Genomic DNA, 57,671 nt, shown 5'->3' with positions numbered 1-57,671 from the left:
GACTTGCCGAAGATCGCAGGCCTGCCAGCCACAGAGAATATGGTCGCGACCGGCTACGGCGACCTTCTGGTGACGCGCTACGCGCTGACGTTCGACGCGACGATTGACGGCAAGACGGTGGAGGCACGTGCGCCGCGGCTCACGGTCTTCCGCCGCAGCGAGGGAGCCTGGCTCGTGGTGGCGCACGCCAATTTCGCACAAGTGAAGCAGTAGCGTGATGAGTTCGGCCCCACCCCTCATCCTCAGCTTGCGCTGCCCATGAGGAACTATCCCGGCTTCCGGGCAGACAGCATCCCACCAATGTGGAATTGGCTGGCGCTGGGCAGGGTGTTACGCTCCGTCGACGGGGACCGGTGGGCGCCGGCGGTGGAGAGGTCATGCCCCTCGCGCGCGAGGAAATGCTGTTCGGTGCAGCCACGCGGCTGCATATGATGATTTCGAAAAGCGCGCCGCTGATCGCCGGCCGCGAGTGCATGACATCGCGCATTACCTTCGCGGTGCCGGAATATGCGACATACGACTTCTGGGCCTTTTATCCCAATTTCTGGATTGATGAGACCGATACAACCAACAGCCCGGAACGGGATATCGCCAATGCTGCGACCGTCTATGGCTCCTTTGAATTTGCAGGCATATTCCATCCGACGCTGTTCGAGGGATCCCAAAGCTGCACGCTCGCGGCCAATACGGCCGGCAAGTGGGGGAGTATCCCGACCTTCACTTCGCCGGGTGCACAGCGCGGATGGGCGCGCACGATTCATCAGGCAAACATCGGTGATGTGAGACCGATCGGCTATTCGCGCATGTCGAGCATGAACGAGGCTGCGCAATGGTCCGCGACGCCGAATTTGGGTCTGCTGTCGGGCGGTGCGATCACAAACACGGCAAGCGGGCGCTATTACGGGCCTGCTTGTGCCGTGGCGCGCGGCAACGATGGCAGGCTCGTGCCGCTCGTCCTGATCAACAGTATCGACTTCAGCGAGGATGAGACGGTTTCCTTGGCCGACGCCCGCGCCAATGTCGGTTTCTGGCAGCGCGGCTTTGATGAGAATGTCACCGGGCCGCGCCTGCCCTATATGAATTTCGCCGTCCCGGGCACGCGCTGCAGCGGGCAATGCTCGCTTGTACCAGGCGCATTCCTCAGGCGTGACGAGGTCATCCAGGGCCTGGCCAACACGCCTTTCGATCTTGCCGTATTCGGTGATGAGAATGACGCCAATGTCGACGCCTCCGCGTGGCGTGCCAGAATGGACGAGATGCTGGACTTTCTGAATGATCGCTATGGCATACCATGCGCCTACCGGACGTGCCTGCCGAAGGCAGCGTTCTCGAACAACAGGCCCTTCACGACACTGGCGGATCAGATAGTCGCCAGTGACGCGCGCCTCGCCCTCAACACCGGGCTGTTGTCGAGCCCGGCGCCCGCCGTCATGACGTTCGACATCGGCGCTGTCGTTCATGACGCGGTGGAAACCGACAAGTGGAAGCTGCGAAGCTTTTCAGCCGCCCTGACGAGCGATTTTGCCGGCGGCACGGGTCCGGTCGTGATGCATGCCGCGCCGGTAAAGGGCGAACTTCTGGTGTTTGGCGACGGTACCGCCGGGCACCAGAAATCGACGGTGATCGGCGTGAGCGGTTCTGGACCATATTCGGTCACGCTGACCCTCCCGATTGGAGCTTACGCCACGGGCCACGTCGTCAAGGCGGCCCCGAATGATGGTGATGGCAAGCACCCGACCACTCCGGTCGATATTGAATGTGCGGCGGTCGTTGCGACGAACAAGATAAACCTGTTCCAGTATGACGCCGCCTCGACCGCCCTGTTTGCCCGTTTCTTGGCCCAGCCGACCTACACGCACAAGAAACGGATCGATATCTTCATCAAGGCGCTCAAGGCCGGCGCGAATGCCTGGGGCAGTCTCGATGCCATCTACGGCATTGCGGGTCATGACGCGCAAGGGGCGCAGAGAAATTGGAAGGCCGATGCGTTCAATCTCACCGTTGCAGGGGCGCCGGTCTTCACCGCGTTTCAGGGCTACGAGACTGACGGCATCGACGATGAGCTCGATACCGGATTCAATCCCTCGACCTCAGGCGGCCTGTTCCAGCAAAACTCAGGCGCGCTCGGCATCTTCAATCTGCGCGATGCGCAGTTCACCAACTCGATCGCGGGATTTTTCGACGGCACCAGAGGCACGACGATCAACCCGCGCACGGCCAGCAATGTTGCGACCGCGCGAGTCAACCAGACAGGTGCGACGACAGGTGTCGTCGCCAATGCCGACGGGAGGGGACTTTACATCGCCTCGCGCAAATCGGGCAGCGCCGGCGGCATGACCATGATGAAGGACGGCGCAACTTTGCTGCTGACCAGCAATATCGTGTCGACCGCGCCGGTGAACGCAAGCTTCAGGCTGGGCCGCCCAACAGCCACGTCATTTGCGCAGGCGAAATTTGCGCTTGCTTTGATCGGGACCGCGCTGACGCCGACGCAACAAGCGGAAATCCATGCCGCCGCGCGCGAGTATCTGGAGTCTGTCGCCGCGATCTGATCCGACATCGGTGCCCAAGTAGCTCCAGCGGAAGCCGCTCACGAGATATAGGCTCAGATCCGCCTGCGCTGCGTCGCTCACCCCGATGCCGCCCAGGCTACGCCCAGCCAAGCGCCTTCACCGCGAGACCTGAGTGCCAGATTTTCTGCATGTGCTTGATCTTGTCGCCATCGAACTGCATGACATAGACATAGTCCGTAGCCACTTTCTTGCCTGTCGGCGGAACCGGTCCGCCTTGGCCGGTATGCGTGGCATGGAAGACGGCATAGGCCGAGACATTGCGCCGCTTCTCGTCGGTGGCGAAGGACACGAGCTCGTAGTGGCCGTCGGGCATGAAGCCGAGCAGACCCTTCATCCAATCACAGTACTGCTGCAGGCTCCTTACGTCGGCGAGCGGCTCGGCTTGCGCGGCGAATGTCGCATCTGGCGTGCAATAGGCATTGCAACCCTCCCAGCCCTTACCGGTCTCACAGGCGACGAAGAACTTGTCCGCGATTTCGGTGATCGATGCCATGTCAGGAGACTCCTTTGATGATCAATACCGTTGTTAGCTGGTCTGCCGGAAGAGGCAGCGCTCGACTTCAGGTGTCAACGCATGCTCATTTGTAGACGCCGCAACCGAAGATGTAGCTGCCGGCGCGGATCAGCCAGCTTGACTTTTCCTCCGGTGTTTTCGTTGTTGGATTCATCCAGCGATAATCCACCCACGTGCCTTCGCTTGTTGCCAGCTCCTGGAACATCTGGCCAATTGGCTTGCCGTCTGCATCCTTGATATCGACGGAAACTGTGAACGAAGACATATAGGTCCTTGTATCTGAACTTGTCCCCGTTGTTGATCTCGTCAAACGCGGCCTCACCCTTTTCCTCGAATAGTGCCACGGCCTTGGCAACCATTTCCTTTGCTTCTTCAGCTGTTCCGCGCTCGGCGGCGCTGGCAAGACCGGCACAGGCTGCCGTAAAGAGGGCCGCCCCCAGGCCTATCACCGTCCTGCGCGAAGAATGCATCGCGATCAGCCTCCTATCCCAATCAACGATCGAGCCAACCCCAATGGCAGTGGTTCGCATTACTGGAGGGCTTCCCTAACGGCATATTTGGCACTGGCTGCCCTGATGGTCAATCCATGTCCCTGAGAGGTTTCGCCCTGCTCTCGTGCCTTGTGCCGATCCGGCGGGCGCCGGCGGGGGGTCTGCAAATGACCCTGGAACGGCCGAATTCAATTCTTCAATCTATACCCCGTCTTGAAGATCCAGGTGACGATGGCGAGGCAGGCCGCGAGGAACAGAAGCGTGATCGCGAGGCTGATCTCGATCCGGACGTCTGCGGTGCCGAAGAAGCTCCAGCGGAAGCCGCTCACCAGATAGACCACCGGATTGGCGAGAGAGATGGTGCGCCACAGGGGCGGCAGCATGTCGATCGAATAGAAGCTGCCGCCCAGGAAAGCGAGTGGCGTCACGATGAGAAGCGGGATGAGCTGCAATTGCTCGAAATTCTTGGCCCAGATGCCGATGATGAAGCCGAACAGGCTGAAGGTCACCGCGGTGAGCACCAGGAAGGCCACCATCCACACCGGATGCTCGATATGGAGCGGCACGAACAGGGCCGCGGTCGCCAGCGTGATGAGGCCGAGCATGATCGACTTGGTCGCCGCCGCCCCGACATAACCGGTGACGATCTCGAGCGAGGAGATCGGCGCCGACAGGATCTCGTAGATCGTGCCGATGAATTTCGGGAAATAGATGCCGAAGGAGGCGTTCGAGATGCTTTGCGTGAGCAGCGAGAGCATGATGAGGCCCGGCACGATGAAGGCGCCATAGGTCACCCCGTCGATCTCGGCGATGCGCGAGCCGATGGCGCCGCCAAAGATCACGAAATAGAGCGAGGTCGAGACCACCGGCGAGACCACGCTCTGCAGCAGCGTGCGGAAAGTGCGGGCCATCTCGAACTTGTAGATGGCGCGGATGGCATAGAGATTCATGGCCGCTCCCTCACCAGGTTGACGAATATTTCTTCGAGCGAGCTCTGTTGGGTATTGAGGTCCCGGAACCTTATGCCGGCTTCGCTGAGATCGTGCAGGAGGGCGGTGATGCCGGTGCGGCTGCCTTGCGTGTCGTAGCTATAGGTGAGCTCATGGCCGTCGGCCGAACGCTCGAGCTGGTAATGGGCCAGCCCCTCGGGCACCTTGTCGAGCGGCTTCACGAGCTCGAGCGTGATCTGCTTCTTGCCGAGCTTGCGCATCAGCGCCTTCTTCTCCTCGACCAGGATGATCTCGCCCTTGTTGATGACGCCGACCCGGTCGGCCATCTCTTCGGCTTCCTCGATGTAATGGGTGGTGAGGATGATGGTGACTCCGCTATCGCGCAGGGATCGCACGAGACCCCACATGTCGCGCCTGAGCTCGACATCGACCCCGGCGGAAGGCTCGTCGAGGAACAGGATCGTCGGCTCGTGGCTCAGCGCCTTGGCGATCATCACCCGCCGTTTCATGCCGCCGGACAGCGTCATGATCTTCGAGTCCTTCTTCTCCCACAGCGACAGGTCCCTGATCACTTTTTCGACGTAAGCGGGATTGTGGCCGCGCCCGAACAGGCCGCGGCTGTGGGTGACCGTCGCCCAGACGGTTTCGAAAGCATCCGTCGTCAGTTCCTGCGGCACCAGCCCGATCTTGAAACGCGCCTGGCGATAGTCGCTGATAATGTCGTGGCCGTCGGCGAGGACATGGCCCGTCGAGGCGCGCACGATGCCGCAGATGATGTTGATGAGCGTGGTCTTGCCGGCGCCATTGGGACCGAGCAGCGCAAAGATCTCGCCCTTGTGGATGTCGAGCGAGACGCTCTTCAGCGCCTGGAAGCCGGTCGCATAGGTCTTGGAGACATCGGTGATGGAGACGATGGGCTGCATGGAAAAGCGCAAATCGAAGGGTTTCCGGGTTTTGGGCCCGCCCTTTTAGACGGTTGTGTCCAATTTGGCGAATGTTCCTTTCGCCCGCTCACGCTGGGATCAGCACGGGCACCCTGTGCCAGCCATTGCCGCCATAGCCTTGAGGGTTCCAGAAGCCCGCCAGAGGCGGCTGGCTTTTGCCGCTGCCGTCGGTGGCCCTGGCGCAGAGCTCGTAATAGCCGTGGGTCGGTACTTTGAGCGTTGCCGTCCAGCGCTGCCAGGCATAGCGGTTGACGGCAGGGATGACGTCGGCTTGGGTCCAGGTCTGGCCAAAATCGGCGCTGACATGCACTGCCGCCACGGTGTCCTCGCCGGCCCAGGCATGGCCGCGCAGCGCCAGCTCGCGCGTTCCGGCAGTAAATCGCTGGCCATCGCGCAGGTTGGTTATGATCGAGCGCACCGGCATCGATTCGAGAATGCGCATGCCCTTGGTGTCGAAATCGGGGTCGCCCGGTATCCCGGGAACAACCGGCACCCGGTAGCTGGTGCCGGTCATCCCCGGCCCATCATGCTCCCGGTCGCGGACCCAGATTCGCGTCAGCCACTTGTGGGAGGCGGAGGCCGGCCAGCCGGGCACGATCAGCCGCAGCGGCCCGCCATGGATGCTGGGGATCGGCTTGCCGTTCATCTCATAGGCAAGCAGCGTGTGTTGTTCCATCGCCTTGGCCAGGCGCACGCCGCGCGACAAAACCGGCCCCGTCGCGCCGTCGGTGCGCAGATCCGCGCCATAATGCGCCGTGTATGAGGCCTGCGGCTTCAGTCCTGCCTGGTTCAGCACATCGGCCAACGGCACGCCGCCCCAGCGGGCACAGCCGACGCCGCCAACGGTCCATTGATTGCCGCGCGCCTTGGGATGAAAGCCCGAGCGGCCGTTGCCGCCGCATTCGAGCTGCAGCACATAATCGACCTTCCGGAAGCGCGCCTTGATCTCGCCGAGACGGAGCGCCAGCGGCTTGTGCACTTCGCCGTCCACGGTCAGCATCCAGGCGTCGGGATCGGCGATCGGCCTGGGCGGCTCGCCATTGTTGCGAATGAAAAACGCTTCCGTCGAGGTGACATCCTCGTCGAGCAGATGCGCCGGCGTCTCCGCCACCAGGGGATTTTCGCCGAGGACGACAAGCTCGGCCTTGCCGCTCATCTCGAGCAGGTTCGGTGCTTGAGCCGCCTCGGCAATCAGGCGCGTGGAAGAAATCGGCCCCGCCGCCAGCGCGGCCATGGCCGTGAGGCTGCAGCCGGAAACGAAGCCGCGGCGCGTGAGCTGCATGGCATGCCTCCTTCCGGCTTCCAGCATAAGGTTGTCGTAAGGAGAAGCAAAGAGTGTGGCTATCGCACTCTGTTCGGCTTGACCGCCACCGCCGACAGCGGATCTTCCGGCCATTGATGCTTGGGATAGCGCCCGCGCATCTCGGACCTGACCTGCGGATAGGCATTGACCCAGAAGCTCTTGAGATCCTGGGTCACCGCCAAGGGTCGCCTGGCTGGCGACAGGAGCTCGATGCGCAGGGCCGCCCGGCCATCGGCGATGCGCGGCGTTTCCTTGAGCCCGAACATTTCCTGCAAGCGGGCGCTGAGCACCGGGTCGCCGTCGGTCTCATAGTCGATGGTGATGTCGGCGCCCGAGGGAATGGCGACATGCCGCGGCGCCAGCCTGTCGAGGCGGCGCTTCAGCTCGGGCGGGATGAGATGGGAGATGATCGCCAGCATGTCGAGCCGGTCGAGATGCGCCCGCCGCGTCATGCCGGCGAGATAGGGGGTGAGCCAGCCATCGAGCGTGGCGAGAAGAGCGCCATCGGAAAGATCCGGCCAGCCGTCCTCCGGAAAAATCCGCCGCAGGAAGCGCACGCGCCCTTTGAGATTCTGTGCCGCATCGCTCCAGGGCAGGACGGCGAGGCCCATTTCGGCGACGCCCTTGGTCATGGCCTGAGCGATCGCTTCCGGATCGGGCAGGCTAAGCGCGCGGTCCTCGAGGATGAGCGCGCCGAGCCGGCGCTGCCGGTTGGCGACCACGAGCTCGTTCCGGCTGTCCCATCTGACGATGTCGGTCTCGCCGATATGAGCCGCGAAATGGGTGTCGATATCCGCGCGCGTCAGCGCCGCGGCGAGGAAAATCCGCTGGTGGCCGGAAGCGCCGTCGGTCGTCGCCACGGCGAGGAAGGCCTCGCGCGCCAAGGGATCGTGCTCGGGCAGGATGGCGCCGCCGCCGCCCGAAAGGCGGAACCGGCCGCGCCCGCCGCGCGCCTGGGCGATCCGGTCCGGCCAGGCCAGCGCGATGAGCACGCCGGGCAGGACATCGCCGTCGTCTTCCCTGGCGAGGCCGGCAAGGCCGCGGATTTGTTGCGCCGACGATTTGATCCGCTCACGGAGCGCTTTGCCGGTATTTCCCTTGCGCAGTGCGGCGAGCCGGTCGGCGATGTCGGCGCCGGCGTCGCGCCCGAGAGGGTCGCGCTCGGAGAGCAGTGCCGCGAGATCGGCGGCGAGCGCGCCCGCCTCGAGGTCCTTCGCCCGCACGATCATATGGGCGAGGCGCGGATGGAGCGGCAGCTTCGCCATGAGCTTGCCCATCGCCGTGATGGCGCCCTTGCCGTCGAGCGCGTCGAGCTCGATGAGAAGATCACGTGCCTGGGCGAAGGCGGCCTCGGGCGGCGGATCGAGGAAGCTGAGCGCAGTCCTGTCGGTGACGCCCCAATTGGCGAGCTCGAGGACCAGCGGCGCGAGGTCGGCGATCAGGATCTCGGGCTCGTCATGGGCCTTGAGCGCGCGCATCTCCTGCTCGGGCCACAGCCTGAGGCAGATTCCGGGCCTAAGCCTCCCGGCGCGGCCGCGCCGCTGATCGGCCGAGGCTTGCGAGACCCTGACCGTCGCCAGTTCCGTCATGCCGGTCGCGGGATCGAAACGCGGCGATCGCTTGAGGCCGGAATCGATCACCATGTCGATGCCGTCGATGGTGAGGCTGGTTTCGGCGATGGTGGTGGCAAGCACGATCTTGCGCCGACCTTCACCCGCCGGCCTGATGACGGCATCCTGATCGGCAAGCGCCATCGCGCCATAGAGCGGCATGACGGCGACATCATCGGGTAGTGCGGATGAGCGCAAGGCCTCTTCGGTGCGGCGGATCTCGGCTTCGCCCGGCAGGAAGGCCAGGATGCCGCCCTTGGTTTCGGCGAGGCTGCCGCGGATGGCGCGCGCCATGTCGCGGGCGAGCATCGCGCGCTCCGGCCGGTCGCCATAGCGCGTCTCGACCGGGAAGGTGCGTCCTGGCGCCGATATCACGGGCGCACCGGAGAGGTGCCGGGACAACCGCGCCTCATCGAGCGTCGCCGACATCACGAGGATTTTCAGATCGTCCCGCAGCCCGGCCTGCGCATCGAGCGCCAGAGCGAGGCCCAGATCGCCATCGAGGCTGCGCTCATGGAACTCATCGAAGATGAGGAGACCGACATCGCTCAAGGCCGGATCGGCCTGCAGCCTCCGCGTCAGGATCCCTTCCGTCACCACTTCGATCCGGGTGGCGGCGGAGACTTTGCGGTCGAGCCTGACCGCGTAGCCGACCGTTTGCCCGACCGGCTCGCCGAGGCTTTGCGCCATGCGCGAGGCGGCGGCGCGCGCTGCGAGCCGGCGCGGCTCCAGCATCACGATCTTGGCGCGCCCGAGCCAGGGCTCGCCCAGGAGGGCCAAGGGCACGCGCGTCGTCTTGCCCGCCCCGGGTTCCGCCGCCAGGACGACATTTGCATGCCCGGCCAATGCCTTGGCGAGGCTCGGCAAAATGGGTGTGATGGGCAAATCGGACATCGGGTCCCGGTCAAACAGCTCAACTCCGTTCCGTCAAGCCTTAGATCATGATCACGTCAGACAGTGTCGATCTGAAACGATCAGCCTGATGGAAATCCTTCAATTGGTAACCTTTTCGGGAGCGTGCGCTGCTTTGGCAGTTGTCTGCGACGGCCACTGAGTCTAATACAAACGCTCCTTTTATTGCACTGCACAAAAAATGACCACGCGCATCATCCCTGTCGAGGTTTTCGATCTCGTCGTCTTCGGAGCGACGGGCGATCTCGCCCAGCGCAAGCTCTTGCCCGCCCTCTATCACCGTGACCAGGCCGGGCAGATCCCGCAAGGTGCGCGCATCATCGGTGTTTCGCGCCGTGGCTTGAGCGATGCCGATTACCAGGCCGTCGCCTGGCAGGCGCTCGAGGAATATGTCCCCGAGAAGGAGCGCAAACCCGCCGAGGTCGATGCCTTCCTGAAGCGACTCTCTTATGTACCGCTCGATGCCACGCAGGACAAAGGCTGGGAGGGATTGGCCAAGGTGCTGAAACCCGGCGAAGATCGCATCCGGGTCTTCTATCTCGCGACCTCGCCCGATCTCTTCGGACCGATCTGCGAAAGGCTCGGCAAGAACGGCCTGGTCACGGCGAAGAGCCGGGTGGTGGTGGAGAAGCCGATCGGCCGCGATCTCGAATCGGCGCGCGCCGTCAATGACGCGGTCGGCAAGGTGTTCCCGGAGAACCGCATCTATCGCATCGACCATTATCTGGGCAAGGAGACGGTCCAGAACCTGATGGCGCTGCGTTTCGCCAATGCGCTGTTCGAGCCCTTGTGGAACGCCAGTCACATCGACCATGTGCAGATCACCGTGGCCGAGACCTTGGGCGTCGAAAGCCGCGCCGGCTATTACGATACGGCGGGCGCGCTGCGCGACATGGTGCAGAACCATATGCTGCAGCTCCTCTGCCTTGTGGCGATGGAGCCGCCGACCTCGATCGAGGCCGATGCGGTGCGCGACGAGAAGCTGAAGGTGCTGAAGTCGCTGCAGCCGATCGTGGCCCACAATGGGGCCAATATGACGGTGCGCGGCCAGTATCGCGCCGGCGCTTCGGCGGGGGGTGCTGTGCCCGGCTATCTCGACGAGCTCGGCTCGCCTTCGAGCAAGACCGAGACCTTCGTGGCCCTCAAGGTCGAAATCGGCAGCTGGCGCTGGAACAGCGTGCCGTTCTATTTGCGCACCGGCAAGCGCCTGCCGGAACGCGTCTCCGAGATCGTCGTTACCTTCAAGCCCATACCGCATTCGGTCTTCGACGATGGGGCCGGTCCGATCGACACCAACCGGCTGGTCATTCGCCTGCAGCCGGATGAGGGCGTAAAACTCTGGCTGATGATCAAGGACCCGGGCCCCGGCGGTATGCGGCTTCAGCATGTGCCGCTCGATATGAGTTTCGCCGAGGCTTTCGGGGTGCGCAATCCGGATGCCTATGAGCGCCTCATCCTCGATGTGGTGCGCGGCAACCAGACCTTGTTCATGCGCCGCGACGAGGTCGAGGCGGCCTGGAACTGGATCGGTCCCATTCTTGACGCCTGGGCGGCGACGGCCGATTTGCCCAAGCCCTATACGGCGGGGACATGGGGACCTGCCGCGGCAGTAGCGTTGATCGAGCGCGACGGTCGCACTTGGCATGAGGATGATGCGAGTTGATTGCTGAACGTAAGCTGTTCGCCACCAGGCAGGAAGTTGCGGCCGCATTGGCATCGGATGTGGCGGCGAGCCTGTCGACCGCCATCACCGATCGCGGCCAGGCCCAGCTCGCCGTTTCCGGCGGCACGACGCCCAAGCTCTTCTTCCATGAGCTTGCCCATATCAAGATCGACTGGTCGCGCGTCACCATCACTCTGGTGGACGAGCGCTGCGTGCCGGTGACGGACGAGCGCTCCAATGCCAAGCTGGTGCGCGACCATCTCTTGCGGCTGAAGGCGGCATCGGCGAAGTTCGTGCAGCTTTATGGCGGCCATGGTCATCCGGAGCAACTCGGCCCCTTCGATGTGGTGGTCCTCGGCATGGGAGCCGACGGCCACACCGCCTCGTTCTTTCCCGGCGGCGACAATCTCGCCGAGGCGCTCGATGTCACGACCACGAAACGCATCGTGACGATGACGGCGCCGGGAGCACCGGAGAAGCGTCTGACCTTCACCTTGCCGATCCTGCTCGACAGCAATTTCGTGGCACTGCTGATCGAAGGCGAGGACAAGAAGAAGACGCTTGCCGAGGCGGAGAAGCCGGGACCGGTGAAGGACATGCCGATCCGCGCCTTCCTGCGCGCGCGCGAGCCCATCATCCTCTATTGGTCCCCCTGATTGAGAGGACCCATCGCGCATGAGAATTCTTAAGGTGAGTGAGCAGCCTTCCACGCTTCCCCTCTCCCGTTGCGAAGCAATGGGAGAGGGTGCCCGAAGGGCGGGTGAGGGCTCTTTGTCTCAGCAAGCGATATTCGTCGAGATCAGAGCGTATTGCGCGAAAGAGCCCTCATCCGGCCTTCGGCCACCTTCTCCCACGCGTGCCGCGCGGGAGAAGGGGAACGAGGGAGAGAGCTCCTAACAGGAAGCTGCTATGCCCGTCACCGAAAAGATCGCAGGTCTTACGGAAAAGATTATCGAACGCAGCCGCCCGTCGCGGCAACGCTATCTCGACCGCATCGAGAAAGCCCGCGAGACCGCGCCCCGGCGCGCCCGGCTCGGCTGCGCCAATCTCGCCCATGGCTTCGCCGCCTGCGGCCCGGGCGACAAGGCGATGCTGCGCGACGCGGCTTGCGGCAATCTGGCGATCGTCACCGCCTATAATGACATGCTCTCCGCGCATCAGCCTTTCGAGCGCTTCCCCGACATCATCCGCGAGGCGGCACGTGAGGCCGGCGCCACGGCACAAGTCGCGGGCGGCGTGCCCGCCATGTGCGATGGCGTGACCCAGGGCGAAGCGGGCATGGAGCTCTCCTTATTTTCGCGCGACGTGATAGCGCTATCAACCGCCGTAGCCTTGTCGCATCAGATGTTCGATGCCGCGGTCTATCTCGGCGTCTGCGACAAGATCGTGCCCGGCCTCGTCATCGGCGCGCTCACTTTCGGCCATCTGCCATCGGTCTTCATCCCGGCGGGACCGATGACATCGGGCCTCGCCAATGACGAGAAGTCGCACATCCGCCAGCTTCATGCCGAAGGCAAGGTCGGCCGCGAGGCTCTGCTCGAAGCGGAATCCCAGTCCTATCACGGGCCCGGCACCTGCACCTTCTACGGCACGGCCAATTCGAACCAGATGCTCATGGAGATCATGGGCCTGCATCTGCCGGGAACGACCTTCGTCAATCCCAATACCGGCTTGCGCGATGCGATCACGCGCGCTTCCACCAAACGCGCGCTGGCGATCACCGCCACGGGCAATGAATATACGCCGATCGGCCGCATCGTCGATGAGCGCAGCGTGATGAACGGCGTCGTGGGCCTTCTCGCCACCGGCGGCTCGACCAACCATACGATCCATCTGATTGCCATGGCGGCGGCAGCCGGCATCCATCTGACCTGGGAGGACATGGCGGAGCTTTCAGCCCTCGTGCCGTTGCTGACGCGCATCTATCCCAATGGCAAGGCGGATGTGAATCACTTCCACGCCGCGGGCGGCATGGGCTTCCTGATCCGCGAGCTTTTGGGCGCCGGCCTCCTGCACCAGGATGTGCGCACGGTCTGGGGAACCGGGCTCGAGGGCTATCTCGTCGAGCCGCGGCTCGCGGCGGACGGCCTCGCCTGGACGGAGGCGGTGAAAGAGAGCGGCGATGAAGCGATCCTGCGCGGCTGCGCCGATCCCTTCGATCGGACGGGCGGCATTGCGGTGCTCGCCGGCGATCTCGGCCGCGCCGTGATCAAGTGCTCGGCCGTGCCGAAGGACCGGCATGTCATCGAAGCGCCGGCGCGTGTCTTCCATTCGCAGGAAGAATTGCAGAGGGCGTTCAAGTCGGGTGAGCTTTCGGGCGATGTGGTCGCCGTGGTGCGTTTCCAGGGTCCCAAGGCCAATGGCATGCCGGAGCTCCATAAGCTGATGCCGCCTCTCGGCGTGCTGCAGGATCGGGGCCATCGCGTGGCGCTCGTCACCGACGGGCGCATGTCGGGCGCCTCGGGCAAGGTACCGGCCGCCATCCATGTGACGCCCGAAGCCGCGGAGGGCGGCGCCATCGCCAAGATCTGCGATGGCGACATGATCAGGCTCGACGCGGTGTCGGGCCTCCTCGAAGTGCTGGTCGATGCGGCGGAATGGGCATCGCGCGCGCCGGTCACCGCCGATCTGGGCGCCAATGATTTCGGCGTCGGGCGCGAGCTCTTCACGCCCTTCCGGTCCCAGGTCAATCGCGCCGATGAGGGCGCCACGATTTTCAGGGTGCAGTGATGAGCGAGCGACAACCGGGCCTCGAAGCCCTCTTGAGGCAGGCGCCGGTCGTGCCGGTGCTGGTGATCGACGATGTGGTCGATGCGGTGCCGCTGGCCAAGGCCCTGGTCGAAGGCGGGCTTCCCGTGCTCGAGATCACCTTGCGCACCAAGGCGGCACCCTATTGCATTCGCGCCATCAAGGCGGAAGTGAGGGGCGCGATTGTGGGCTCCGGCACCGTGCTCGATCGGCACACGCTCAAGCTCAGCGAGGAACTGGGCTGCGCCTTTGCCGTCTCGCCGGGGGCGACGCCGGCGCTGATCGAGGCTGCGCAGAAGACAAAGACCCCGCTCCTACCGGCATCGCGCTCACCGAGCGAGGCGATGACACTGCTCGAGCATGGCTATGGGCTGCAGAAATTCTTCCCCGCCGAGCAATCGGGCGGCGCCGCCTATCTTTCGGCGCTGATCTCGCCCTTGCCGCAGGTCAAGTTCTGCCCGACCGGCGGCATCACGGCCGAGAACGCGCCCACCTATCTGAAGCTCGCCAATGTCATCACCATCGGCGGCTCGTGGATGGCGCCCAAGGCCCTGATCGCCAACAAGGATTGGGCCGGTATCGCGAAGCTTGCCACCGCCGCCGCCCGGCTCAAAGGCTAGTTGCGCGAGGCGCCGCCGCCAACTAGCATTCGAATGATTTGGACACGATCCCCTCTCCCCCAACGGGGGAGAGGGTTAGGGTGAGGGGGAACAGACGGAGACATTTCCCGCGATGCAAAAGGATGTCACCGCCGGTTCCCCCTCACCCTCCCAATGCTTTGCATTGGGCCCCTCCCTCTCCCCCGTTGGGGGCGAGGGTGATTCCGCCATCTGTTGATGCGTTAGAGAGTGATGATGTCTGGTGTCGCGATCCTGCCCTTGAACAAGCCGGGACATAATGCCTTGCCCCGCAATGCGGGCATGAAGCTCTCCCTCGATCTCATCGACGACATCCGCCTGAACTTCCCGGCCGCCGAGCGGCGCATCGCGGCCCTTCCCGGGCGCCGCACGGTCAAGAAGGATGCCCAGGCGGCCTGGCTGCTCAAGGCTATCACCTGCATCGATCTCACCACGCTCGCGGGCGATGACACGGCGGCGCGCGTGAAAAGGCTTTGCGCCAAGGCGATGAACCCGGTGCGTCCCGACCTGTTGGAGGCGCTCGGCATGGCCGATCGGCGCATCACCACCGGCGCCATCTGCGTCTATCACCGCTTTGTCGCGACCGCCGTCGAGGCGCTCGAAGGGTCGGACATTCCGGTAGCCGCCGTCTCGACCGGCTTCCCGGCGGGCCTCGTGCCGCATGACGTCAAGCTCAAGGAGATCGAGGCCTCGGTTGCCGACGGCGCGCGCGAGATCGACATCGTCATCACCCGCGAATATGCGCTCACCCAGAACTGGCAGGCCCTTTACGACGAGATGCGCGATTTCCGCGCCGCCTGCGGCGATGCCCATGTGAAGGCGATCCTCGCCACCGGCGACCTCAAGACCTTGCGCAATGTCGCCAAGGCCGCGATGGTCTGCATGATGGCAGGGGCCGATTTCATCAAGACATCGACCGGCAAGGAGACCGTGAATGCGACGCTCCTGGTGACGCTCGCCATGCTGCGCATGATCCGTTTCTATCAGGAGGCGACCGGCTTCAAGGTCGGCTTCAAGCCGGCCGGCGGGATCGGGGCGGCGAAGGATGTGCTGAACTACCAGATCCTGATGAAGGAAGAGCTCGGCCGCGAGTGGCTCGAGCCCGATCTCTTCCGCATCGGCGCCTCATCGCTCCTCGCCGATATCGAGCGCCAGCTCGAGCACCATGTCACCGGCCGGTATTCGGCCTTCAATCGCCATGCGGCCGGATAGGAAATGAGCGTCGCGCATTATTTCGACACGATGGACTATGGTCCCGCACCCGAGAGCGATGCCGAGGCACGCGCCTGGCTCTTGCGGCACGACAAGGGCTTCCGCCATTTCATCGGCGGCGAGTGGATCAACGGCAAAGCGCATTTCGACACGCTCGAGCCTGCGACGGCCAAGGTCCTGGCAAAACTCTCGCAAGGATCGGCGGCGGATGTCGATCGGGCGGTGAAGACGGCGCGCAAGGCGCAACCAGGCTGGGCGAAGCTCGGCGGTCACGGCCGGGCGCGCCATCTCTATGCCCTGGCGCGCATGATCCAGCGCCATGCCCGTCTCTTCGCGGTCATCGAGAGTCTCGACAACGGCAAGACGGTGCGCGAGACGCGCGATCTCGACGTGCCTTTGGCGGCGCGGCATTTCTATTATCATGCCGGCTGGGCCGAGCTTCAGGAGACGGAGCTCGCCGATTATCAGCCGGTTGGCGTCGTGGGCCAGATCATTCCCTGGAATTTCCCCTTCCTGATGCTCGCCTGGAAAGTGGCGCCGGCTCTGGCGCTTGGCAACACGGTGGTGCTGAAGCCCGCCGAATTCACCTCGCTCTCGGCCCTCCTCTTCGCGGAACTCGCCGAGCAGGCGGGCCTTCCGCCGGGCGTCCTCAATATCGTGACCGGCGATGGCGAAACGGGGGCCGCACTCGTCAAGAACAAGGACGTCGACAAGATAGCCTTCACAGGCTCGACCGAGGTCGGCCGCATCATCCGCAAGGAGACCGCCGGCACCGGCAAGTCGCTCACCTTGGAGCTCGGCGGCAAGTCGCCTTACATCGTCTTCGATGACGCCGATATCGATGGCGCCATCGAAGGCCTCGTCGATGCCATCTGGTTCAACCAGGGCCAGGTGTGCTGCGCGGGTTCGAGGCTTCTGGTGCAGGAAGGCATAGCGGAAAATTTCATCGCCCGGCTGAAGGCGCGCATGGGCAAATTGCGTGTCGGCCATCCGCTCGACAAGGCGGTCGACATGGGCGCCATCGTCGACAAGGTGCAGCTCGAGCGCATCGAAAGCCTGGTGAAGCAGGGCGTTGCCGAAGGTGCGGTCTGCTACCAGTCGCCAGGCAGCTCATCCGACAAGGGCTTCTTCTATCCGCCGACCTTGCTCACCAATGTGCACACCGCTTCGACGGTGGCGCGTGAGGAGATTTTCGGACCCGTCCTGGTGGCGATGACCTTCCGCACGCCGGACGAGGCGGTGATGCTCGCCAACAATACGCGCTACGGCCTGGCGGCGAGTGTGTGGAGCGAGACCATTGGCCTTGCGCTCGATATCGCGCCCAAACTGCAGGCGGGCGTCGTCTGGGTGAATTCCACCAATCTTTTCGACGCCAGCGCCGGCTTCGGCGGCTATCGCGAGTCGGGTTTTGGCCGCGAAGGCGGGCGCGAGGGGGCCTACGAATATCTGAAGCCGAAGGCCTGGGCGAAGCGCAAGCCGAGGCCTGAGGCGAAGCCGTTGCCGGCGATGAAGGCGAAAGCTCAAGCCGGCCTGCCCGTGATCGACCGCACCGCGAAACTGTTCATCGGCGGCAAGCAATCGCGGCCCGATGGGAACTACTCAAGGCCCGTCCTCTCGCCCAAGGGCGAGCTTTTGGGTGAAGTGGGCGAAGGCAATCGCAAGGACATCCGCAATGCGGTGGCGGCCGCGCGTGGTGCCGAAGCCTGGTCGAAGGCGACGGCGCATAACCGCGCGCAGATCCTCTATTACATCGCCGAGAATCTGAGCGGGAGGCAGCAGGAATTCGCGGGCCGCATCGCATCGATGACCGGCGCCAAGCACGCAAGCGCGCTGGCCGAGGTCGATGCCGCGATCAGGCGGCTCTTCACCTATGGCGCCTGGGCCGACAAATTCGAAGGCGACATCCACACACCGCCTTTGCGCGGCCTGGCGCTGGCGCTCAAGGAGCCGATCGGTGTCGCGGGCGTCGTCTGTCCCGATGAAGCGCCGCTTCTCGCCTTCATCAGCCTCGTGGCGCCGCTCATCGCCATGGGCAACCGCGTCGTCGCGGTGCCGAGCGAGCGCCATCCGCTCGCCGCCACGGATTTCTATTCGGTGCTCGAGACCTCGGATGTGCCGGCGGGCGTCGTCAATATCGTGACCGGCGATCGCTTGGCGCTGGTGAAGACGCTCGCCGAGCATGACGATGTCGATGCGCTGTGGGTGTTCGGGCCTGAGAAAGCCTCCGCCGATGCCGAGCGCCTGTCGGCCTCCAATCTCAAGCGCACGCTGGTCGATCATGGCTTGGCGACGGACTGGTTCGACCAGGCGCAGGCTGAGGGGCCGATTTTCTTGCGCCATGCGACGCAAGTGAAGAATGTGTGGATACCTTACGGGGAATAAGCGCATGATCCGGAAAAGTGGGGACCGGTTTTCCGAAAAGATCATGCGCAAAATAATAAAGCGGGAAATCTCATGCTGAAATCGATCGATCCGGCGCTCAATGCCGATGTGCTTTATGCCTTGCGCGCCATGGGCCATGGCGATGACGTCATCATCTGCGACACGAATTTCCCGGCCGATTCGGTCGCCCGCCAGACCGTGTTGGGCAGGCTCTTGCGCATCGACAATGTGACGGCGGGGCGGGCCGCGCGCGCCGTTCTCTCGGTCATGCCGCTCGACAGCTTCGTCGAGCATCCGGCGCTCAGGATGGAGATCGTCGGCAAGCCCAAGGAAATCCCACCCGTACAGGCCGAGGTTCAGTCCGAGATCGATCGGGCGGAAGGCAAATCCTGGCCGATGGGCTCGATCGAGCGCTTCGCCTTCTATGACCTGGCGCGCAAGGCCTATTGCGTGATCCAGACCGGCGAGCGCCGCTTCTATGGCTGCTTCGCCTTCAAGAAGGGCGTCATTCCGCCCGATCAAGTCTGACATTACGGGCTTGTGCGGGGGAGCAAGTCTCTCTACCTCATCATCATGCCATCCCGTCAGAAGCTGATTTTCGCCCTGGTCGTTCTGGTGATCGCCGCGATCACGGGGGCGGGCGCCTTGTGGCTCACCGGCTCACTTCCGCGAGGGCCCATAGGATCGGGCACGGCGCTGGTGGGCGGGCCCTTCACCTTGACCGATCAGAACGGCAAGCGGGTGACCGACCAGGACTTCCGCGGCAAATACATGCTGATCTTCTTCGGCTTCACTTTCTGCCCCGATGTCTGCCCGAGCGAGCTGCAGGTGATGTCGGCGGCGCTCGACCAGATGGGATCCGAGGCCGACAAGATCCAGCCGGTCTTCATCACCATCGATCCGGCACGCGATACGCCGGAGGCGATGAAGGTCTATGTGTCCAATTTCCACCCGCGCCTGATCGGCCTTACGGGCTCGGAAGCCGATATCGCGGCCGTGGCCAAGGCCTACCGGGTCTATTATGCCAAGGCCAAGGGAACGGAGAACCAGACCGACTATCTGATGGACCATTCGACCATCCTCTATCTGATGGGCCCGGACGGCAAATTCGTGAAGCATTTCACCTATGGCACCGAGGCGAAAGGTCTGGCCGAGGCGCTGCGCCAGGCCGTTCAGCAGTAATTTCAATAGGTTAGGAACGATTTGGACGCTGGGTCCGATGCCCGGTTTTTGCATGGGTCTAGGCCCATGGTCGGGTTGCCGGACTCACTTCGCATTGTTATGTACCTAATATGTTGCGGCGCACCCTAACCTCCAAAGGACCAGGGAATTGCTCTATTACCTATACGAGATGAACCACGCCGCCATTGCGCCCTGGCGCGCCGCAGCGGATGCAGCGAACCTCTTCTGGAAAAACCCGGTCAATCCCATCGCCCAGACCTATATGGGCCGTTCGGTTGCCGCTTCCCTTGACCTTTTCGAACGCGTCACGCGCCGTTACGGCAAGCCCTCTTTCGGCATCACCGAAATTCCCGTCGATGGTGTGACGGTATCGATCGCCGAAGAGCGCATCCTTCACAAGACCTTCTGCACGCTCGTGCATTTCTCCAAGCGCTGGCCGGCCGAGAAGGCGCCGGTCAAGCAGCCGAAGCTGCTTATCGTGGCGCCGATGTCCGGGCACTATGCGACGCTGCTGCGCGGCACGGTCGCGGCAATGCTGCCCCATGCCGATGTCTATATCACCGACTGGGTCGATGCCCGCCAAGTGCCCTTGCGCTATGGCAGCTTCGACCTCGACGACTATATCGACTATGTCATCGAGATGCTTGAGCTTTTGGGCCCCGATGTCCATGTGATGGCGGTCTGCCAACCCTCGGTACCGGTGCTCGCCGCCGTGTCGGTGATGGCGAAGCGGCAAAAACCGAAGCAGCCCAGATCCATGATCCTGATGGGCGGCCCGGTCGACACAAGGCGCAACCCGACGGTCGTCAATCGCCTGGCCGTGGCGCGCGGCGTCGACTGGTTCCGCAAGAATGCCATCGTCAACGTGCCTTTCCCGCATCCGGGCTATATGCGCGACGTCTATCCGGGCTTCCTGCAGCTCACCGGCTTCATGACCATGAATCTCGACCGCCACATGGACGCGCATCGTGAATTGTTCTGGCACCTGGTCGAGGGCGATGGCGATGCGGCCGAGAAGCAGACCGAGTTCTATGACGAATATCTCTCGGTGATGGATCTCACCGCCGAGTTCTATCTGCAGACGGTCGAGAAGGTCTTCGTCAATCACGAGCTGCCGCGCGGCCTGTTCCGCCATCGCGACGAGAAGGTCGACCCTTCCGCCATCACCAAGACGGCGCTGATGACCATCGAGGGCGAGCGCGACGACATATCGGGCGTCGGCCAGACCGAGGCCGCGCATGATCTCTGCTCAGGCCTCCAGCCCGACAAGAAGCAGCATCTTTTGCAGAAGGGTGTTGGCCATTATGGCGTGTTCAACGGCTCGCGCTTCCGTGGCGATGCGGTGCCGCGCATCGTCGATTTCATGCGCAAGCATGCGTAAGGCGCCGTGACCCGGCTTCTGGAAACTTTTGGGCTGGTCAAGCGCCCGAAGACGATTCCGCCGGCCCTCCTCGCCATCGAAGGAAAGTCGATCCCCGTCAGCTTCAGGCGCAATGCCAAGGCGCGGCGCCTGGTCTTGCGCCTGTCGCGCGACCGCGCCGGCGTCATCGTCACCCTGCCGCCGCGCGTCGGCCGCAGCGAGGCGCTCGATTTCGCCAAGAAATCGGCGCGCTGGATCAGCGAGCGGCTCAGATCCGAACCGGCGGACCGGCCGTTGCGGGCGGGTGCTGAGCTTCTCATTCGCGGCGAGAGGCGCGTGATCCTGCATTCGGGGTCGAGGCGCGGCACGGTGGCGCTTGCCGATGCGTCCGTCATCGTCTCGGGCGATGCGGCGCATCTCGGCCGCCGTCTGACGGACTGGCTGAAGGCCGAAGCCAAGCGCGATCTCCTCAAGGCGAGCGAATTCTATGCCGAGGCCATGGGTGTCAAATTCCACCGCCTGTCGGTGCGCGACCAGAAAAGCCGCTGGGGATCCTGCTCCTCCGACGGCACGCTGTCCTATTCCTGGCGGCTCATCCTGGCACCGACTTTCGTCCTCGATTATGTCGCGGCCCATGAGGTGGCGCATCTCAAGCACATGAATCACGGGCGCCAATTCTGGCGCCTGGTCCTCACCCATTGCCCCAATGCCGCGCGGGCCAAGAGCTGGCTCAAGGCGCATGGCGCCGAGCTGCACGCCTATGCGATGAAGGGATGATCAGCGATTGTTGCCGCGCTCTCTGAGCTTCTGGGCGGCCGACTGGCCGTCATTGTTGCGGCGCCGCGGCGCATCGCTCTCCTCCTCGTCGTCCGAGGAGCCGAACAGTCTTTCGAAGAAGCCGCGCTTGCGCTTGCGCGGCGCATATTCCTCTTCGGCGTAAGCGTCAGGGACGGTCTCGGAATAGGAAGCGACCGCGCCGGATCCGTCATTGTAAGGATCATTGTCGCCGGGCAGCGGCAGATTGACGAGCCCGGCATGAGCCTGCTCCATCACGTCTTTCCAGATGGCGGCCGGTATGGAGCCGCCGGTCATCTTCTTGGTCGGCGAGTTGTCGTCGTTCCCGGCCCAGACGCCGGCAATGTAATGGGCGCTGTAGCCGATGAACCAGGCATCGCGATAGTCCTGGCTGGTGCCGGTCTTGCCGGCGATCTCGAAATCGCCGAACTGCGCGCTGCGCCCGGTGCCTTGCGTCACCACCGCGCGCATCATCCGGTTCATGGAGCCGAGATCGTAATTGGAGACCACCTGGCCCAGACCGTCGCCCGAGCGCTCATAGAGCACGGCGCCCTCGCGCGTGGTGATGCGCGTGACGATGTAAGGCTGGACCGGTGATCCGCCATTGGCGAAAGGCGTGAAGGCCGAGACGAGCTCGAGCAGGGTCACTTCCGAGGTGCCGAGCGCGATCGAGGCATTGTCGACGAGCTCGGAGGTGATACCGAGGCGATGCGCGGTGGCGACGACGGCGGCGGGCGACACGTTGAAGGCGAGCTTGGCGGCGACGGTGTTGAGCGACAGCGCCAAAGCCTTGGTGAGGGTCACGGGGCCCGCATATTTGTGCCCGTAGTTTTCGGGCTCCCAGTCGCCGAAGCGCACCGGCTCGTCGACCTCGACCGAGTCCGGCCCATAGCCCTGCTGGATGGCGGTGAGATAGACGAAGGGCTTGAAGGCCGAGCCCGGCTGGCGTTTCGCCTTCGTCGCCCGGTTGAACTGGCTTTTGACGTAGGACTTGCCGCCGACCATCGAGATGACCGCGCCGGTCGGGTCGAGCATCACGAAGGAGGCCTGCGCGACGTTGAATTTGGGGCCGTCCTGGGTGAGCCTGCGGCGCAAGGAGCGCTCGGCATTCTGCTGGATATCGGGATTGATCGTGGTCCAGACGACGATCGACTGATCGAAGTTCTGCACGAGCTGCGGCAGGGTCTCGCCGACATAGTCGACGATATATTGGGTCGCCGACACATAGTCCGACGCGCGCACCGTCGAGGGCGCCGTCAGCGCCATCTGCGCTTCACCGACGTCGATGAAGCCGGCATCGACCATGTCGTTGAGCACTTCGCGCGAGCGCTTGTTGGCGCCGTCCGGATTGTTGATGGGGTTGTAGGTGGTGGGCGCCTTGAGCACCGCGGCGAGGATGGCGGCCTCGGCCAGCGTCACGTCGCGCGCCGACTTGCCGAAATATTTCTGTGCCGCCTTTTCTATGCCGACGGCGCCGCCGCCGAAATAGACGCGGTTCACATAGAGCTGGAGAATCTCGTCCTTGGTGAACTGGGTCTCGAGCCAGATGGCGAGCACCGCCTCTTGCGCCTTGCGGCCCATCGTCCGGTCGGGCTTGAGAAAGAGATTCTTGGCAAGCTGCTGGGTGAGCGTCGACCCGCCCTGGACCACGCGCCCGGCCCTGAGATTCTCCACCATGGCGCGGATGAGCCCCAAGGGATCGACACCGAAATGCGAGCGGAACCGGCGGTCCTCGATGGCGATGATCGCTTGCGGAACATAAGCCGGCAGATCGGCGAGGCGGACATCGTCGCCATAGAAGGCGCCGCGCTCGGCGAGCACCGTTCCGTCGGCGGCGAGCACCATGATGCCGGGCTCGCGCGCCGGGATCTGGAACAGGCCCTTCTGGTCGAGGCTCATCCATAGATAGCCGAAACCGGCCGCGCCGGCGAAGACGGCCCAGAAGACGAGGGCGAGGAACAGGCTGAAGATGCGAAAGCCCGAGCGGCGCCGGCGCCTTGGGCCTCGGCTGGGCGGCACGCTGCTGTTCCTGCCGCCGCGACCGCCGCCGCCACCGCCGAAAAGCGAGGGCTCGCGGCGCTGTTCATGCCCTCGGCCGCGCTGCCTCTGACCCCTGCCGTTAGTCCCCATGAATCGTTGCCTTAAGTGACCCCGCGCCTGAAGCATCGATGAGGGTGATTAACCCTGTCTAAATGCCGCCCGGTCAGGGTGGGAAGGCGGACGATCAACTGATTTTCGCGCCAATCCCGAGCGAAACTAGGCGATAGGAATGACGTTTAATCATGTCGTCATCATGGCCTGATTCTTTGGAACAAAAGCTGTTCATTGCCGGACTCTCAAGGGCGTGTCAGAGTTGCCGAGGGGAGCGGATTAGGGCGCAACCATGGCGAAGGCGGAAGCCGACGGTTCAGGAATCGTATATGCGCTCGAGCGCCTGTCGCGGCTCATGCGCGCGGCGGAGTTCGGCAATGGACTCAATCCTGCCCAATGGGAAGCCTTGCGCTTCCTGGCGCGCGCCAATCGCTTTTCCAATTCGCCCGGCGCCCTGACGCGCTATCTCGGCGCCACCAAGGGGACGATCTCCCAGACGGTCAAGGCGCTCGAACGCAAGAAGCTCATTGAGAAGAGCGAAAGGCCGGGCGAGAAACGCTCGGTGGTGCTGCGGCTGTCGGCCGCCGGCACGGCCATGATGGCGAAGGACCCGTGGTCGGCGCTCGCCCAAAGCTGCGATGCCCTTGGCGGCAAGACGCGCCGGCGCATGGACAGGGGCTTGGCCGAAGTGCTGGCGCAGGAAGTCACCCGCCGCCTCGGTCCCACTTTCGGCTCCTGCACGACCTGCCGTTTCTGGCGGGCGGAGGGGCGCAGCGATGATGCGCTAGGCCCGCATCTGTGCATGCTCTTCGATGAGCCCCTGGCCGAGATCGAGACGACGCAAATCTGCATCGCCCACGAGCAGGCGGGTTAGGTCGCTCCTAGGCCGCAGCGATCATTGCCGGCGCGCAGGCGCGCACATCCTCGCCGACATAGGTCTCGAACTTGGCGAAGTTCTTGATGAACATCTGAACCAGCTTGTGCGCCTGGATGTCATAGGCGGCGGGGTCGGCCCAGGTGTCGCGCGGATTGAGCAGCCTCGCATCGATGCCCGGAACGGCGAGCGGCACTTCGAAGCCGAAATGCGGGTCCTTGCGCATCGGCTGGTTCTTGAGCGCGCCCGAGAGGGCGGCATCGAGCAGCGCGCGTGTGACCGCGATCGGCATGCGCTTGCCCTTGCCATAGGCGCCGCCGGTCCAGCCGGTATTGACCAGCCAGCATTCGACCTTGTGGCGGGCGATGAGATCGCGCAGCAGCGCGCCATAGACGCTCGGATGGCGCGGGATGAAGGGGGCGCCGAAACAGGCCGAGAAGGTCGCCTGCGGCTCGACCACGCCACGCTCGGTGCCGGCGACTTTCGCCGTGTAGCCGGAGAGAAAGTGATACATGGCCTGTGCCGCGGTCAGGCGCGCGATCGGCGGCATGACGCCGAAGGCATCGGCGGTGAGCATGACGATCGTCTGCGGCAGAGGTGCCAGGCCACTGCTGCTGGCGTTGGGAATGTAGCTCAGCGGATAGGCCGAACGCGTATTCTCGGTGAGCGATCCGTCATCGAGGTCGAGCTTGCGGGTCTCCTGGTCCATGACGACATTCTCGAGCACGCTGCCCCAGCGCTGCGTCGTGGCGTAGATGTCGGGCTCGGCCTCTTCAGACAGGCGGATCACTTTCGCATAGCAGCCGCCTTCGAAATTGAAGATGCCGTCATCCGACCAGCCATGCTCGTCATCGCCGATGAGGGTGCGCCTGGGATCGGCCGAGAGCGTCGTCTTGCCGGTGCCGGAGAGACCGAAGAACACCGCACTTCGGCCTTTCTCATCGACATTGGCCGAGCAATGCATCGGCATGACGCCTTTCCCGGGCAAGAGGTAATTGAGCGCCGTGAAGACGGACTTCTTCATTTCGCCCGCATATTGCGTGCCGCCGATGAGCACGAGCCCGTGAGTGAGGTCGCAGGCGATCACGGTTTCCGAGCGCACGCCATGGCGCTGAGGGCTGGCCTTGAAGCTCGGCAGGTCGATGATGGTGAGTTGAGGGATGAAGCTTTCGAGATCGTGCGCCTCAGGCCTGATCAGGAGATGGCGGATGAACAGCGCGTGCCAGGCATATTCGCAGATGACGCGCACCGAGAGCCGGTGCTGTGGGTCGGCGCCGCCATAAAGGTCCTGCACATAGAGATGCTTGTCCTTGGCATGAGCCAGCATGTCGCGCTTGAGGGTGGCGAAATGCTCTGGCGAGATGGCCTTGTTGTTGTCCCACCAGACCGACGGCTCGCTCTGCTCGTCGCGCCGGATGAACTTGTCATTGGGCGAGCGGCCGGTATGGCTGCCGGTCGAGACCACCAGCGCGCCGCCTTCGGCCACGCGTCCCTCGCCTCGGCGGAGCGCCTCCTCATAGAGCTGGGGCACACCGGAATTGAAGGCGACCGAGCGCGGCTCCGTGACGATCAAGGGGACATTGGCGTTGAAGCGGCCTGAGTGATGCAAGGTTGTTCCTCCCTGAATTTTTCGCCGAACCGGCAAGGTAGGGGGAAGGGCAGCAAGAAACAAGCCAGAAAGATGTCTTTAACTCATGGTTTCTGCGGTATCGACCCTCATACTGTTGACTGTTTCGCATCATGAATTTCTAGCTCTCTGCGCCAGGGCGACAAAGGCTTGACGCAGGTCGGCGGCCTTTTCCGCCGGCTGGTCGAAGGCGAGCCGCAGCACCTTGCCTTCGAGCTCGAGATGGGCGCCGTCAGGGTCGATGGCCGTGACCCGCCATTTTCCAGGCTGGGCCTTGAGGAGCTTCACCGCATAGAGCTCGACCGCATCGGCATGATCCTCATTCATGTGATCGATGGCGCCTTGCGCCGACGCCATGACCGCCGTTGCTGCGCTTTCTGGCAGGAAGACCTCATCGGGTTCCATGGTTTCGATCCGGCCGAAGCCTGCCACGGCATGTATTTTTTCAGGGACGAGGCGCCAGAAGGAGAAATCCGGGAAATCGAGATAGGTCTGGGCCGCCGGATGGTGTCGGGCATAGCGCTGAGCGATTTCCGAAGCGTCAAGTTTTTCGAATCGCCCCATGATGGTGACCCTGGGACCGGTCAGTGCGTCGCCCGTAGTAGGTATTTCGCTAACCATGATGCTGGCCTCAGGGTTAGCTTCGATATTGCGCGTATGCCAGGCCAGCCGCGAGATGAAGATGACGGGGTAGCCTTGCCCGTCGGTGGCGATATTGGCGAGCGAGACATAGGGGCCTCGGGGCTCGCGATTGCTGGTTCCAAGCGCTGCGGTGCGCGCCCGTCTGAGGAGCGCTCGGGCTTCGGTACCGGTAAAGCTGCGGCTGGCAGGAGTTGTCATGGAGGGGTGATTTCCCTAATAGAGTGGGGGTAGACCGAATACGGGGGCGCCACATTTTGCGCCAGTTCCAAGGTTACAGCCGCGTTAGTGTTTAACCATGGGATCAATAGGACCACATGCCGACGATCGCTCTTGTCGATGACGACCGCAATATTCTGACGTCCGTCGGAATCACTCTGGAAGCTGAGGGCTACCAGGTCCAGAAGTATTCGGACGGTGCCGCGGCACTCCAGGGCTTGCAGGATTCTCCCCCCGACATGGCCATCTTCGATATCAAGATGCCGCGCATGGACGGGATGGAGCTGTTGCGCCGCATTCGCCAGAAATCCGATCTGCCGATCATCTTCCTGACCTCGAAGGACGATGAGATCGACGAATTGTTCGGCCTCAAGATGGGCGCCGATGATTTCATCAAGAAGCCCTTCTCGCAGCGTCTGTTGGTCGAGCGCGTCAAGGCGGTCCTGCGCCGCGCCGTGCCGCGTGACGCCGCCGCGCAGCCGCAGGAGGCTGCCAAGACCATCGATCGCGGCAAGCTGTCCATGGATCCCGATCGTCACTCCTGCACCTGGGACCAGAAGCCGGTGACCTTGACGGTCACCGAATTCCTGATCCTGCAGTCGCTGGCCCAGCGCCCCGGCATCGTCAAGAGCCGCGACGCGCTGATGGATGCCGCCTATGACGATCAGGTCTATGTCGACGACCGTACGATCGACAGCCACATCAAGCGGCTGCGCAAGAAATTCAAGCTCGTCGATGATGATTTCGATGGCATCGAGACGCTTTACGGCGTCGGCTATCGATTCAAGGAGTCCTGATCGCCGAAGCAATATAGGTTGGGCAGGGAATGGTGACGGGCGTCGAGACACCCGACCGGATCGAGATCGAGGAAGCAACCACATCCGAGGCGGTCGCCGAGCGCGAACGCAGCCTCGCCTGGTGGATTCATCGCCTCGCCCCGGCAAGCCTGACCAGCCGCATCGTCCTCCTCAACATCGCAGGGCTGATCGTCCTCGTCCTCGGCATTCTCTATTTCAATCAGTTCCGCCAGGGCCTGATCGATGCCAGGGTGCAGAGCCTGATGCCGCAGGCCAACATCATCGCCGCTGCGGTGGCGGGCCAGGCGACCGTCGACACGGGCTCGATCGTCATCGATCCCGATGCGCTCATCAATTCGCAGGACGATACCGCCGCTGACGCCGAGCAGCTGCGCGATCTCGATTTTCCGATCAACCCGGAGAATGCCGGGCCGATCCTGCGCCGTCTCCTCGCCTCGACGTCGATTCGCGCCCGCATCATCGATCCCGATGGCAATCTCGTGGTCGACAGCCGCTATCTCTATGGCCGGGGCGAGATCACCCAGCGCGAATTGCCGCCCTTCGACGGCAAGCCGGATACGATCTGGATGCGCTGGTGGAAGCGTCTCAATGACTGGCTGTTCACCAACGACTATCCGCACCAGAAGGACTATGGCGTCGACAACGGCAAGGAATTCCCGGAAGTCCTCGCTGCCCTGAACGGCGCCTCGGTTTCGATCGTCCGGATCAACGACCAGAACGAGATCATCGTGTCGGTGGCGGTCCCCATCCAGCGCTTCCGCGCCGTGCTCGGCGCGCTCGTGCTCTCGACCTCGGGTGGGGAGATCGACAATGTGCTCCTCGCCGAGCGCAAGATCGTGCTCTTCACTTTCGGCTTCGTGGCGCTGGTCACCATCCTGCTCTCGGTGTTCCTCGCCGGCACCATCGCCGAGCCGATCCGCCGTCTCGCCAGCGCCGCCGAGCGGGTCAGGCGCGGCGTCAACAAGCGTGTCGAGATTCCCGATTTCACCCAGCGGCGCGACGAGATCGGGCATTTGTCGGGGGCGCTGCGCGACATGACGACGGCGCTCTACAATCGAATCGAGGCGATCGAGGCCTTTGCCGCCGATGTCTCGCATGAGCTCAAGAACCCGCTCACCTCCTTGCGCAGCGCGGTGGAGACGCTGCCCTTCGCCAAGACCGAGGACCAGCGCAATCGCCTGGTCGAGGTGGTAAAGGACGACGTGCGCCGGCTCGATCGCCTGATCACCGATATCGCGGGCGCCTCCAGGCTCGATGCCGAGCTGGCGCGCTCCGAGGCGAACCCGCTCAATGTCGCCGAGGTGCTGGACACGCTGGTCTCCTTCGCCAATGAGACGCGCAAGGACAATCAGGCGGCGATCACGCTCGAAGTGCAGCCGCCGCCCGCGGCGATCCCGCGCGAGCGGGCCTTCGTCATTCTCGGCCACGATACGCGGCTCGGCCAGGTGGTGCGTAATCTCATCGACAATGCGCGCTCTTTCGCGCCCGCCCAGTCGACCATCCGGGTACGCGTGCGCCGCCTGCAATATTATGTCGAGTTCCGCGTCGAGGACGAGGGGCCGGGCATTCCGCCGGAAAATCTCGAGCGCATCTTCGAGCGCTTCTATACCGATCGTCCGGAAGGCTCCTTCGGCAAGAATTCGGGTTTGGGACTGTCGATCTCGCGCCAGATCGTCGAAGCCCATAAGGGCCGCATCTGGGCCGAGAACCGCTATGGCAAGGCGCCCCAGGGCGGCGAGCGGCCCATTCTGGGCGCCCGTTTCATCGTCCGTATCCCCGCCATCCCGCAGGACTGGGTGGCCGCCGAAGATGGCTGACGCCGACGCTGCCAGGATCACCTTGCATGCAAGCTGTGTAGCGCTGGGCGATGACGGCATATTGATCTTAGGGCCGCCGGGATCGGGGAAATCGGACCTTGTCCTCAGGCTCCTCGATCAGCCCGGCTATGGGACCGGACCTAAGCTGATCCGCGGGCGGCTCGTTGCAGATGATCAGACGGTCATCGAAAGGCGAGGACCTGCGTTGTTCGCGACGGCGCCTCAGCCGATAGCGGGCCTGCTCGAAATCAGGGGGCAGGGGATCGTGAAGGTGGATCACTTGCCGGAGGCGCGGCTCACCCTCGTGGTCAGGCTCATGCCGGCGACCGAGATTGAACGCCTGCCTGACAATGCCCAAATCAACCGGATCGCCGGCGTGGTGCTGCCCGAGATCGCCATCGATCCGTCCAAGGTGACGGCCACGGCGCGCATCCGCGCCGTCCTCACCGCGGTGCCTCACGATGAACTGCGGCAAATTCGGCAAGGTGGGGCTTGATATTGCATATGGCAGCACTTCCCGGCACATTCGCCCACCCTAGATCACGATCACTTCAGGTCGTGAGCGACCTGAAGTGATGAACGTGATCGGAATCTCAATATTGCGCGTGATCGGACGGAAAACCGGTGTCCACTTTTCCTGATCACGCGCTAAAGGAATAGGATATGTTCCGGTGGAGCATTTGAATTCATGATCGGACTTGTTCTGGTCACCCATGGGCGGCTGGCGGAAGAATTCCGGTCTGCGCTGGAGCATGTTGTCGGTCCGCAGCAGAATCTGGTGACGGTCTCGATCGGCCCGGATGACGAACTGGAGAAACGCCGCGCCGACATCATGGCCGCCATCCAGGTGGCTGACACCGGGCAGGGCGTCATCGTGCTCACCGACATGTTCGGCGGCACGCCCTGCAATCTCGCCATTTCGCTGCTCGAGAACGGCCGGGTCGAGGTCCTCGCCGGCGTGAACTTGCCCATGCTGGTCAAGCTCGCCCGCATCCGCGGCGACTCATCGCTCGAGACCGCGGTCGTCAAGGCCCAGGAGGCTGGACGCAAATACATCAATATCGCGAGCCAGATCTTGAGCGGATAATGGCGGATCCCCATACGCGACATTTCCTGATCATCAACAGCCGCGGTCTCCACGCCCGGGCCTCGGCCAAATTCGTGAAATGCGCCGAGCAGTTCGACGCCGAGATCCTGGTCAGCCGCGACAGCCAGACGGTCCCCGGCACCTCGATCATGGGCCTGATGATGCTGGCGGCGACCCCCGGCTCCTCCATCCAGGTGACGGCTGCCGGGCCCCAGGCCATTGCTGCGCTCGATGCCCTGGGCGCCCTGATCGCCGACAAGTTCGGCGAGGAATAGTCCAAGATATAAAGATTTCTTTATATCTTTATGGACACGCCGGGACCGGCCTGCTATAGGCTCCCGCCAATTCCACCCATCAACTGAAGCAGGGATCTGTCATGGCGAGTTCCAAGGATTTTCATGTTGCCGATATCGGCCTGGCCGACTGGGGCCGCAAAGAGATCGAGATGGCCGAGGTGGAGATGCCGGGCCTGATGGCGATCCGCGAGGAGCTGGGGCCTAAGCAGCCGCTGAAAGGTGCCCGCATCTCGGGCTCGCTTCATATGACCATCCAGACCGCCGTCCTGATCGAGACCCTGGTGGCGCTCGGCGCCGAGGTGCGCTGGGCCTCCTGCAACATCTTCTCGACTCAGGACCATGCCGCCGCCGCCATTGCCAAGCGCGGCATTCCGGTCTTCGCCTTCAAGGGCGAGAGCCTCAAGGAATATTGGGAATTCACCGGCCGCATCTTCGACTGGCCGGGCGAGCCCGCCAATATGATCCTCGATGACGGCGGCGACGCCACGCTCTTCATTCTCCTGGGCGCCAAGGCGGAGAAGGATCCCTCCCTCATCGCCAATCCGACGAATGAGGAAGAGGAATGCCTCTTCGCCGAGATCAAGAAGCGCCTCAAGGCGAGCCCCGGCTGGTTCTCCAAGATCAGGGCCTCGATCAAGGGCGTTTCCGAGGAGACGACGACGGGCGTCCATCGCCTCTATGACCTGCAGAAGAAGGGCGAGCTTCCCTTCCCGGCGATCAACGTCAATGACAGCGTCACCAAGTCGAAATTCGACAACAAATATGGCTGCCGCGAATCGCTCGTCGATGCGATCCGGCGCGGCACCGATGTGATGATGGCGGGCAAGGTCGCCCTCGTCTGCGGCTATGGCGATGTCGGCAAGGGCTCGGCCCAATCGCTGAAAGGGGCAGGCGCGCGCGTCATCGTGACCGAGATCGACCCGATCTGCGCGCTGCAGGCGGCCATGGACGGCTTTTCCGTGATGACCATCGAGGATGCGCTGCCGACCGCCGACATCTTCGTCACCGCCACCGGCAACAAGGACGTCATCACCGTCGATCACATGCGCCAGATGAAGGACATGGCGATCGTCTGCAACATCGGCCACTTCGACAACGAGATCCAGGTTTCCGATCTCCGGAACTTCCAGTGGACCAACATCAAGCCGCAGGTCGACATGATCCATTTCCCCAAGGGGAACCGGATCATCCTCCTGTCGCAGGGTCGCCTGGTCAATCTCGGCAACGCCACCGGCCATCCGAGCTTCGTGATGTCGGCGTCCTTCACCAACCAGACGCTGGCGCAGGTCGAGCTCTACGCCAATGCCGGCAATGGCAAGTACAAGAACGAGGTCTATGTGCTGCCCAAGACGCTGGACGAGAAGGTCGCCCGCCTCCATCTCGCCAAGCTTGGCGTCAAGCTGACCAAGCTCAAGGACGAGCAGGCTTCCTATATCGGCGTCACCAAGGAAGGCCCCTACAAGCCCGACTACTATCGCTACTAGTTTTGAACAGCATACGCCGCAGGATTCCTGCGCCGGGACTTTGCTTGTATATCTTCCCCATGAGCGGACGGCGGGTGATTCGGCCCGCCGGCTGACGCCGTGAGCATGCGTCGCATGAGGATTGGGATCGGGGCGCTCCCGAAAGGATATTCAGGAAGGCAATGCGCAGAGACTGTGCCTCTATATGCACATTTGTCGGCGGCTGGACGACAAGGCTCGGCGCATCTCTTCCCGTCATGGCCTGGGGCGTGGCACCGGCTGCCGCGCAAGGCGACTGGGGCCATGACTTCGCCACGCGTTTTGCCGATGATCCGCTGACCTTTTCCGCCCTTTTTGCGTCCGCCGCCGTTTTCCTGTGGGCGTTCTTCGTCATCCGCAAGCTCATTCGCGAGGAGCAGGCCGCCGAGCGGCGGGCGCGCGAGCTCGAGACCGCGCTCAATGAGAGCGAGGCGATACTGACGGCGGAGCCGGCCGTCCTCATGGTCTGGCATGGCCGTGAGGGCCTGCCCAACCGGATTGCCGGCGACATGCGGGGCGTGGTCAAGGTCCCGGCCGACAAGGACAGGCTTCTCGACTTCCCCTCCTGGCTCGATGCCGAATCGGCGGGGGCACTCAACGACGCGGTCGCCCTCATGCGTGATCAGGGCGCGCCCTTCAATATCGGCATCCGCACGCTCGAAGACGAGCTTCTCGAAGCCGACGGCCGCACCGCCGGCGGCTTCACCACCTTGCGGCTTAGGCCGCTTGCCGGCGAGCGCCGCCAGGTCACCGAGCTCGCCTATGATGCCCGCCGCCTCGGCAAGCAGGTCGAGCGCCTGAGCGCGGTGCTCGACGCCGCACCCTTCCCGATCTGGCTCAAGGACACGAATGGCGAGACGATCTGGGTCAATGACAGCTATATCAAGGCGGTCGAAGCGGCCGATGTCGATGCCGTCATCGCCAACCGGATCGAGATCGTCGACGACTCGAGGATCGAGCCGCCGCAAGGTGGCCAATCGTCGAGCCTCAAGGGCCGCAGCCATGCGGTGATCGGCGGCACCAAATGCGCCCTCGACGTCCATGAGATCAGGCTTGCCGACGGCTTTGCTCGTTTCGCCATCGACGTCACGCCGATCGAGAATGCGCGCAAGGAGCTGAAGCGCCATATCCAGGGCCATGCCTCGACCCTCGACAAGCTCGACACCGCGATCGCGATCTTCGGGCCCGACCAGCGGCTCCTGTTCCATAATTCGGCCTATGCCGAGCTCTGGTCTCTCGATCCGGACTGGCTGGCCCTGGGGCCGAGCGACGGCGAGATCCTCGACCGCTTGCGCGAGCTGCGCCGCCTGCCCGAGCAGGCCAATTACCGCGACTGGAAGGCCAAGCAGCTGCAGGCCTTTACGACGCTCGAGACGCGCGAAAGCTGGTGGTATTTGCCCGACGGGCGCTCCTTGCGCGTGATCTGCGAGTTGCATCCTTTCGGCGGCACCACCTATCTCTATGAGAATGTCACCAAGGAGATCCAGCTCGAGAGCCGCTACAATGAATTGATCGGCGTCCAGCGCGAGACCCTCGACAATCTGCATGAGGCTGTCGCTTTGTTCGGCACCGACGGGCGGCTCAAGCTGCACAATCCGGCCTTTGCCCGCTTCTGGTCGCTCGATCCCGCCTTCCTCGACCGCCAGCCGCATATCGACCCGGTCATCGACCAGTGCCGCAAGCTGCTCGCCGACGACCTCGTCTGGGACGAGCTCAAATACGGCATGACCAGCCTCGACACCGGTCGCAAGCCGCTCAAAGGACGACTCAACCGGCCCGACGGCCTGGCACTCGAATATGCCTTCGTGCCCCTGCCCGACGGCAACGCGCTTCTGACCTATGTAGATGTGACCGACTCGCAGCGCATCGAGAACGCCTTGCGCGAGCGCGCCGAGGCGCTCGAGGCGGCCGACCGCCTGAAGACCGGCTTCATGTCGAACGTCTCCTATGAATTGCGCACGCCGCTCACCAACATACTGGGCTTCGCCGAGAGCCTGTCGCTCGGCATTGCCGGCGACCTCAAGCCCAAGCAGCAGGAATATCTGCGCGACATCCAGGATTCGTCCCAGGATCTTCTCGTCATCATCGACGCCATTCTCGACCTGACGACGATCGATGCCGGCGCCATGGAGCTCAGGCTTTCCGAGATCGATGTCGTCGATATCATGCAGCAGGTGGGCGAGGGCCTTGGCCAATGGATGACCAAGCGCGACCTGACCTTGAACATCGAGGTCGCCGAGGACGCGGCGCGCTTCGTGGGCGATCCCAAGCGGGTGCAGCAGATCCTGCACAATCTCCTGGCCAACGCCATCGGCTTCTCCTCGGAAGGCGGCATCATCCGCATGGGGGCGGCGCATGATGGCGACGACATCCTGCTCTGGGTCGCCGATACCGGCCGCGGCATCGACCCCGAATTCCAGAAGCGGGTCTTCGACCGCTTCCAGTCCAAGCCCATGCCGGGCGGCCATAGGGGCCCCGGCTTGGGGCTTGCCATCGTCAAGAGCTTCGTGGAATTACATGGTGGGCGTGTTTCCTTGCGGTCGCAGGTCAACAAGGGCACGACCGTCATCTGCCGCTTCCCGATGCGTGGCCCCCACGCGCAGGATCGCGGTTCCCACGAGCATAGGCGCGGCACCGTCGCCGCGTGACCGATCCGGACAGCATGGCCTCATTTGCACGACAGCTGAAAGACACCGAAGCAACCGCCGCTCTGGGCGCCGAGCTTGCGCTGATGGCCAGGGCCGGCAGCGTCATCTGCCTGCATGGCGAATTGGGCTCGGGCAAGACCACTTTGGCGCGCAGCTTCATCCAGGCCCTGGCGGGCGAGGAAATCGAGGTGCCCTCGCCGACCTTCACCCTGGTCCAGACCTATGACACGACCCGGGTGCCGGTCGCCCATATCGATCTCTATCGTTTGGGGGCACCGGACGAGCTGGGCGAACTCGGGCTGGACGAGCTTCTCCTGACCCATCAGCTGATCGTGGAATGGCCGGAGCGCTTGAGGGCCGACTTTTCGGCCGACCGGCTCGACATCAAGCTCACGACGGCGGGCAAGGGCCGGAACGCGGAACTCGCAGGCTCCGGCGCCTGGGCGCTGGCGCTGAAGCGGCTCACGGCAATCGCCGATTTCCTGAAGGACACGGCCTGGGCCAAGGCGCGTCGCGTGTTCCTCGAAGGCGATGCCTCTTTCCGGCGCTATGAGCGCCTGGTCATGGGGAAGAAGACGGCGGTGCTGATGGACATGGCCGAGCGCCCTGACGGTCCCATCGTGAAGCACGGCAAGCCCTACAGCGCCATTGCGCATCTGGCTGAGAACATCAAGGCGGTGCTGGCGGTGAACACCTGCCTCGAGGAGCAGGGCTATAGCGCGCCCAAAATATTCGCTGCCCGAGCCAAGACGGGCTTGGCCGTCATCGAGGACCTAGGCTCGGACGTCTATGGCAAGAAGATGCTGCGCGGCGACGACATGACCGAGCCGCTGGAAGAAGCGGTGCGCCTCCTGGCCGACATGGCGGGCAAAGCCTGGCCGCAGAAGGTCGCTATCCCGGACAATGGCTGGCATCATATTTTGGCCTATGACCGCGACGCCATGACCATCGAGGTCGAGCTGGTGCTGGACTGGTTCTGGCCCTTCGCCAAGGCCTCGATCCCTTCCGACAAGGATCGTGCCGAGTTCCTCGCCATCTGGTCCGACCTCTTCCCGCTCGCCGAGCATGATGAGCCGGTGTGGATCCTGCGCGACTACCATTCGCCCAATCTGATGTGGCTGCCGGAACGGCGTGGCCTGAAGCGGGTCGGCATCATCGACACGCAGGACTGTGTCTTGGGCCATCCCGCTTTCGACGTGGCCTCGCTCCTTCAGGATGCGCGCGTCGACGTCGATTTCGCTCTGGCCGACCGGTTGCTCGACAAATATTGCGCGCTGCGAGAGGGCAAGCCCGGCTTCGACGAGGCGGCTTTCCGCTCGGCCTATGCCTTCTTCGGCGCACAGCGGGCGACGAAGATCCTCGGCATCTTCGCCCGTCTCGCCAAGCGCGACGGCAAGCGCGGTTATTTACGCCACATGCCGCGCGTGTCGCGCTATCTCGAGCGCAATCTCGGCCATCCGCGGCTCGGCAACCTGCGCCAATGGTATGACCGCCACTTGCCGCAGTCTTTGAGGGAATCACTGCCGCAATGAGCGATCTCGGAAAGCGAGCCATGATCATGGCGGCGGGCTTCGGCCAGCGCATGCGTCCCTTGACCAACGGCAAGCCCAAGCCGCTCGTGGAAGTGGCGGGAAAGCCGCTCATCGACTATGGCCTTGAGCATCTGAGCGATGCCGGCTGCGACCTCGCCGTGGTCAATGTCCATTATCTCCCCGATCAGATCGAGGCCTGGGCCAGACGGCACTCATCGCCCCGCATCGTCATTTCGGATGAGCGTGGCGAGCTGCTCGATACCGGCGGCGGCATCCTCAAGGCCTTGCCACTCCTGGGGGAAGCACCTTTCTTCGTGGTCAACAGCGATTCGATCTGGATCGACAGCGGTAAGCCGGCGCTCGAACGCCTCATCGCCCGCTGGGATGATCGGCGCATGGACTGCCTGCTTTTGCTCTGTCACCCCGAAAGGACCATCGGCTATGATGGCCGTGGCGATTTCCTGATCGATGCCGAGGGCCGGCTCACCGGCAGGCCCAAGCCGGGCGAGACGGGCCTGGCCTATATCGGCGCCTATCTCGTGCATCCGAGGCTCTTCGCCAATGTTCGCTTGTCGAAATTCTCCATGAACCTTTTGTGGGACAGGGCTATTGCTGAGAGGCGTCTTTACGGGATCGAGCATGAGGGGCAGTGGCTGCATGTCGGCACGCCGGATGCCATCCCCTTGGCCGAGCGCGCCCTCGGCGCGTGATGGGAGCGAGGCGTGAGCCTCCGGCTGTTCACGATCCCCGCCGACGTCGCCTTCCTGCCGGCGCTGACGCGCGCAATTCTCTCAGGCGACATTCCTTCCGCCACAGCGCCGCCGCGCGTGGAAGATCTGCCGCGCTGGACCATCCTTTTGCCGACCAGGCGTGCCGTGCGCAGCCTGCAGCGCAGCTTCCTCGGCGCCGCCGGGCGCGAGGCGATGCTCCTGCCGCGCATCCGGCCCATTGGCGATGTCGATGAGGATCTGCTCGGTCCCGATATCCCGGGCGCCTCGCCGCACGAAGATCATCTGGCGACCGCCATTTCGACACTCGAACGCGAAGCGCTCCTCATCCGGCTGATCGACGAATGGGCCGCGGCGCATCCCGAGGAAAGGCTTGCTTTCGAGATCGCCGGCTCTCCCTCGCAGGCCATTGCGCTGGCGCAGAGTCTCGCCGAGCTACTCGACACCTTCGAAACCGAGGAGGTCGATCTCAATCGTCTGCCGGAGCTGTTCACGGCCGATCTCGCCGAGCACCGCAATTCGATCCTGAGCTTTCTCGCGATCATTCGCGAGAAGCTGCCGGTCGAGCTCTTCATGCTGGGCCGCCTCGGGCCCATGGAGAGACGCAGCCGCCTGCTCAGGCTCGAAGCACGCCGCCTCGCTGAAACGAAGCCTGAGACACCCATCATCGCCGCGGGCTCGACAGGCTCCATACCGGCGGCGGCCGAGCTTCTGAAGACGATCGCCTCTCTTCCCCAAGGCGCGGTCGTCCTGCCGGGCCTCGACCAGACGATGAGCGAGGAGAGCTGGCGCCATGTCGGTCCCCAACATCCGCAATTCGGCCTGAAGCGCCTTCTCGACGGCTGGCATGTGAAGCGCGACGAGGTGGAAATGCTGCCGGGCGTCGAAGGCCTCAGGCGCAACGCGGCGCGCATGTGGCTCGCCTCCGAGATCATGCGCCCGACGCCCACGGCTTCGACCTGGCGCGATACTTTGAACTCGGGCCGTGCGCACATCGTGCGCGGCATGGAGAAAGTCAGCCTGGTCGAGGCGCGCGACCACCATCAGGAGGCCCAGGTCATCGCCCTGGCGATGCGCGAGGCCCTGGAGGATCCGAAGAAGACCGCGGCTCTGGTGACACCCGACCGCGATCTGGCCCGGCGCGTGATCAGCGCCCTCAAGCGCTGGGGGATCGAGATCGACGATTCGGCCGGTGAGCCGCTCATCCGCCGGCCGCTGGGCTCTTTGGTCGCCGCCCTGATCGACTACACGCTCACCGATTTTGCCATTCACGAATTCGCCAAGCTGCTGCATCACCCGCTGGCGCATTTCGGCTGGCTGCCTGAGAAAGCGCAGAAGGCGCAAGCCATAATCGACCTGGCCTTGTTGCGCGACGGCCGCGACCGTCTCGAACCCGTAGCGATTGCCGAAGCGCTGGAGCGCGCGCGCCAGGAGGCACGGACGAATCACCATGCCCATCTGGCCCTGAAGCGGCTCGGTGACGATGATTGGGCATTGGCGAAGGACTATGCGCTGAGAATCGCCGGGGCTCTTGGCGCCCTGGCGCAAGACAGGGCGGCGTCGGCGCCGCTCAACCGGCATATCGGCCTGCTCATGGCGGCATTGGCGGCGACCGTCGATGACATGGCCGACCCGCACGCGGCCGAAGCGCTGGACAAGCTCGTCCTATCGATGGGGGATGCGGAACACTTCCTGCCCGATTGCGACCGGCAGCGCGCCTTGATGTTCCTCACGAGCTGGCTGCGCCGTCTGCCGGTGCGCCTGCCGCTGCATCATCCTCGCCTCACCATCCTGGGTTTGCTCGAAGCGCGCCTGATCAATCCCGATCTCGTGATCATGGGCGGGCTCACGGAGGGAAGCTGGCCGGCCCAGCCCGATCCCGGACCGTGGATCAACCGGCCGATGCGCGCGATGCTTGAGCTGATGCAGCCCGAGCGCAGCATCGGCCTTACCGCCCATGATTTTGCGCAAGGCTTTGGCGCCAAGGAGCTGGTCCTCACCTGGTCCAAGCGCGTCAAGGAGCAGCCGGCCGTCGCCTCGCGCTGGGTATTGCGGCTCGAAATGATCCTTGCGGCGACCAGCGTCCCTTATGAGGCGGGCATGCAATGGCTCGCCTGGGCAAAAAGCTTCGACGATGCCAAGGGCGATCGCCGCGTCGCAATGCCGAGGCCCAAGCCGCCTGTCGCGGCCAGGCCGAGGAGCCTGTCGATCACCCAGGTCGAGAAGCTGATGCGCGATCCTTACCGCATCTATGCCGAGAAGGTGCTCAAGCTTCAGCCCCTGTCGCCCATAGGTGCTGCGGCCGATTTCGGCCTCCGGGGCAATCTCGTCCACAAGGCGTTCAATCTCTTCGCCATGGCTTATCCGGTCGAATTACCCGACGACGCCGAGATGCAGCTGCGCAAGATCGGGCGGGAGGTTTTCGAGCCGTACTTCGCCGATGCCGATGTATCGGGCTTCTGGTGGCCGCGTTTCGAGCGCATCGTGCCCTGGTTCATCGGCGAGGAACGACAGTTGCGCGAAGGCATCGTTCGCACTTATGCCGAGGTCGCGGCCGCCTATCGCTTCGACGGCTTCACCTTGACGGGCCGCGCCGACCGCATCGACATCCTCAACTCCGGCAAGGCCCGGCTCATCGATTACAAGACGGGCCGCATACCGACGAGTCCGCAGGTGAAGTCGGGATTGGCGCCGCAGCTCACCCTCGAAGCCGCCATGCTTTCCGAAGGCGGCTTTGAAGCGGTTTCGCCCATCGAAACGAGCGAGCTTCTCTATATCAAGCTGTCGGGCGGCGAACCGCCGGGGCTGCTGGCGCCGGTCACCGAGATCGAGGTCATGGCGAAGGCCCATGAGCATCTCGAAAAGTTCAAGGCGCTGATGCGGGCCTATGATGATGTGACGCATGGCTATATTCCGCGCGCGGCGATGGAGAAGGAGCAGGATACATCGCCCTTCGACCATCTCTCGCGCTGGCGTGAATGGTCGATTGCCGAGGAGGAGACATGAATCTCCGCCTGAATGTCGCGAGCGATGAACAGCGTCTCGCCTCCAATCCGTTGCGGTCAGTGTGGGTCGCGGCCAATGCCGGCTCTGGCAAGACGCATGTTCTGATCGACCGTGTCATCCGGCTGATGCTTTCAGGCACGGCGCCCGACAAGATCCTGTGCATCACCTTCACCAAGGCGGCGGCGGCCGAGATGGCGAGCCGGCTCCACGGGCGGCTCAGTGACTGGGTGACGCTCGCGGATGCGGAACTTGCCCGCCATATCGGCGCCATGGGTCATCAAGAGGTGACGGCCGATACGCTGAAGCGGGCGCGTGAGCTCTTCACCCTGGCGCTCGAGACGCCGGGCGGCTTGAAGATCCAGACCATTCACGCCTTCTGCGAAAGGCTGCTGCAGCTCTTCCCGGTCGAGGCGGGCGTTGTGCCGGGCTTCGAGGTAATGGATGAGCGAAGCTCGGCCGAGCTTCTCGACCAGGCCCGCCGCAGCATCATCGCGGCGGCCGAGACGGGGGGCGATCCGGCGCTCCGGCGCATCGTGGCGCGTGCCCAGGCCGATGCTTTCGATGAATTGCTGCGCACGATCCTTGTCAAGCGCTCCGATCTTTCCGTCGATCTGGGTTACCTTCGCCGGCAACTGGGCCTGAGACCGAATGATACGGCAGCAACAGCCGAGGCCGAGTTCTTTGCCATCGATCCTGTCCTTTATGACCGCATGATCGTCACGCTCGAGGCCTCGTCCGGGGCTGCCGATCAGAAATCGGCCCGCGCCTTGCGCCGCATCAAGGCCTTTGATCTTGACGCCTTCGAGGATCTGTTCCTCACCAAAGGCCGCAAGCCCAAGGCTCCGAGCTCGATCGCGAGCAAGAAGCTGCGAACCGCAGCACCCTGGCTTGCGGAAGCCATCGACGCGGAAATGGCTCGCGTGCTTGCCCTTTTCAGCAAGCGTTCAGCACTCGTCATGATGGAGGCGACGGAAGCGCTGGTCGATGTCGCCGCCCGCATCATCGCCGAATATGAAAGGCTCAAGCGCCTCTATGGCCGCTATGATTTCGAGGACCTCATCTTGCGCACGAGGCGCCTCTTGGTCGAGCAGGTTTCTTCGGCCTGGGTTCTCTACAAGCTCGATGGCGGCATCGACCACATCCTCGTCGATGAGGCCCAGGATACGAGCCCGGCGCAATGGCAGATCGTGAAGGTGCTGGCAGAGGAGTTCTTCGCGGGAAAAGGTGCGCGCAGCGGCGTGATGCGCACGCTTTTCGTTGTCGGCGATCGAAAGCAGTCGATCTTCTCTTTTCAAGGCGCCGATCCGGCGGCTTTCGAGGAAGCCCATCTCTATTTCAAGGCCCGCATCAGTGAGGACGAAGGAGGTTTGGGCAATGTGGCGTTGAATGTTTCCTATCGTTCGACGGCAACGGTGCTCAAAGCAGTCGATGACGTTTTTGAGAATGAGATAGCGCGACGCGGTCTGGTTGTGAAAAATGAGACGGACATCGTGCATGAGGCAGTGCGAAGGGGCTATGCCGGTCGTGTGGAACTATGGCCGGTCATGCTCAAGGACGAGAAGCCTGAGCATGATCCCTGGCTCGTGCCGGTCGATCGCATCGACCGCAACCACCCGGCGCGCAAGTTGGCGCATCGCATCGCTGAAACCATCGCCGGCTGGCTGAGGGAGAAAAGGCAGATCACGGCTCTGGGCCGGCCGGTGCGGCCCAGCGACATCCTGATCCTGGTCAGAAGCCGCAATGATTTCTTCACCAGCATGCTGCGCGAGCTCAACCGCTTGCGGGTGCCGGTGGCGGGCGCCGACCGGGTGACGCTCAATGAGCACATCGCCATCCAGGATCTCCTGGCGCTCGGCCAGTTCATCGTGCTGCCTGAGGACGATCACGCGCTCGCCTGCCTGCTCAAATCACCCTTGATCCGGCATCCGGAGGACCGCGCCTTCAACGATGACGATCTCTTCGCGCTGGCTGAGAGCCGCGGGCGGCAAAGCCTGTGGCGAAGGCTCGAGGACAGCGCGGCGCTGCGGCCGGTCTGCGCCAGGTTGCGCAGATGGATGGCGATCAGCGCCCAAGAATCGCCTTTCGGCTTCTACGCCCGTGTGCTCGGTGAGGACATGCCGAGCGTGAGGCAGAATATCCTGTCGCGCCTCGGTCCCGAGGCGGTCGATCTCATCGATGCCTTCCTCAATCTGGCACTCGACTATGAGCAGCGCGAGACGCCGAGCCTGCAGGGATTCCTGCACTGGTTTACCTCGGCCGACACCGAGATCCGTCGCGATATGGATCAGGCAAGCGACGTGGTGCGGATCATGACCGTGCATGGTGCCAAGGGGCTCGAGGCGCCGATCGTCTTCCTGCCCGACACCTGTTCCATGCCCGATGATCGCAATGAAGTGCAGCCTTTGATGATTCCAGCCCCGGAAGGCAAGGTCGTCCCCTTCTGGCGCTTCGGCGGCGGCGTCGAGGCGCCGGGCGTCACGGCTTTGCGCAATCTCTTGCGCGAACAGCGCATGGACGAATATCGCCGCCAGCTCTATGTGGCGCTGACCCGGGCGCGCGACGAGCTTTATATTTGCGGCTACACGACCGACGAGGCGCCGAAGTCCCAGAGCTGGTATGCGCTGGTCGAGGCGAGCGTCGAGGGACCGCGCGACGCGCAAGGCCTGTTGCGCATCGAAGGCGTGCAGACGGCGCCTCTCGAGGCAGCATCCGAGAGCCTTGCCGGATCGGCAAGCACTGAGAGTGTGCCGGCCTGGATCACGGAAAGGCCACCGCGGGAATTGACGGGCGGCGACTGGGTCAATCCCTCGCGGCTCTTGCGCAAGAAGGTCTCAGGGTCGGCCGCCGCCTTGGAGCAGGGAAGGGCGCTGCATCGGCTCTTCCAGCTCTTGCCCGACATGCCGAGCGGCGGGCGACGCCAGGCGGCGCTGCAGCTTCTCGAAAGGCGCAAGATCACCGGCAGCAAGGCCAGGACTCTCGCCGACCGTGTGATCTCCATCATCGAGCATCAGGACTATGCCGCCTATTTCGGCGAAAGCGGCCTGGCGGAAATTCCCCTGGTCGCCGATCTGGGCGAGAAGGGCGTGCTGGCGGGCCAGGTCGACCGTATCGTCGTGACCGGGACCGAGGTCCTGATCCTCGACTACAAGAGCGACCGCGCACCGCCCAAGGACTTGCGCGGTGTCCCGCCTGCCTATGTCGCCCAACTCGCCGCCTATCGCTCGGCCCTTGCCCGGATGTTCCCTGAGAAAACCGTGACGGCAGCGCTTCTGTGGACCGAGATCCCGCAGCTGATGGTCATCCCGCCCGAACTGCTCGCGTGATCGGCGCAAGTAATTGAAAACATGGCGATCGCATTGCCGGCGGTTAGCGGATACAGGGAAGGTACAGGGAAAATTCGCAAAGAGGGTTTTCCCGATCCTGTCGAGAATAAAAAATATAAGTGATAACAAAGGCATGGATAAAATCGGCCGAGATCCCCAGCAGGGAAATCGGAGGTCGCGAAAGTGCCGATCCGGCATCATCGCAACGCTTGGCGCTCATGCCAGCCATGTGACTGGACCGGCCTTGACCCTGAAGGGCCCGGTCCCTACCTTTCGATCAACCGATTCCTATTTCCCCACGAGGTTTCCATGGCAACGCAACCGGTCTCCGATTCTTCCTTCGACGCCGATGTCCTCAAAGCGGATGGTCCGGTGGTAGTCGATTTCTGGGCCGAATGGTGCGGGCCGTGCAAGATGATCGCCCCGGCGCTGGAAGAGATCGCCAAGGAGCTCGGGCCTAAGGTCAAGGTCGTCAAGATCAATATCGACGACAATCCGAAGACGCCGTCGCAATATGGCGTGCGTGGCATTCCCACCCTCATGCTGTTCAAAGGCGGCAAGGTCGCCTCGACCAAGGTCGGTGCGGCGCCCAAGGGCCAGCTCCAGTCCTGGATCGAGCAGTCGATCGCCTGAACCGCAAAAATCGAGACTGTCAAAGGCCGTCCCGGCAAGCATCGGGGCGGCCTTTTCTTTGCTAAAAAATTTCGGGGGCGATGTCGATTGGCAGAGGCGTCTTTCGTCGTGGTGTCGACGCTGGCATAAGCCGGCGCAGCAACGAGGAGAGATATCGATGTTCCGTAGCGTCCTGACGGCCCTGGTTCTGCTGCTTATGGCAGGCCCGGCCTTTTCCCAGTCCGAACCCAAAGGCGACCGGGTCGAAGTCAACGGCATGACGATGTATTATGAGGTTTCGGGCGAGGGCGATCCGCTGATCGTCCTGCATGGCGCCTATATGAATATCCCGACAATGGGCGCCATCATTCCGAAGCTGGCCGAGACGCACAAGGTCTATGCGCTCGAGTTTCAGGGCCATGGCCGCACCACCGACATCGACCGGCCGATCACCTATCCCAATCTGGCGGATGATGTCGCCGCCTTCATGGATAAGGTGGGCATCAAGAAGGCCGATGTTTTCGGCTACTCGATGGGCGCCGGTGCCGGCCTGCAGCTCGCCATCCGCCATCCGGAAAAGGTGAACAAGCTCGTCGCGGCCTCCGTCGCCTATGATGCCGAGGGCTGGCAGCCGGAGTTCAGGGCCTTCATTCCGCAGATGACGGTCGAGATGATTGTCGGCATGCCTTTCGCAGCCGACTATCGCAAACTCGCCGCCAATCCCGACGGCTTCCCGGCCCTGGTCAAGAAGCTGATCGCGCTCGAGCGCGAGCCGATGGCCTGGAAGGCGGATGTCAAGACGCTGAAGGCCCCGGTGCTGATCATTGCCGGCGACGCCGATGTGGTGACGCTCGAACATGCGGTTGCGCTGTTTCGGCTGCTGGGGGGCGGTGCCATGGGCGACATGGGCAAGCCCCTGGCCGCTTCGCGACTCGCCGTGCTGCCGGCGACGTCCCATACCGCCGTCATCGGCCAAGCCGATCTGCTCCATGCCGTCATCGAGCCCTTCCTGAAGGGTGAAAGGCCGAAAGGGATGTTCGAATAACGACCATGCGCATCAGATATTGAGCGCCGTTTCGATGTGAAGCTTTCACTTTGGCGCGATGCTCAAACTTGTTTTAGGAAGATGCGCGATCCGTTTGGTGCCACGCCGCGTCTCTTCGATGCCAATGCTCAGATCCAGGAAGATCGGAGAATTTGCGGCAAAACGAATTCCGTGACTTCGTAATGGAGCGAGGATTGCGCAATAGCTCAAGAGCCCGCAAAATCAAACCGCTTGGCACCTGCCTCTGATAAATGGAGCAACCTTGATCAATGCGCCAGCGACAGGGATTGCCCGCTGGCGATGAGCATGTCGCGCAAACTGGCGATACGTTCGGGCGGCGTGTTGACCAGCACGACGAAGCACAAGGTCGCGGTCACGCGGCCGGCCTGGTCCCTGATCGGCGCGGCGATGCAATGGGTGTAGGGATCGATGAGGCCTGATGTGATGCAGGAGCCTTCCCGACGCGCGGTTGCAACAGCTGCGAGGAATTCCTCGATCGTCATGGCCGCACTGCGCGGCGGATGCAAGTCGCCCGGCGCTATCATCGCGCGGATATCCGCGTCGGAGAAATCGGCGAGCAGCAGCCGGCCTGAGGCTGTCCAGGGCAGGGGTATAGGCACGCCGACTTCCGAGCTGACGCGGAACGGCCGCTGCCCCGAGCTCATATGGGCGACGGTATAATGGCCTTCATGCAGCACGCAGAATTGCGTTGTCTCGCCGGTTTCGCGCGCCAGCCTGTCGACCTCGGCGCGGGCGCGCTCGAAGAGATCATGGGCACGCAGATAATCCATCCCATAGAAATAGATGCTCTTGCCGAAGAAGACCTCGCCATTCGGACCGATATTTTCGAGCAGCGACGCATCGATCAGGCTCTTGACCAGCGAATAGACGGTCGAGCGGGGTGCTGAGAGGGCGCGCGCAAGGTCGCCGACGCGCACCGGCCGGCCGACACGATGCAGATGCGCGAGAAGAGCAATCACCCGGTCGAGGCCGCGCTCCCGGTTCGAGCCGCCGCTCCCGGCTTTCTGACTGGACGGGGGAGTCTGGTCCAAAACGCGTTCCTCTTCGCAACTTGGCCTTGTCTGAGGCAGGTTCTGTGATAGCATGTACAGAATACAAGATAGATGTCCAGTATATTGGACAAGCTGGTTGCTGAACCGTTCCGGCATCGGGTTCGGTGACCGAAACAATAAGGTGCCAAGGAGGGAAGCGATGGACCAGGATCTCGAACGCCGTGATTTCTTGAAACTCGGCTCCGTGGGGCTCGCCATGGCAGGCGCCGCAGCGCTTGCGACGACGGCTCTCAAGCCCGAACAGGCCTATGCGCAGGCAGCGTCGACCAGTCTGCTGCGCACGGTACTGGAGCGCGGCAAACTCATCGTCGGTACCGGCAGTACCAATGCGCCATGGCATTTCGAGAACGACAAGGGCGAGCTCGTCGGCATGGACATCACCATGGCGAAGATTCTCGCCAAGGGACTGTTCGATGACGAGACCAAGGTCGAGTTCGTGGATGAGGCTCCGGACCAGCGCATTCCCAACATCACCACCGGCAAGGTCGACATCGTCATCCAGTTCATGACGATCTCGGCGGCGCGCGCCCAGCTCATCAACTTCTCCCGGCCCTATTATGTCGAGGGCATTGCTCTCCTCACCCGTCCCGATGCGCCGAACAAGACTTTCGATGCGCTGCTCAAGGGCGGCAAGGACACCAAGGTCTCGATCCTGCAGAATGTCGATGGCGAAAAGAACGTGCATGCGGTGCTTCCCGAGGCCCAGGTGCTGCAGGTCGATACCCAGGCCAATGTAATCCAGGCGCTCGAATCGAAGCGGGCCGATGCGGCGGCGGTCGATCTCTCGACGGTGCGCTGGATGGTCGCCAGGACTCCCGACCGTTATGCCGACAGCGGCAAGAGCTGGCAGAACCAGCTTTACGGCGCCGGCGTGAAGCAGGGCGATCTCGATTGGCTGACCTTCGTCAACACCTGCTTCAGCGTGGCGATGCACGGCAATGACAGCGCCATCTACGACCAGGCCTTCAAGGAATATTTCGGCATCGACCTGGCGGCGCGGGCGACGGGCTTCCCGTCCATCTGAGACTGAAGGCCAGGCCGCTGGTGATGGGCTATGACCTCAATTTCACGCTGATCTGGCGGCATTTCGACAAGCTGTGGTCGGGGCTGATCCTCAGCCTCGAGCTCGCGATATTGTCGATCGGCATCGGCTGCGTCATCGGGCTCGCTCTTGCCGTCATCTATGTGTCGGGGGGACGTGTCGCACGCGCGATCATCGCGGCCTATGTCGAGGTGATCCGCAACGTCCCCCTCATCCTGCTGGTCTATCTCGTCTTCTACGGCCTGCCGACGGTCGTCGACTTCGCCTACAGCAACACGACGTCGTTCGTCGTGACCTTGTCGGCCTATGCCGGCGCCTATCTCGTCGAAGTCTTCCGGGCCGGCCTCGATGCCGTGCCGCGCGGCCTCATCGATGCCGGCAAGGCGATCGGGCTCACGCCGCTCCAGCGTCTCATCCATGTCCGCCTGCCGACGATGCTGCGCATCGCCCTGCCGGCCCTGTCCAACACTTTCGTGTCCCTGTTCAAGGACACATCCGTCGCTTCCGTGATCGCCGTGCCCGAGCTCACCTACGGCGCGCAGTGGATCAACTTCAACACTTTCCGCATCATGGAAGTCTATCTGGTCGTCACCGGGCTCTATCTCGTCACCGGCTACGCCATCCTGATCGGCTTGCGCATGCTCGAGCGCCGCTACGCGATCGGCCGCTGACATGCTCGACCAGATCGCCTACGCCATTCCCTTCCTGCTGCCGGGGCTTCTCGTCACCATCGAAGTGTCGCTCATCACAGTGGCGGTCTCGACCGTGATCGGCATCGTGCTGGGCGTGGGCCTCGTTTATGGTCCGCTCCCCGTGCGCTGGGCGGTGCGCGGCTTCAGCGACATCATTCGCGGCATCCCGATCCTGGTGCTGTTGTTTTTCGTCTATTACGGCCTGCCGCTGACCGGGCTCAATCTCAATTCTTTCGCGGCGGCGGTGCTCGGGCTCACTGTTTTCAAGATCGCCCAGGTTGTCGAATATGTGCGCGGCGCCATCGAGTCGGTGCCGCGCGGGCAAATGGACGCCGCCAAGGCCATCGGCCTGCCGTTCCATGAGCGGCTGATCTACGTGGTCGCACCGCAAGCCATGCGACGGTTCCTGCCGCCCTGGCTCAACGGCGTCACCGACGCGGTGAAGGGCTCGGCACTCATCTCGCTGCTGGGCGTCGGCGATCTCCTATACGGCATCCAGAAGGTGGTGGGCCGGACTTATGATCCCTTGGTTCTCTATTGCTTCGGCGCGCTGCTCTATTTCGTGATGAACTACGCTCTGTCGATCGGAAGCCGCGCGCTCGAGCGCCGCTTCAGCTACATCCGGGAATAGAGGAGCTCATGGCTGCGACCTCATCCGCCACAACGCCGCTCTTGCGCATCCGGGGCGTGCAGAAATCCTTTGGATCGACTCACGTATTGCGCGGCATCGATCTCGACGTCGCCAAGGGCGAAGTGATTTCGATCATCGGGCCCTCGGGCGGCGGCAAGACCACCTTGCTGCGCTGTGTCAACTTCCTCGAGACTTACGATGGGGGATCCATCGCCATCGACGGCGTCGAGGTGGGCTATCGCGACGGCGAGGCGCGCAAGCGCCGCCCGGAGCGTGATCTCGCCCGCATGCGCGCCGAAACCGGTATGGTGTTCCAGCTCTTCAACCTGTTCCCGCATCTGACGGCGGCGCAGAACATCACGCTCGGCCTGACGAAAGTGCGGGGGCTCGGCCGCGCCGAGGCCGAGGACAAGGCCCTGCATTGGCTCACCCGCGTGGGGCTTGCCGACAAGGCCAACCGCCTGCCGTCCGAGCTTTCCGGTGGCCAGCAGCAGCGTGTCGGCATTGCGCGCGCCGTCGCGATGGAGCCCAAGATCCTCCTGCTCGACGAGATCACCTCTGCGCTCGATCCCGAGCTCATCGGTGAGGTGCTCGATGTCGTCCTGTCGCTGGCGGCGGAGGGCATGACCATGCTCACCGTGACGCATGAGATCGGCTTTGCCCGCGATGCATCCCAGCGCATCGTCTTCATGGCCGATGGCGCCATCAGCGCCGAGGGGCCTCCCGCCGACATCTTTTCGTCCAACCAGCCGAACGAGCGATTGCGCAGCTTCCTCGCAAGATTCAGCGCCGCCCACCGTCTTTGAGATGAAACAGCGATGAACGCGAATTCCCCTTACGATCGGCTCAAGGCTTTCGGCTTGCCGTTGCTCACGCCTGCAGTGCCGATCGGGACCTATGTTCCCTTCAAGCTCTCCGGCAATATGCTCTATCTTTCAGGCCAGGGTCCCCGGCAGGCGGATGGCCGGCTCATGACCGGCAAGGTCGGGCGCGACCTCGGTGTCGCCGAGGCCTATGAACATGCGCGGCTCACCGGCCTCAATCTTCTCGGCGTCGCCCACAAGGCGCTGGGCGATCTCGGCCGCGTGGCGCAGGTCGTCAAGCTCTTCGGCATGGTCAATGCCACGCCGGACTTCCATGATCATCCCGCGGTGATCAATGGCTGCTCGGATCTGTTTGCGAAAGTATTCGGTGTGCCCGGCCAACATGCCCGCTCGGCGGTCGGCATGGGATCGTTGCCGGGCAATATCTCGGTCGAGATCGAAGCGATATTCGAAGTCATAAAGGAAGGCCCATGAACGACAAGGTGAAAGACCACGACATTCGTGCAAAGCTCGGCTTGCGGCCCATCATCAATGTCTCAGGCACCATGACGGCGCTCGGTGCCTCGATCATCGTGCCGGAAGCGATCAACGCCATGGCGGCGATCGCGCCGCAATTCGTCGAGATCGACGCGCTGCATCGCAAGGCAAGCCCGGTCATCGCGCGGCTGACAGGCGGCGAAGCCGGCTTCGTCACTGCCTCCTGCGCCAGCGGCATCGCGCTCGCGATCGCCGGCGCCATGACGCGCGACGATTTGCTGGCGATCGAACGCCTGCCGGACGATACGAGGGGTCTCAAGACCGAAGTGCCCATCCAGATCGGGCATATCGTCAATTATGGCGCGCCGGTCGATCAGTCGATTCGCCTCGCGGGCGGCACAGTGGTGCCGGTCGGCACCATCAGCAGCAGCTATGGCTATCAACTCGAGAATGCGATCAACGAGCGTACCGCGGCAGCACTCTATGTGGTGTCGCATCACACCGTGCAATATGGCATGATTCCGCTCAAAGAGTTCGCGGCGATCTGCCGGGCCAAGAACGTTCCGGTCATTGTCGATGCCGCTTCCGAATATGATCTGAAGGGCTTTCTGGCGCAGGGCGCCGATATCGTCATCTATTCCGGCCACAAGTTTCTCGGCGGACCGACGACCGGCATCGTCGCCGGGCGCAAGGATCTCGTGCGTGCCGCCTATCTGCAGAATCGCGGCGTCGGCCGCGGCATGAAGGTGGGCAAGGAAAGCATTGCCGGGGTGATGGCGGCGCTCGAAGCCTGGGAGAAGCGCGACCATGCGGGGATCCGCAAGCGTGAGCGCCAGGCTCTGGACCTCTGGCTCAGCACCCTGCAAGCCATTCCGGGCGTCGTGGCCGAGATCGTTCCCGATCCGACCAATAACCCGCTCGACCGGCTCAAGCTTTCGGTCCATCCCGATAGCGGCTTTTCGGCGGCAAGCCTTGCCGCGGCGCTTGCGACCGGTGATCCCCCCGTCATCGTGCGCGACCATGAGACGGAACGCGGCCATTTCTATCTCGATCCGTGCAATCTGCATCCGGGCGAGGCCGAGATCGTCGCCGGGCGGCTTTCGGGCACGCTGCGCTCGTCCAATGCCGCGCGCTTCGCCGAAGCCGGCAAGGAACGCAACTTCAAGGCACTGCTTACCTGGCCGGATTGAAGCGTCGGTCGCAGCTTCAGCGTCCGGGCGCGTCGGCGGGCCGCTGCATGTAGTCCTCGGCGGCGAAGGGGCCGCCCTGATATTTCACCGCCGGCGCGGCTAAATCGCGCTTGTCGCCGTCAGGCAGCAATTTGGCGGCGAAGGTCTCGGCATTGTCTTGAGGCCGGTAGGCCACATGCGGCGCGTCGGCGTTGCTCCACCAGCTGCGGTCGTTGTTCGAGACGCCGTAGAGAATGGTGCAGCCGAGCTTCGGCGCAGCAAAGCAGGCGTCGATCAGGCGCAGGAGATCCTCATAGCTCTGCCAGGTCGACAGATGGCGCGGATCTATGGGATCGGGCCGCGCCGTGCCGATGCGCAGGCAAGCGAAGTCCATGCCATATTTGTCGGCGAAGAAGCTGGCCAGGTCCTCGCCGAAGGCCTTGGAAACGCCATAGAGGGAATCCGGGCGCTGCGGGACATTGGCATCGAGCCGGTCGTCCTTCGTGTAGAAGCCGATGGCATGGTTGGAGCTCGCATAGACGATGGGACCGGCGCCATGGCGCCGCGCCGCTTCGAAGACATTGTAGGTGCCGGCGATATTGGCCTTGAGGATGCGATCGAAGCTCGTTTCGAAGGAAATGCCGCCGAAATGGATGATCCGTCCCGCTCCTTTCACCAGCCGGTCGACCGCGTCGAAATCGGCGAGCTCGGCCACGACGATCTCCTCGCCGGCAAGGGGAGGCGCCGGATCGGCCACGTCGGACGATCTGAGCGCGCCATATTTCTCGATCAGGCGCGGCCTGAGCCAGCGGCCGAGGATGCCGGCGGCGCCGGTGAGCAGGAGCGGGCGGTTATCGGTCATGGCGAAGAAGAATCCCTCAAGGTGGTGGGCGTGCTTGTGCAACTTGTCAGTCGAGTTTATATGTCGCCGCCCATTGTTCAAGGATATGACGTGTCGCAGGAGCAGGCATGATCGTCGATTCGCATGTGCATGTCTGGTCCGCCGATCGCGAGGCCTATCCCTTCCGACCAATTCTCGCCCATGTGCCGGCGCCGACCAAACCCGCGCCGATCGAGCGATTGATTGCCGATATGGACCGGGCCCGGGTCGACAAGGCGATCCTGGTGCAGCCGAGCGCCTATGGTCCGGACCACCGCTATCTCAAAGGTTGCCTCGAGGCCTGGCCCGGCCGCTTCGCCGGCATCTGCCAGATCGATCTGCGCGCCGCCGTGCCGCGCGCCGACTTCGAGCGCCTTTGCGCCGACGGCCTCTATCGGGGCCTGCGCCTCAACACCATCCGCCAAGGCGACATGAGCGCGCTGACGGGCGCGCAATATGAGAGCCTCTTCGCGGCAATAGCCGATTCGGGCCTCTCTTTATCCTTCCACATGGATATCGATCAGGCGCCGGTCGTTGCCCGCCTCGCCGCACGCCATGGGACATTGCCCGTCATCGTCGATTATCTCGGACCGCACATCCATGCGCGGCGGGATGTGGAGCCCTGTCTCGATCTCCTGGCAAGCGAGCCCAATATTCATTGCAAGCTCCTGTGCACCGCCGAGGACGCGGCGAGCCCCTATCCCTTCCCCGATATCGCCGTGTTCTATCGCAAGATCCTCGACCGGTTCGGTCCGTCGCGCACACTGTTCGGATCGGATTATCCGGGCGCCGCCCGCATCTGCGATTATAAGAAACTCATCGCCTGGGGCGAGACTTTCCCGGGACTCGGCGCGGCGGACAGGGCGCAGGTGATGGGCGGGACGGCGCGGCGGCTGTTCGGCCTGACTTAGTCAAAAGACGTAAGACAAGTTTATGTCTTTGGTTGACTCAGCGGCGCGAGGCGGGTAGGAATGGCCTCTCTTCCGCAACCCTCATTCCCATCGACAAGGACAGACCAGTGCACAGTGACCCGGGAAAATCGGTCGTGGCGGTACCGCCGCTTGCCCGGAATGGCGACCTTACTCTCAACCGCGCGGCCAATGCCGCCTTGATCCGTCATCTGGAACGGGGCGGCGTCTCGACCTTGATGTATGGCGGCAACGCCAATTTCTACCACCTGGCGCCGAGCGACTATGCCGAGGTGCTGGACATGCTGCTCGAGCTTGCCTCGCCCGCGACGTGGGTCATCCCGTCGGCGGGTCCGGATTTCGGCAAGCTCAAGGACCAGGCCAAGGTGTTGCGAACCAAGCCGTTTCCGACGGCGATGGTGCTGCCCGCAAGCGGCATGGCGACCGATCAAGGCACGGCCGACGGGATCGGCCGCTTTGCCGACAGCTTCGGCCGTCCGGTCATTATCTATCTCAAATCCGAGACCTATCTGTCGGTGTCATCCGTCACCCGCCTCATCGACCGCGGCATCGTCTCGGCGATCAAATACGCTGTCGTGCGCGACGATCCGCGCCAGGACGCCTATCTTTCCGAGCTGGTCCGGCACGTGGACAAAGCGCGCATCATCAGCGGCATCGGCGAGCGGCCCGCCATCGCTCATTGGCGCCATTTCGGCCTCAGGGCCTTCACCTCGGGCTCGGTATCGATCGCGCCCAGGCTGTCGACGGCGCTGCTCGATGCGCTGAAGAGCGGAGCCTTCGACGAGGCGGAGAGCCTGCGAGAGGCATTTCTGCCTTTCGAGAATGCCCGCGACGAGATCAACCCGACGCGCGTGCTGCATGACGGGGTGAGCTTCGCCGGCATTGCCGATATGGGGCCGATCCTGCCGCTTCTGTCGAATCTGAGCGACGGCGAAGGCTTGCGGGTGGCGCCGCTCGCGCGAGAGCTCCATGCGCGGGATCTGGCCCGCGCCAAGGCGGCGGCCTGAACCCCGATCAGGGTTCTATGCTGTCGCTCAGCACGCGCAGGCGGGCATTGTCGATATGGGTGCGCATGGCCTTGCGCGCCTCTTCCGGCTCCTCTGCCGTGATCGCGTCGAGGATGCGGCTGTGCTCTTGCTGCACGAGCTGCAGGCGGCGCGTGCTCTGCCGGAGCGACAAGGTGCGCGCCAGCTCCATGCCGCGCAGCGTGTGCTCCGAAAGGATTTCCATGGTCTGGACAAAGAGCTGGTTCTGGGCGGCGGCGCCGATCGCCACATGAAAGGCCTGGTCGGCCTCGCTGCCGATCTCGCCCGTGGCGATGATCTTCTCGAGATCGTCGAAGGCCCGCTTCATCCGCTCGAGATCGGCGTCGGTGCGCCGCGTCGCCGCCAGGAACGCGGCCTCGCCCTCGAGCGCGATGCGGAATTCCATGCAGCGCATGAGCCCGGCGATGTCGTCGATCGGCGCCAAGAGCGCGAAAGCCTGGTTCGGCCGGCGCTGCACGAAGGTGCCGGAGCCGTGCCGAGAGATGACCACGCGATCGGCCTGGAGCCGCGACAATGCTTCGCGCACCACCGGCCGCGACACATCGTAGATCTCGCAAAGCTGGCTTTCCGAGGGCAGCTTCTCGCCTTCCGGCATGGCGCCCGAGACGATGCGGTCGAGGATCTTGCCATAGAGCTGGTCGGCGAGGCGCGACGGCCGGCTCGCCGACTGCACCTGCCATTCAGCCTTCTGCCGCACCGTTTTTGCGCCGGTTTTGCGAGTCAAGCCTGCTCTCCCTTTCTGCATGCGCAACCTTTGATTTGCAGCATCATCCGATCTTGCGCAAGCCCTCAACTGCCGTCTTGCCGAAAGATGTCTGATAAGTTTACAATTCGCTGGCTGTAGCGCAAGGCCGGGCTCCGGCTAAGGGTCCGGCGGGCGGCAGCCAGACATTTCCTGACGGGGATTTTCAAGATCATGAGTGTGACTTTCCAGGACCGCCTTTCAGCCTTGGGCGCCGAATTGCCGCCCGTCCCCAAAGCGGGCTCGAGCTTCTTCATGCAGGCCCAGACCGTGGGCAATCTGGTCTTCATGTCGGGGCAGATCCCGCGCCGCGGCGACGACATCCAGTTCAAGGGACGCGTCGGCGACACGCTTTCGCTGGAGGAGGGCTACAAGGCGGCGCGGCTCTGCGCGCTCAACCTGATCGTCCAGCTGAACGAAGCCCTTGGCGGGCGCATCGACCGGGTCAAACGGTTCCTCAAGCTGACGGTGTTCGTCAATTCCGCCCCATCCTTCACCGATCCCTCGAGCGTTGCCAACGGCGCCTCCGAGCTTCTGGTGGAGGTTTTCGGCGAGGCCGGCCGGCATGCCCGCAGCGCCATTGGCGTCGCGACATTGCCGCGCGGCGTCAGCGTCGAGGTCGAAGCCATCATCGAGATCGCGCCATGAGCACGGCATCGCTGGAGAAACCTTCCGCTTCCGCCGGTGCGGCGCCGCGCCGCCGCGACCCGCGCTATGATCCGCTGTTCGAGCCGATCCGCATCGGGCCCAAGACGATGAAGAACCGGTTCTACCAGGTTCCGCAATGCACCGGCGCCGGCCATCCGCGGCCCGGATCCAATGCCGGTCACCGGGCGGTGAAGGCGGAAGGGGGATGGGGCGGCCTTTCGACCGAATCTTGCTCGATCCATCCCGAGGTCAATCAGTCGACCTCGACCAACACGACCCTGTGGGACGAAGGCGATGTGATCAATCACCGTCACATGGTGGACGAGGTCCACAAATGGGGTGCGCTCGCCGGCGTCGAATTGGGCGCGGGCGGCGTCAAGGACAATCTGTGGAGTCGCTATATAGCGCCGGCCATCGACCGCTTCCCTTCGGCCGGCACGCCCAAGGTCTATACCTATGCCGCGACCGAGGAGGATATAGGACGCGTCATGCAGATGTATGAGGATGCCGCGCGCCGCGCCAAGGATGCGGGCTTCGACATTCTCTATATCCACGGCGCCGCCGGCGTCTTTCCGGTGCACGCTTTGTCGCGCCACTTCAACCGTCGCACGGACAAATACGGCGGCTCGTTCGAGAACCGCGCGCGCTTCTGGGTCGAGGCGCTGGAGCGGCTCAAGAAGGTCGCGGGCGATGAATGCGCCGTCGCCACCCGCATTTCGATCGACGACCTGGCCGGGCCCTGGGGGCTCGAGCTCCGCGACGAAGGCTTGGCCTTCGTCGAATACATCACCAGGCTCGGTCTCGTCGACATGTGGGATGTCATCATCGGCGGCTCGGGCAACGACATGTGGGGCGAGGATTCGGGCCCCTCGCGCTTCTACAAGTCGAACCACCAGGCGCCATGGAATGCGGAAGTGAAGCGCATCGCCAAGGTGCCGGTGGTGGGTGTAGGGCGCTTCACCGAGCCCGACGAGATGGTGCGGGTGATTCGCTCAGGGCAACTCGACATCATCGGCGCGGCGCGCCCGTCGATCGCCGATCCCTGGCTGCCGCGCAAGATCGATGAAGGGCGCGTCGAGGATATTTGCGAATGCATCGGCTGCAATGCCTGCGTGTCGCGCTTCAATCTCAATAACATGATCATCTGCACGCAAAATCCCACGGCGCTCGAAGAATATCGCCGCGGCTGGCATCCGGAGCGCTTCGAGCCTGCGCCCGATCCTGAGATGGTACTGGTGGTCGGCGCGGGCCCTTCAGGGCTCGAATGCGCTCGCGTACTCGGCAAGCGCGGCTACGAGGTGCATCTCGTCGAAGCCAAGGAGCAGCTCGGCGGCCACTTGCGTGATGTTGTCCGCCTGCCGGGCCTCGCCGAATGGGGACGGGTCTATGATTACCGCGAAAGCCAGATCGCGCGCATGCCCAATGTGACCATCATGCGCGGCACCGGCCTCGTCACCGCCGAGGATATTCTGAGCTATGGCGCCCGCCGCGTCGTGCTGGCCACGGGTGCGCGCTGGGTCGGCAACGGTCTGGGCGCCAGCGGACCGGATGCGATACCGGGCATCGACTCGGGCCTCGATCATTTCGTGACGCCCGAGCAGTTCTTCGCCGGTAAGGCGATTGGCAATCGCGTCGTGGTGCTCGATTCGGACGGCTACTTCATGGCCATCAGCATCGCCGAAGTGCTGGCCGACCAGGGCAAGGAGGTGACGCTGGTCACCCATCTCGACACGGTGGCGCCGATGGCGGGCCTGACGCTCGAAGGCTACAATCTGCGCCGCATGATGCGCGAGAAGGGCATCGGCGAGCGGCTCGCTCATTGGGTCGAGCGCGTGGAGAAGGGTACCCAAGGCGTCGAGGTGGCGCTCTATGATCTCTATCGCGACGGCTCACGCCGCACCACGGAGCCTCAGACCGGCGTCTATCCGCGCCGCCTCGGCAATGCGCTCGACATTCTTCGCTGTGACAGCGTCATTCTGTGCACCGCGCGCGAAGCTAAGACGGAACTCTATGACGGTCTCATGGCGCTGAAGCCGCGCTGGCAGGAAACCCAGCTCGAGACGATCGTTCGCTCAGGCGATTGCCTGGCGCCACGCTATCTGGCCGACGCGATCTTCGACGGCCACCGCATCGCGCGCGAATTCGAGAGCGTCAATCCGGAGCGCCCGCGCGCCATCATCCGTGAGCGTCAGATCTGGGGACACGAGACCTTCCCGAAGCTCGGCGATTATGTGGTTTAGGAGTCCACAGGTTTTCCCCTTCTCCCGCGCGGCACGCGTGGGAGAAGATTCAATGGGGCGGACGACGAGGGTAAGATGCCCATCGTTGTCCACACATCTGATGGAGCGTGACCCCCATGCAAAGTGATATGAGCAAA

Annotated in this window: 47 protein-coding genes and 1 pseudogene (1 of these 48 running past the window's edge); 36 read left to right on the top strand and 12 right to left on the bottom strand. The window is 63.5% G+C overall.

Translation table 11 applies throughout. The features are described 5' to 3' along the window. Together DS839_RS34765 and DS839_RS34760 are read left to right on the top strand one after the other, a co-directional pair. Positions 1 to 213, top strand: the 3' portion of a protein-coding gene (locus DS839_RS34765) for a nuclear transport factor 2 family protein (protein ID WP_119275151.1). Its footprint begins 636 nt before the window's first position; 213 of the gene's 849 nt are visible here — the last part of the coding sequence; its start codon lies off the left edge, out of view; it ends in the stop codon at positions 211 to 213. 164 nt (positions 214 to 377) lie between these two features. Beyond that, complete coding sequence (locus DS839_RS34760) at positions 378 to 2,552, top strand: hypothetical protein (protein ID WP_119275150.1); 2,175 nt, start codon at positions 378 to 380, stop codon at positions 2,550 to 2,552. A gap of 97 nt (positions 2,553 to 2,649) precedes the next feature. Here the strand turns inward: DS839_RS34760 and DS839_RS34755 are convergent, their stop codons facing one another. The 6 genes from DS839_RS34755 to hrpB all read right to left on the bottom strand — a co-directional run bounded on the left by DS839_RS34755 (position 2,650) and on the right by hrpB (position 9,279). Continuing rightward, positions 2,650 to 3,066 carry an ester cyclase gene (locus DS839_RS34755; RefSeq protein WP_119275149.1) on the bottom strand — a complete coding sequence of 139 codons (417 nt, stop codon included), beginning with the start codon at positions 3,064 to 3,066 and terminating at the stop codon, positions 2,650 to 2,652. Positions 3,067 to 3,151: 85 nt separating this feature from the next. Beyond that, positions 3,152 to 3,352 carry a cache domain-containing protein gene (locus DS839_RS34750; protein ID WP_119275148.1) on the bottom strand — a complete coding sequence of 67 codons (201 nt, stop codon included), beginning with the start codon at positions 3,350 to 3,352 and terminating at the stop codon, positions 3,152 to 3,154. A 414-nt stretch (positions 3,353 to 3,766) separates the two neighbouring features. Continuing rightward, positions 3,767 to 4,528, bottom strand: a complete 762-nt coding sequence (locus DS839_RS34745; protein ID WP_119275147.1) for an ABC transporter permease — start codon at positions 4,526 to 4,528, stop codon at positions 3,767 to 3,769. Further along, a complete protein-coding gene (locus tag DS839_RS34740; RefSeq protein ID WP_119275146.1) occupies positions 4,525 to 5,451 on the bottom strand; it encodes an ABC transporter ATP-binding protein in 927 nt (308 codons plus the stop codon). The genes DS839_RS34745 and DS839_RS34740 overlap by 4 nt, the downstream gene beginning before the upstream one ends. A gap of 88 nt (positions 5,452 to 5,539) precedes the next feature. Beyond that, positions 5,540 to 6,754, bottom strand: a complete 1,215-nt coding sequence (locus DS839_RS34735) for a sulfite oxidase (protein ID WP_368912092.1) — start codon at positions 6,752 to 6,754, stop codon at positions 5,540 to 5,542. Between the two features lie 59 nt (positions 6,755 to 6,813). After that, positions 6,814 to 9,279: an ATP-dependent helicase HrpB gene (gene hrpB, locus DS839_RS34730; RefSeq protein ID WP_119275145.1), complete on the bottom strand. Its 2,466-nt coding sequence runs from the start codon at positions 9,277 to 9,279 to the stop codon at positions 6,814 to 6,816. Positions 9,280 to 9,478: 199 nt separating this feature from the next. On the opposite strand from hrpB, the gene zwf reads away from it, so the two are divergent. The 10 genes from zwf to DS839_RS34680 all read left to right on the top strand — a co-directional run bounded on the left by zwf (position 9,479) and on the right by DS839_RS34680 (position 21,259). After that, complete coding sequence (gene zwf, locus DS839_RS34725; protein WP_119275144.1) at positions 9,479 to 10,960, top strand: glucose-6-phosphate dehydrogenase; 1,482 nt, start codon at positions 9,479 to 9,481, stop codon at positions 10,958 to 10,960. Next, positions 10,957 to 11,616 carry a 6-phosphogluconolactonase gene (gene pgl, locus DS839_RS34720; protein ID WP_119275143.1) on the top strand — a complete coding sequence of 220 codons (660 nt, stop codon included), beginning with the start codon at positions 10,957 to 10,959 and terminating at the stop codon, positions 11,614 to 11,616. Before zwf ends, pgl begins: the two co-directional genes overlap by 4 nt. 253 nt (positions 11,617 to 11,869) lie before the next feature. Then, on the top strand, positions 11,870 to 13,690 hold the full coding sequence (edd, locus tag DS839_RS34715; protein ID WP_119275142.1) for a phosphogluconate dehydratase: 1,821 nt from the start codon (positions 11,870 to 11,872) through the stop codon (positions 13,688 to 13,690). Further along, complete coding sequence (eda, locus tag DS839_RS34710; RefSeq protein ID WP_119275141.1) at positions 13,690 to 14,328, top strand: bifunctional 4-hydroxy-2-oxoglutarate aldolase/2-dehydro-3-deoxy-phosphogluconate aldolase; 639 nt, start codon at positions 13,690 to 13,692, stop codon at positions 14,326 to 14,328. The genes edd and eda overlap by 1 nt, the downstream gene beginning before the upstream one ends. 231 nt (positions 14,329 to 14,559) lie before the next feature. Next, positions 14,560 to 15,558, top strand: coding sequence for a deoxyribose-phosphate aldolase (gene deoC, locus DS839_RS34705; RefSeq protein ID WP_438816561.1), 999 nt, complete (start codon positions 14,560 to 14,562; stop codon positions 15,556 to 15,558). Positions 15,559 to 15,561: 3 nt separating this feature from the next. Further along, entirely contained in the window at positions 15,562 to 17,940 is a 2,379-nt protein-coding gene (locus DS839_RS34700; RefSeq protein WP_119275139.1) for an aldehyde dehydrogenase family protein, read from the top strand. A gap of 72 nt (positions 17,941 to 18,012) precedes the next feature. Next, positions 18,013 to 18,468, top strand: coding sequence for an RbsD/FucU family protein (locus tag DS839_RS34695; RefSeq protein WP_119275138.1), 456 nt, complete (start codon positions 18,013 to 18,015; stop codon positions 18,466 to 18,468). Between the two features lie 45 nt (positions 18,469 to 18,513). Continuing rightward, positions 18,514 to 19,122 carry an SCO family protein gene (locus DS839_RS34690; RefSeq protein ID WP_119275137.1) on the top strand — a complete coding sequence of 203 codons (609 nt, stop codon included), beginning with the start codon at positions 18,514 to 18,516 and terminating at the stop codon, positions 19,120 to 19,122. A 148-nt stretch (positions 19,123 to 19,270) separates the two neighbouring features. Beyond that, entirely contained in the window at positions 19,271 to 20,503 is a 1,233-nt protein-coding gene (locus DS839_RS34685; protein ID WP_119275136.1) for a polyhydroxyalkanoate depolymerase, read from the top strand. 6 nt (positions 20,504 to 20,509) lie between these two features. Beyond that, on the top strand, positions 20,510 to 21,259 hold the full coding sequence (locus DS839_RS34680; RefSeq protein WP_119275135.1) for a M48 family metallopeptidase: 750 nt from the start codon (positions 20,510 to 20,512) through the stop codon (positions 21,257 to 21,259). Here the strand turns inward: DS839_RS34680 and DS839_RS34675 are convergent, their stop codons facing one another. Continuing rightward, entirely contained in the window at positions 21,260 to 23,296 is a 2,037-nt protein-coding gene (locus DS839_RS34675; protein ID WP_162919003.1) for a transglycosylase domain-containing protein, read from the bottom strand. It abuts the gene before it with no gap. A 364-nt stretch (positions 23,297 to 23,660) separates the two neighbouring features. Here DS839_RS34675 and DS839_RS34670 point away from each other — a divergent pair, with 364 nt between their 5' ends. Continuing rightward, complete coding sequence (locus DS839_RS34670) at positions 23,661 to 24,242, top strand: MarR family winged helix-turn-helix transcriptional regulator (RefSeq protein ID WP_119275133.1); 582 nt, start codon at positions 23,661 to 23,663, stop codon at positions 24,240 to 24,242. Between the two features lie 7 nt (positions 24,243 to 24,249). Here DS839_RS34670 and DS839_RS34665 read toward each other — a convergent pair. Continuing rightward, a pseudogene (locus DS839_RS34665) lies at positions 24,250 to 25,794 on the bottom strand (phosphoenolpyruvate carboxykinase); the annotation flags it as partial. A 186-nt stretch (positions 25,795 to 25,980) separates the two neighbouring features. Beyond that, positions 25,981 to 26,709 (bottom strand): HugZ family pyridoxamine 5'-phosphate oxidase, encoded by a 729-nt coding sequence (locus DS839_RS34660; protein WP_119275131.1) that lies wholly within the window; start codon positions 26,707 to 26,709, stop codon positions 25,981 to 25,983. Between the two features lie 116 nt (positions 26,710 to 26,825). On the opposite strand from DS839_RS34660, the gene DS839_RS34655 reads away from it, so the two are divergent. From DS839_RS34655 to DS839_RS34595, 13 genes are all read left to right on the top strand, one after another. Continuing rightward, on the top strand, positions 26,826 to 27,524 hold the full coding sequence (locus DS839_RS34655; protein WP_119275130.1) for a response regulator transcription factor: 699 nt from the start codon (positions 26,826 to 26,828) through the stop codon (positions 27,522 to 27,524). Positions 27,525 to 27,553: 29 nt separating this feature from the next. Continuing rightward, positions 27,554 to 29,362 (top strand): sensor histidine kinase, encoded by a 1,809-nt coding sequence (locus tag DS839_RS34650; protein ID WP_119275129.1) that lies wholly within the window; start codon positions 27,554 to 27,556, stop codon positions 29,360 to 29,362. Next, positions 29,355 to 29,858 (top strand): HPr kinase/phosphorylase, encoded by a 504-nt coding sequence (locus DS839_RS34645; RefSeq protein ID WP_119275128.1) that lies wholly within the window; start codon positions 29,355 to 29,357, stop codon positions 29,856 to 29,858. The genes DS839_RS34650 and DS839_RS34645 overlap by 8 nt, the downstream gene beginning before the upstream one ends. Before the next feature lie 192 nt (positions 29,859 to 30,050). Beyond that, the gene (locus DS839_RS34640) at positions 30,051 to 30,449 is read left to right on the top strand and encodes a PTS sugar transporter subunit IIA (RefSeq protein WP_119275127.1); all 399 of its coding nucleotides are present in this window, start codon (positions 30,051 to 30,053) and stop codon (positions 30,447 to 30,449) included. Then, positions 30,449 to 30,724 carry an HPr family phosphocarrier protein gene (locus tag DS839_RS34635; RefSeq protein WP_119275126.1) on the top strand — a complete coding sequence of 92 codons (276 nt, stop codon included), beginning with the start codon at positions 30,449 to 30,451 and terminating at the stop codon, positions 30,722 to 30,724. The genes DS839_RS34640 and DS839_RS34635 overlap by 1 nt, the downstream gene beginning before the upstream one ends. A 101-nt stretch (positions 30,725 to 30,825) precedes the next feature. Then, complete coding sequence (gene ahcY / locus DS839_RS34630) at positions 30,826 to 32,229, top strand: adenosylhomocysteinase (protein WP_119275125.1); 1,404 nt, start codon at positions 30,826 to 30,828, stop codon at positions 32,227 to 32,229. A 161-nt stretch (positions 32,230 to 32,390) separates the two neighbouring features. Further along, positions 32,391 to 34,895 (top strand): sensor histidine kinase, encoded by a 2,505-nt coding sequence (locus DS839_RS34625; RefSeq protein WP_119275124.1) that lies wholly within the window; start codon positions 32,391 to 32,393, stop codon positions 34,893 to 34,895. Positions 34,896 to 34,909: 14 nt separating this feature from the next. Then, positions 34,910 to 36,427, top strand: coding sequence for a tRNA (adenosine(37)-N6)-threonylcarbamoyltransferase complex ATPase subunit type 1 TsaE (gene tsaE / locus DS839_RS34620; RefSeq protein ID WP_162919002.1), 1,518 nt, complete (start codon positions 34,910 to 34,912; stop codon positions 36,425 to 36,427). Continuing rightward, positions 36,424 to 37,137: a nucleotidyltransferase family protein gene (locus tag DS839_RS34615; protein ID WP_119275122.1), complete on the top strand. Its 714-nt coding sequence runs from the start codon at positions 36,424 to 36,426 to the stop codon at positions 37,135 to 37,137. The genes tsaE and DS839_RS34615 overlap by 4 nt, the downstream gene beginning before the upstream one ends. 12 nt (positions 37,138 to 37,149) lie before the next feature. Next, positions 37,150 to 40,161 (top strand): double-strand break repair protein AddB, encoded by a 3,012-nt coding sequence (gene addB, locus DS839_RS34610; RefSeq protein ID WP_119275121.1) that lies wholly within the window; start codon positions 37,150 to 37,152, stop codon positions 40,159 to 40,161. After that, a complete protein-coding gene (gene addA / locus DS839_RS34605; RefSeq protein WP_162919001.1) occupies positions 40,158 to 43,484 on the top strand; it encodes a double-strand break repair helicase AddA in 3,327 nt (1,108 codons plus the stop codon). The genes addB and addA overlap by 4 nt, the downstream gene beginning before the upstream one ends. Before the next feature lie 309 nt (positions 43,485 to 43,793). Next, positions 43,794 to 44,117, top strand: a complete 324-nt coding sequence (trxA, locus tag DS839_RS34600) for a thioredoxin TrxA (protein ID WP_119275119.1) — start codon at positions 43,794 to 43,796, stop codon at positions 44,115 to 44,117. Between the two features lie 157 nt (positions 44,118 to 44,274). Next, the gene (locus DS839_RS34595; protein ID WP_119275118.1) at positions 44,275 to 45,141 is read left to right on the top strand and encodes an alpha/beta fold hydrolase; all 867 of its coding nucleotides are present in this window, start codon (positions 44,275 to 44,277) and stop codon (positions 45,139 to 45,141) included. A 266-nt stretch (positions 45,142 to 45,407) separates the two neighbouring features. Here DS839_RS34595 and DS839_RS34590 read toward each other — a convergent pair whose 3' ends face one another. Then, positions 45,408 to 46,193, bottom strand: a complete 786-nt coding sequence (locus tag DS839_RS34590; protein ID WP_368912091.1) for an IclR family transcriptional regulator — start codon at positions 46,191 to 46,193, stop codon at positions 45,408 to 45,410. Positions 46,194 to 46,353: 160 nt separating this feature from the next. Here DS839_RS34590 and DS839_RS34585 point away from each other — a divergent pair, with 160 nt between their 5' ends. Genes DS839_RS34585 through DS839_RS34560 form a run of 6 tightly spaced genes read left to right on the top strand, consistent with a single transcriptional unit; the run spans position 46,354 to position 51,070 of the window. Beyond that, entirely contained in the window at positions 46,354 to 47,238 is an 885-nt protein-coding gene (locus DS839_RS34585; protein ID WP_119275116.1) for a transporter substrate-binding domain-containing protein, read from the top strand. Positions 47,239 to 47,261: 23 nt separating this feature from the next. After that, positions 47,262 to 47,927 (top strand): amino acid ABC transporter permease, encoded by a 666-nt coding sequence (locus tag DS839_RS34580; RefSeq protein WP_119275115.1) that lies wholly within the window; start codon positions 47,262 to 47,264, stop codon positions 47,925 to 47,927. Position 47,928: 1 nt separating this feature from the next. Next, entirely contained in the window at positions 47,929 to 48,579 is a 651-nt protein-coding gene (locus DS839_RS34575) for an amino acid ABC transporter permease (protein ID WP_119275114.1), read from the top strand. An 8-nt stretch (positions 48,580 to 48,587) separates the two neighbouring features. After that, on the top strand, positions 48,588 to 49,385 hold the full coding sequence (locus DS839_RS34570; RefSeq protein ID WP_119275113.1) for an amino acid ABC transporter ATP-binding protein: 798 nt from the start codon (positions 48,588 to 48,590) through the stop codon (positions 49,383 to 49,385). A 12-nt stretch (positions 49,386 to 49,397) separates the two neighbouring features. After that, a complete protein-coding gene (locus DS839_RS34565) occupies positions 49,398 to 49,877 on the top strand; it encodes a RidA family protein (RefSeq protein ID WP_119275112.1) in 480 nt (159 codons plus the stop codon). Then, positions 49,874 to 51,070: an aminotransferase class V-fold PLP-dependent enzyme gene (locus DS839_RS34560; protein ID WP_119275111.1), complete on the top strand. Its 1,197-nt coding sequence runs from the start codon at positions 49,874 to 49,876 to the stop codon at positions 51,068 to 51,070. Before DS839_RS34565 ends, DS839_RS34560 begins: the two co-directional genes overlap by 4 nt. 16 nt (positions 51,071 to 51,086) lie before the next feature. On the opposite strand, the gene DS839_RS34555 is transcribed toward DS839_RS34560, so the two are convergent. Next, positions 51,087 to 51,911, bottom strand: a complete 825-nt coding sequence (locus tag DS839_RS34555) for an NAD-dependent epimerase/dehydratase family protein (RefSeq protein ID WP_119275110.1) — start codon at positions 51,909 to 51,911, stop codon at positions 51,087 to 51,089. Positions 51,912 to 52,018: 107 nt separating this feature from the next. Here DS839_RS34555 and DS839_RS34550 point away from each other — a divergent pair, with 107 nt between their 5' ends. Both DS839_RS34550 and DS839_RS34545 read left to right on the top strand, forming a co-directional pair. Next, positions 52,019 to 52,840, top strand: coding sequence for an amidohydrolase family protein (locus DS839_RS34550; protein ID WP_119275109.1), 822 nt, complete (start codon positions 52,019 to 52,021; stop codon positions 52,838 to 52,840). 107 nt (positions 52,841 to 52,947) lie between these two features. Beyond that, complete coding sequence (locus DS839_RS34545) at positions 52,948 to 53,865, top strand: dihydrodipicolinate synthase family protein (protein ID WP_368912090.1); 918 nt, start codon at positions 52,948 to 52,950, stop codon at positions 53,863 to 53,865. 7 nt (positions 53,866 to 53,872) lie between these two features. On the opposite strand, the gene DS839_RS34540 is transcribed toward DS839_RS34545, so the two are convergent. Beyond that, positions 53,873 to 54,628, bottom strand: coding sequence for a FadR/GntR family transcriptional regulator (locus DS839_RS34540; RefSeq protein WP_368912089.1), 756 nt, complete (start codon positions 54,626 to 54,628; stop codon positions 53,873 to 53,875). Between the two features lie 192 nt (positions 54,629 to 54,820). Here DS839_RS34540 and DS839_RS34535 point away from each other — a divergent pair, with 192 nt between their 5' ends. Together DS839_RS34535 and DS839_RS34530 are read left to right on the top strand one after the other, a co-directional pair. Then, a complete protein-coding gene (locus DS839_RS34535) occupies positions 54,821 to 55,294 on the top strand; it encodes a RidA family protein (RefSeq protein WP_119275107.1) in 474 nt (157 codons plus the stop codon). Next, positions 55,291 to 57,534, top strand: a complete 2,244-nt coding sequence (locus DS839_RS34530; RefSeq protein WP_119275106.1) for an oxidoreductase — start codon at positions 55,291 to 55,293, stop codon at positions 57,532 to 57,534. Before DS839_RS34535 ends, DS839_RS34530 begins: the two co-directional genes overlap by 4 nt. Positions 57,535 to 57,671 lie beyond the last annotated feature (137 nt).

It is taken from the genome of Taklimakanibacter deserti (assembly GCA_003574785.1).
This window is presented reverse-complemented; position numbering and strand designations above follow the sequence as displayed.

Excerpts from the sequence above, each read along its gene's own strand:
- trxA (WP_119275119.1), top strand. The coding sequence starts at position 43,794 with ATGGCAACGCAACCGGTCTCCGATTCTTCCTTCGACGCCGATGTCCTC.
- DS839_RS34650 (WP_119275129.1), top strand. The coding sequence starts at position 27,554 with ATGGTGACGGGCGTCGAGACACCCGACCGGATCGAGATCGAGGAAGCA.
- DS839_RS34645 (WP_119275128.1), top strand. The coding sequence starts at position 29,355 with ATGGCTGACGCCGACGCTGCCAGGATCACCTTGCATGCAAGCTGTGTA.
- DS839_RS34640 (WP_119275127.1), top strand. The coding sequence starts at position 30,051 with ATGATCGGACTTGTTCTGGTCACCCATGGGCGGCTGGCGGAAGAATTC.
- DS839_RS34750 (WP_119275148.1), bottom strand. The coding sequence starts at position 3,352 with ATGTCTTCGTTCACAGTTTCCGTCGATATCAAGGATGCAGACGGCAAG.
- DS839_RS34535 (WP_119275107.1), top strand. The coding sequence starts at position 54,821 with ATGAGTGTGACTTTCCAGGACCGCCTTTCAGCCTTGGGCGCCGAATTG.
- DS839_RS34740 (WP_119275146.1), bottom strand. The coding sequence starts at position 5,451 with ATGCAGCCCATCGTCTCCATCACCGATGTCTCCAAGACCTATGCGACC.
- DS839_RS34690 (WP_119275137.1), top strand. The coding sequence starts at position 18,514 with ATGCCATCCCGTCAGAAGCTGATTTTCGCCCTGGTCGTTCTGGTGATC.
- DS839_RS34655 (WP_119275130.1), top strand. The coding sequence starts at position 26,826 with ATGCCGACGATCGCTCTTGTCGATGACGACCGCAATATTCTGACGTCC.
- DS839_RS34555 (WP_119275110.1), bottom strand. The coding sequence starts at position 51,911 with ATGACCGATAACCGCCCGCTCCTGCTCACCGGCGCCGCCGGCATCCTC.
- tsaE (WP_162919002.1), top strand. The coding sequence starts at position 34,910 with ATGGCCTCATTTGCACGACAGCTGAAAGACACCGAAGCAACCGCCGCT.
- DS839_RS34530 (WP_119275106.1), top strand. The coding sequence starts at position 55,291 with ATGAGCACGGCATCGCTGGAGAAACCTTCCGCTTCCGCCGGTGCGGCG.
- deoC (WP_438816561.1), top strand. The coding sequence starts at position 14,560 with ATGATGTCTGGTGTCGCGATCCTGCCCTTGAACAAGCCGGGACATAAT.
- eda (WP_119275141.1), top strand. The coding sequence starts at position 13,690 with ATGAGCGAGCGACAACCGGGCCTCGAAGCCCTCTTGAGGCAGGCGCCG.
- addA (WP_162919001.1), top strand. The coding sequence starts at position 40,158 with ATGAATCTCCGCCTGAATGTCGCGAGCGATGAACAGCGTCTCGCCTCC.
- ahcY (WP_119275125.1), top strand. The coding sequence starts at position 30,826 with ATGGCGAGTTCCAAGGATTTTCATGTTGCCGATATCGGCCTGGCCGAC.
- DS839_RS34660 (WP_119275131.1), bottom strand. The coding sequence starts at position 26,709 with ATGACAACTCCTGCCAGCCGCAGCTTTACCGGTACCGAAGCCCGAGCG.
- DS839_RS34625 (WP_119275124.1), top strand. The coding sequence starts at position 32,391 with ATGCGCAGAGACTGTGCCTCTATATGCACATTTGTCGGCGGCTGGACG.
- DS839_RS34755 (WP_119275149.1), bottom strand. The coding sequence starts at position 3,066 with ATGGCATCGATCACCGAAATCGCGGACAAGTTCTTCGTCGCCTGTGAG.
- DS839_RS34615 (WP_119275122.1), top strand. The coding sequence starts at position 36,424 with ATGAGCGATCTCGGAAAGCGAGCCATGATCATGGCGGCGGGCTTCGGC.
- DS839_RS34635 (WP_119275126.1), top strand. The coding sequence starts at position 30,449 with ATGGCGGATCCCCATACGCGACATTTCCTGATCATCAACAGCCGCGGT.
- DS839_RS34745 (WP_119275147.1), bottom strand. The coding sequence starts at position 4,528 with ATGAATCTCTATGCCATCCGCGCCATCTACAAGTTCGAGATGGCCCGC.
- zwf (WP_119275144.1), top strand. The coding sequence starts at position 9,479 with ATGACCACGCGCATCATCCCTGTCGAGGTTTTCGATCTCGTCGTCTTC.
- DS839_RS34695 (WP_119275138.1), top strand. The coding sequence starts at position 18,013 with ATGCTGAAATCGATCGATCCGGCGCTCAATGCCGATGTGCTTTATGCC.
- DS839_RS34580 (WP_119275115.1), top strand. The coding sequence starts at position 47,262 with ATGGGCTATGACCTCAATTTCACGCTGATCTGGCGGCATTTCGACAAG.
- DS839_RS34735 (WP_368912092.1), bottom strand. The coding sequence starts at position 6,754 with ATGCAGCTCACGCGCCGCGGCTTCGTTTCCGGCTGCAGCCTCACGGCC.
- edd (WP_119275142.1), top strand. The coding sequence starts at position 11,870 with ATGCCCGTCACCGAAAAGATCGCAGGTCTTACGGAAAAGATTATCGAA.
- DS839_RS34670 (WP_119275133.1), top strand. The coding sequence starts at position 23,661 with ATGGCGAAGGCGGAAGCCGACGGTTCAGGAATCGTATATGCGCTCGAG.
- hrpB (WP_119275145.1), bottom strand. The coding sequence starts at position 9,279 with ATGTCCGATTTGCCCATCACACCCATTTTGCCGAGCCTCGCCAAGGCA.
- DS839_RS34760 (WP_119275150.1), top strand. The coding sequence starts at position 378 with ATGCCCCTCGCGCGCGAGGAAATGCTGTTCGGTGCAGCCACGCGGCTG.
- DS839_RS34560 (WP_119275111.1), top strand. The coding sequence starts at position 49,874 with ATGAACGACAAGGTGAAAGACCACGACATTCGTGCAAAGCTCGGCTTG.
- DS839_RS34585 (WP_119275116.1), top strand. The coding sequence starts at position 46,354 with ATGGACCAGGATCTCGAACGCCGTGATTTCTTGAAACTCGGCTCCGTG.
- DS839_RS34595 (WP_119275118.1), top strand. The coding sequence starts at position 44,275 with ATGTTCCGTAGCGTCCTGACGGCCCTGGTTCTGCTGCTTATGGCAGGC.
- DS839_RS34570 (WP_119275113.1), top strand. The coding sequence starts at position 48,588 with ATGGCTGCGACCTCATCCGCCACAACGCCGCTCTTGCGCATCCGGGGC.
- DS839_RS34575 (WP_119275114.1), top strand. The coding sequence starts at position 47,929 with ATGCTCGACCAGATCGCCTACGCCATTCCCTTCCTGCTGCCGGGGCTT.
- DS839_RS34565 (WP_119275112.1), top strand. The coding sequence starts at position 49,398 with ATGAACGCGAATTCCCCTTACGATCGGCTCAAGGCTTTCGGCTTGCCG.
- DS839_RS34700 (WP_119275139.1), top strand. The coding sequence starts at position 15,562 with ATGAGCGTCGCGCATTATTTCGACACGATGGACTATGGTCCCGCACCC.
- DS839_RS34550 (WP_119275109.1), top strand. The coding sequence starts at position 52,019 with ATGATCGTCGATTCGCATGTGCATGTCTGGTCCGCCGATCGCGAGGCC.